The sequence below is a fragment of the Pandoraea sp. B-6 genome, assembly GCF_000282835.1.
Lineage (GTDB): Bacteria > Pseudomonadota > Gammaproteobacteria > Burkholderiales > Burkholderiaceae > Pandoraea > Pandoraea cepalis.
This window is the reverse complement of the sequence record NZ_KB290528.1, coordinates 1-56917: the sequence shown is the minus strand read 5'-3', so window position 1 is coordinate 56917 and position 56917 is coordinate 1. Positions and strand designations below refer to the sequence as shown.

Genomic DNA, 56917 nt, shown 5'->3' with positions numbered 1-56917 from the left:
CCTGCGCGCCGGGCACTTGCATGATCGAGGGCGCCTTGTAGCCGTCGTAGACGATATCGGCGTAGGCCAGATCGTGCACGACGAGAATGTCGTGCTTGCGCGCGAGGTCGACCACCCGCTCGAAGAATTCGAGTTCGACGCACTGGGCGGTAGGGTTCGACGGGAAGCCGAGGATCACCATCTTGGGTTTCGGATGGCTTTCTCGAATGCCGCGCTCAAGTTCGGTGAAGAAGTCGATGCCGGGCGTCATCGGCACGGAGCGGATGTTCGCGCCCGCGATGACCGCGCCGTAGATGTGAATCGGGTACGACGGATTCGGCACGAGCACCGTATCGCCTTGATCGAGCGTGGCGAGCATCAGGTGAGCGAGGCCTTCCTTCGAGCCGATCGTGACGATGGCTTCGCGCTCGGGATCGAGGTCGACGTCGTAACGATCCTTGTACCAGCGTGTGATCGCGCGGCGCAGACGCGGAATGCCGCGCGACGTCGAATAACCGTGGGTGTCGGGGCGTTGCGCGACTTCGACGAGCTTGTTGACGATGTGCGGCGGGGTCGCCCCGTCGGGGTTGCCCATCGAGAGATCGATGATGTCCTCGCCACGGCGGCGCGCGGCCATCTTCAGCTCGGCGGTGATATTGAAAACGTAAGGGGGAAGACGATTGATGCGCGTAAAGCTGCGCGAGCCCTGAGAGCTGGACATGAGAATCCTGGAACGTAAGCGCCCGGAACCGTCCGAGCGACGCCGGTGTGCTGGCCACACCGTGATGGTGACTGTAGCGCGACGCGGGGCGCTTGGGCAAGTGAATTTTGCGGGGCCAGGCGGCGAACCCGTCGGTTATGATGGTCGGCCGCGTGTTCGAGGAAAGGGAGTGTCGATGGCGTACCTGTACCTGCTGGTGGCAATCGTGGCAGAGGTGATTGCCACGTCAGCGCTGAAGGCCTCGGAGGGATTCACGCGCGTCGGGCCGGTGGCGCTGGTGGTCGTGGGCTACGGCGTGGCGTTCTACATGCTGTCGCTCACGCTGCGCACGATTCCCGTGGGCGTGGCCTATGCGATGTGGTCGGGACTCGGCATCGTGCTCATCTCGATCGCCGCACGCGTGTTGTTCGGTCAGAAGCTCGATGCCCCTGCGCTGATCGGCATGGCGCTCATCATCGCGGGCGTGTTGGTGATGAATCTCTGGTCGAAGTCGTCGGCGCATTGACGGGCGCGGTGCTTGAATGCACGAGCGCTCCGGCGCGCATGCGCCTGACCTGGCCTCGCGTCAGGCTTCGTGTCGGGCCTCGTTTTCCGCTTCGGCCAGCACGGCCTTGAGGGCGGAGATGCAGGTGTCGATCTCCGAGCGTTCGATGACGAGCGGCGGTGCGAGGCGCAGCACGGTCGCGCGCGTTTCCTTGGCGAGCACGCGACGGCGCAGCATGCGCAGGGACAGGTCGTGTGCGTCGGCGCGTGCGGGATCGATTTCGATGCCGGCCCAGAGGCCGCGGCCCCGGACTTCGCGAATGAGCGGCGAGTGAATCGCGTGTAATCGCGAGAGCAGGTATTCCCCCATCTCGGCACTGTGTCCCGGCAGGTCTTCGTCGGCCATGACGTCGAGCGCTTCGAGCGCGACGGTGGCGGCGAGGGCGTTGCCGCCGAAGGTCGAGCCGTGGCTGCCGGGCTCGAACAGGTCGATGATGTCGCGTCGTGCCACGAAGGCCGACACAGGGAGCAGGCCGCCGCCGAGTGCTTTACCGAGCATGACGCCGTCGGGCACGATGTCTTCGTGCTGATAGGCGAACCAGCGGCCGGTGCGTCCGAGGCCCGACTGGATTTCGTCGAGCAGCATGAGCACGTTGTGTTCTGTGCAGAGCTGTCGCAGGGCGCGCAGGAAGCCGTCGGGCGGGACCACGATGCCGCCTTCGCCCTGGATCGTTTCGAACAGGACGGCGCAGGTGTTGGGGGTGATGGCGGCGCGCACGGCGTCGATATCGCCGAAGGGCACGCGCACGAATCCGGGCGCAAACGGGCCGAAGTCGGCGCGATAGGCGGGTTCGGACGAGAAGCCGACGATGGTGGTGGTGCGACCGTGGAAGTTGCCGTCGGCGACGATGATTTCGGCTTTGTCGGCGGGAATGCGTTTGGCGCTGTAGCCCCAGCGGCGGGCGGCCTTGATGGCGGTTTCGACGGCTTCCGCGCCGGTGTTCATCGGCAGGGCGCCGCCAAGCGTGGTGAGGTCGCACAACCGTTCAAGGAAGGCGCCGAGGCGGTCGGTGTAGAAGGCGCGGGAGACGACGGCGAGGCGTTGTGCCTGCGCGGTGAGCGCGGCGACCAGACGAGGATGCGCATGACCGTGGCTGACGGCGGAGTAGGCACTCATCATGTCGAGATAGCGGTTGCCCTCGACATCCCAGACCCAGACGCCCTTGGCGTGCGAGAGCACGACGGGCAACGGCGCGTAGTTGTGGGCGCCAAAGCGTTGTTCGCGTTCGATTTCGTTCATGCTCGCGCTCCTCCACGTTGCCAGTCTAAAGGCGAACGAGACGGCACGCAAAGGGGGACATCTCCTGAAGCGACGCCGATGAAATTGGCATGCGCGTGCGCTATAATCGTCGATTGCTTGGGCGTGATGCGTTATCTCGCCACAGCAAGACCCGCCGGCAGCGACGTCTTGTCGCTGCCATCACGCACTGCCCATAGCTCAGTTGGATAGAGCATCGGCCTTCTAAGCCGACGGTCGGGGGTTCGAATCCCTCTGGGCAGGCCAACTTCCCATGCGATTTCTTTCGATTGTGCGGATCGGTTTGCGAAGCATCTATTGTGTCTGATGTCGGGTGCCTTTTGCTTTAGGGAAGCATTCTCGTCTTGATCAGCTTCTGAACTCATAAGACTGCTACAACTCGTAGCGTAGGCATCTAGATGGTCAACATCGGGGTTTCGGAAACGATGGTCGCGATGTAATCCATCACCACGCGGACAGGTTTTGATCGACGTAAGTCGCGATGAACTACTAGCCAAATATCTCGCGCGAACGCACTTCCGTCGTGTTCCAGCCTAACCAGATCCCCTTCGGTATCGCCCATGAAGCACGGAAGTCCCGCGACACCGGCGCCACCGCGCGCGGCGGCGAGATGGCCGCTGATGTCGCTCAATGTGCATCCCACCGGGCGGCCGTTTGCAATCTTCAATAGCCATTGTTGCTGAGGCATGTCGGCCAACGATGCGTCGTAAGCAATAAACGTCCAATCGGCCGGCGGCACCGTACGCGCGTAATCCTTGTGCGCGTATAGCGCGAAGGGCATGCGGCCGATGCGCCGCGCCACATTGCTGGGCTCTTTGGGCCGCACCAACCGCAGTGCGATGTCCGCTTCGCCGCGACTAAGGGATATTTGCTGAGCCTGGGCCAGTAGAGAGAGTTGAATTCCGGGGTGCGTCTCACGCAAGCTGGCCAGACGTTTTGCCAGGAAGTGGGCGACCAGTACCGGTGGCGCACTCAAGGCGACCTTCCCGTCCAGTGGGGCATGTTGAGCGCGGGCAAGTCGGGCAATGTCAAAGGAAGCCGTCTCCATATGCTTGGCGAGTTCCAGAACCTTCTTTCCGTCGGGCGTCAATCGGCACGAGCGCGGCAGCCGTTCAATCAGAGACATTTGCAGTTCAGCCTCGAGAGCGTTCAATCGCCGACTCACCGTCGCGTGATCGACGTGCATCGCACGCGCTGCGCCAGAAAGCGTGCCTGCATGAGCGACGGCCAGGAAATGACGTAAATTCTCCCAATCAAACATCTGTGCATTTTCTCCAGGTTGAGTTGCAATTATAGGTAATTTACGCACAGACATCGACTGCCTAACATGGCATCAGTTTGTTACGTCAAGGATGTGCGTCATGCTCTCTTCCAGACCTTCGTCGCGTGGTACGTTGGCGGCTTCCGCCTTGGGATTGGTCGTTGTGCTGTTGGACGTTAGCGTTGTCAATGTCGCCCTGGAGGCCTTGCGACAGAAATTTTCGACTGATGTTGCGGGGTTGCAGTGGGTGGTCAACGCTTACACCTTGGCGTTTGCCGCGTTACTGTTGACTAGCGGAGCGATGGGCGACCGCTTTGGGGCGCGGCGCGCCTTTTCCTGGGGGTTGATCCTTTTTACATTGGCGTCGCTCATCTGTGGGCTCACGGATGAACTGAGCGGGTTGGTTGCCGCGCGGCTGCTTCAAGGTGTGGGTGCCGCGATGCTGGTGCCCAACTCGCTTTCCATACTACAAAGGGCGTTCCAACCGGGTGAGGAGCGTGGCCGCGCCGTGGGTTGGTGGGGGGCAGTGGGAGGCCTGTCACTGGCCGCCGGTCCGGTCTTGGGCGGCCTGCTGGTGACGCATTTGGGTTGGCGCTCGATTTTTCTAGTCAATCTACCCGTCGGGTTGATTGGCATTTACCTGACCTTGCGCTACGTAACGCCTGACGGGGAAGGTCACCGACGGCGTTTGGACTGGCCCGGACAGGCAACGGTGGTGTTTGCACTAGCGTCGATGACTGCCAGCCTTATCGAAGCCAGTAGCCTTGGATGGGGCGATACGCGGGTTCAATCGGGGTTGTTGCTGGCTATCGCCGCGCTGTTTGTCTTTGTCTGGATCGAGTGGCGCACCCAAGACCCGATGTTGCCAATGACGTTGTTTCGCGCGCCAACGTTCATGGCTTCAACGGCTTCGGGTCTGATTGTGAACTTCTCGTATTACGGCTTGGTGTTTGTGCTGAGCCTTTTCTTCCAGTCGCAGTGTCGGTTTTCTCCTCAGCAGACGGGACTCGCTTTCTTGCCGATGACCGTCATATTGGTCGCGGCAAACATTGTGGCAGGAAGGCTCATCACCCGCCTTGGGGCGCGTCGCATCATGGTGCTTGGTTTGGGGCTGGCCGCGTGTGGATATTTACTGATGCTGTTGGCAAGCTTCGACGGGCGCTACGGCATGCTGATCGTACCTATGTTAATCGCGGGTAGCGGCGTCGCGTTGACGATTCCCACCATGACCAATGTGACACTTTCATCGGTGGAGGCGTCGCGCGCAGGCATCGCATCCGGCGTTCTTAATTCCGCGCGCCAGATCGGCGGAATGTTAGGGGTCGCCGTGTTTGGCTATCTGGTTCGCGACACGGCTTCACACGCGTTCTTGCATGGCATGCACGCGGCAATGGCGATTGCGGGTTCTCTACTATTTCTGTGTAGCATGATGTGTTTGTATTGCATGCCAAAGCGAGAATATCGGGAATTCGTCGTTGGATCGACGAAGGTGAATTCTTCATCCGAACTGTGTGGACGTGGATGAGCCGGTTCGGAAGGTAAACGAAATGAGGCAGGCCCGGTTCTCGGTAGAATTCCACTGATCGTTTCAGGAGGAAAAATGTTCGTTGTTCTCTTGCATTACCTTCAGCCGCTGGCCGACATCGATGCGTTCCTTCAGGAGCATCGCGAGTATCTTGAGCGTCAATACGCTGCCGGTCACTTCGTGGCGTCGGGGCCTCAAGTCCCTCGGGTTGGCGGCGTTATCCTGGTGCGCAATCTAGGACGGGAAGCGTTGGATGTCGTGTTGGCGCAGGATCCGTTCTACCGAGAAGGCATCGCTCAGTATCAGATCATTGAGTTTGCTCCGAACAAGTTCGCGGCGGGGGCGCAATGGGTACTCTGTGGGGATCACTGACAGTCGTCGCAGACGTCGTTCCTGGCCAGTGCGATTCAGCGATTCCGTGAGCCGCCGCCGGGTTGGCGAATTCGCATTGTTCCGGGATGTCGCTCAATCTACTGGCGCAGGTCGACTCAGGCGAGATCGCCCTCGCCGCTGCCACGCACATCAATACCTCATATAGCCGTCATCGCTTCGCGCTCTTCAGCCGTGAGAATAGGGCCGTCCAAAGTAACTTGCGAGTGGTCGTCTCTGAACTTCGCGATGATCGGCTTCAGCTCGCTCTTGATGTGCTTTTCGCTGTAGCCGTTGAACAGGTGGCCGAGCAGGCCTCGACGCAAGTCGCTGCTCCCCATGTACCAGTCGGCAATCGGGAACGTCAGGTTCATGTTGTATTTCATCATGATGCCCATGTTGTGGTGGGCGGTGTGATGCCGGCGAATCGTATTGATGAAAGGCACGTTGCGCACGAACCAGTTCTCATGACAGTGACAGCAGTAATGGAACGTTTCGTAGATCACATACTGGCCGACCATCGTCAGAAAGACCATCCAGCCGGCATTCGGCCCCAGGATCAATGAGGTCAGATAGCCGAGGGCACCGCCGCCAACGCCCAGCGTCATCAGCACGCGCCACGGAAAGAAGACGATGCGAAATTCGCGCGTCGTGTCGATCGTCGACAACTGGTCGCTGAAGTATTGGTGGTGCTGGCGAGTGTGGCGGTTGTAAATCTCGCGCAAGCCCCAGACATTCACGCGACGATGCATCACGAAGCGATGCATGAACCACTCCACGAAGTTGCCTGCCAGGAAGACCGGAATCATCAACAGCCATTCCCAGGTCGGATGCTGCAACCGGCTGACGGCATAGACGACTGCACCGATGGCCACGATATACATCACGACGATGTGCAACAGGCCGTTGTACATCGGGCTGATGTCGGATTTGTACTGCTCTCGGAATTTCAATTGACGCTCGGTAATCATGGGTTGTCTCCTGCGTTTAAATCAATCGGATGGCGCTCGTGGAAGGGGTATCGGCGGGCAGGATTGCCCGCCGATCAGCGCGTCAATGCGAAACGTCTTCAAGCGATCGGCCTTTGGTCTCCACGCCCAGCAGCAACACGGCGAGCGCTGCAATGACGAAGGAGAGGGCGCCCAGGGTGAAGACGCCCGCCTGTCCCCACGAGGGAAGCAGTACGCCAATGGCAAAGGGGCCCGCCAGGGAGCCGACGCGTCCGATGGACGACGCGAAGCCGGAGCCTGTCGCGCGCGTGCGGGTCGGATAAAGCTCGGGCGTGTAGGCGTACAGCACCGACCACATGCCGAACAGGAAAAATTGCATCATCAGTCCGGCGGCAATCAATTGTTCGATAGGGGCCTTGGTGCCAGCGGCCTGACCGTAAAGGTATGCGGCTGCCGCACTTCCCAGCAGCATCAGTGCGCACGTTGGCTTGCGGCCCCATTTCTCGAGCAACCACGCCGAGAACATGAACCCGGGAATCCCCGCCAGTGAGATGTAGACCGTGTAGAGAACCGATTTGGTCAGCTCATAGCCGGCCTGTTGGAGCAGCGCGCCCAGCCACGTCGTCAGTCCGTAGTAGCCGAGTAAGGCGAAGAACCACGTGGTCCAGAGCATGACCGTCCGTTTGGCATAGATGCCGGTCCAAAGCTCGGCGAAGAGCGCCTTCCTGCCGGTTTGGGCGCGAGGCGCGCTCGGCGTCGATGTGGGCGCGGGCAACTTGCGTCCGTAGGCTTTCTCCACCTTGGCCTCGATGCTATTCATCACGTCCGAGGCTTCGGTCATCCGTCCAGTGTCTTCGAGCCACCGAGGCGACTCGGGCACCACGCGCCGGATGACGAACACAAACACGGCCGGGACCGACAAGGCGATGAAAATGCCACGCCAGCCGATGACCGGAAGCATGAAGTAAGAGAGCGCGCCGGCAACGATGAACCCGATGGGCCAAAAACCTTCCAGGATTGCTACATACTTGCCACGGCTTTTGGCCGGCACGATCTCCGAGACCATCGACAGGCCGATGGGGAACTCCATGCCCATGCCAAAGCCAAGCACCACCCGGTACAACATCAGCGAATCGACGTTGTGCGCGAAGCCGCACATCAGACTACCGACGCCCCAGAAAATCATGCTGATCTGGAAGACCGGCTTTCGGCCGAATTTGTCCGCGAGCAGGCCCGCTATTGCAGCGCCGGCAAACATCCCAAGGAAGCTGGCGCTGGCCAGTAGTCCTGTTTGCGAGGCCGAGAGGCCGAATTCCGTCTTGATCGACCCCAGAACAAAGGTCATCAGACCCAGGTCCATGGAATCGAAGAACCAGGCGGTGGCAATGATCGAGAACAGCGTTCTCTGGTAGCGGGTCATCGGCAGCCGCTCTAGACGCGCGGCAACCCCAACACCCAGCCGCGAAGCGGCGACGGACATATCCATATTTGTGTCTCCTCCAATGTATGTTGCTGATAATCAGCTAACATGTTAGACATCGAGGCGCAAAGAGGCCGGTAGGCCCGGCCGAATTCTAGTGGTGTCTTTGCGTCGCTACAGCGCCGGGCAGAAAGGCTCAGTCTGCGGCGAGTCTCGCTGTCGTCTCGTCTTGAAGACGGTTATGCCACGCGTTATTGATAATGTCCGCATAGCTGTCTTCAATATTCCCAACCGGGAACGCTTTCGCCAACCGAGTCACGCCAAGCGAATCGGTGAGCAATTCCTGTAGCGATGTCCGCGTGACGCCAAACGCGTTGAGATCGGTGGGAATCCCAAGCTTGCCGACCAGTTCGCGCAATTGGTGCGGTAATGCGCGCACCGCCTGGACTTCGTCGGCCGTCTGAATGCCGAACATTCGGGCGACCTCCAGAAGTTCGGCATGTCGGGACTCGCGCAGGGCGTCGATGACATAGGGCAAGACAACGGCATTCGTCGCCCCGTGGGATTGGTGCGTCAGAGCGGCGACGCCGTAAGCAATGCCATGCACCGCATTCAGCCCTGCGCTGCCGTAGGACATCGCCGCATAGACGCTCGCATAGCACATGCCGACCCGTGCCTCGACATCGTGTCCGTCCTGATAGGAACGAAGCAGATACTGGGCGCAAAGCCGGATGGATTCGCGCGCAAACATCATGGTCAAGCCGCTGCGACCGCTATAGCCCGGGTCGACGTTGCCGCCTCGCTCGAACCGGCTTGAGTCAAGGGTGACAAACGACTCGAGCGCATGCGTCAGGGCGTCGATGCCGGATTCCGCCGTGACTTTGGGCGGGCAGGTGAAGGTGAGTTCGGGGTCGATGGCGGCGATGACCGGGCGAAGCCGATTGTCCATCACGGCGGTCTTGATACCGGTGGACGTGTCGAACAGAATGGTGCCGGGGGTCAGCTCAGAGCCCGTGCCCGCCGTCGTGGGCACCGAGACGTGGTCGATGACCGGTGCATCGCTCGTGATGCCGGCACTGAAGTCGCGAATGGGCCGCCCTGCAGTCAGGGTGACGCACAGCGCCTTGGCCAGATCGATGTTGCTGCCGCCGCCCAGGGAAACGATGTGGTCGGGCAGATGACCGTCAAGATGGACGCGCAGTTCGGCCGTCGCACGGTCGCACAGGTCGGTCGTGGGGTCGGGTTGGCCGCCCGCAAAGACATCGACGTGAATACCGAGGCGTTCGCAGGCGCTCACGTAGTCGTTCACCCAAGGGGTTCGATCCGAAAAGAAGCGATCGGTGACGAGCAATCCTCGCCGATAGCCGATGCGCTGCAAAAGATGGGGAAGCTTTTGACGGTAGCCACGCTCGATGATCAGTCGGGAGGGGGCACAAAAGTGGATGCAATCGTCAAGCCTCATGAATTTGTCTCCGGGGTGCTCGGGCATCGGGATGCCGTGCTGTATTGCGTGAGAAAGTGGCGCATGGCGACGCAGACCGCTTGCGTGTTCTGCGTCAGGATCGAGTGGCGCGCGCCCGGAATCACTTGCAGCGTTGCGCAGCGAATTCCCTCTCGCACGCGATGTGCGTGCTCGATGGGACAGTCTTCGTCGTCGCTGCCGTGGATAAGCAGCGTGGGCACGTCGACGTGCACCAGATGCCGGAGGTGGGACATCCGCTTCAGCGCATTCCATGTCCACGACACAGTGAGCGGATCCGCCGCGTGCGTCAGACCCAAGCGCATTTGCCTGTGCCGAATTTCGTTGAGTAGGGCGGTCTGTTCGGATGCCTTGAACCAGGCAACCTCGTCCAACTGCGCGGTGCCGGACAACAGCACAATGGCCGCCGGCGGGTGATGACGTGCCGTGCCGTTCGCCAACTGCGCCATCAACTCGAGGATGACCGATACCCCCATGCTCCAGCCGGCCAGCGCATAAGGACGAGCGCCGACTTCCTGTTCAATCGACAGGCTGGCAATCCGCGCGAAGTTGTCGGCGCTGCATGCCTTTGGCCCGCTTGGCGATTCGGCGTCGCCGCGACCGGGCATGTTGGGCAAGACGAAATGGAATGCGTCTCCCAATGCGGTCGCGACAGGAATCCAGGAGTCGCTCGTGCCTTGAATGCCATGCAGGGCGACGACCGGAAAGCCCTCGGGCATTCCTACATGGCGAATATCCATCGCGTGCCCCTCCTGTTAGTAATATATTAGTTGATTAATAATAGCATGTTAGTTTGTGAAAACAAGTCGTCGACACCGAGGGGAAACTCGGGGGGGTAGGCGAGGGGCGAGCAAAAATGGCGAGGTGATGTGGCACTGCGCACCGCAGACGTACAGCGCGCGGTGCGCCGTCGAAGCCTTGAGAGCAGGTGATATACAATTAATATTTGCTCTGAAGCATCGACCCAATGGCGACAAAAAAAGCGACGCAACGCACGGGGAAACCAGTGCCCCATGTCCCGGATGACGCACGGGAAGCCATCCCGCGAGGTCGCATGGTCGATATGGCTTACGAGTGGATTGAAGAGGCGATCGTGACGCTGCGGCTCGCGCCGGGGTCGACCTTGTCGGAACTGCAACTGAGCGAGATGACGGGCTTCGGCCGAACGCCGATCCGGGAGGCCGTGCAGCGACTGGCTCGCGAGCATTTGATCGTGGTGTTGCCGCAACGAGGGTTACTCATCCCGCCGATGGACGTCGCCAAGCAACTGCGCTTGCTGGAGACGCGACGTGAGGTGGAGCGCTTGATTGCGCGAAGCGCAGCAAAGAAGGCGACGGCCGAACAGCGCGAGCATTTCACGCGTCTGGCGAAGGCATTCAAGAGTTCGGCCCGCAGCGGCAAGGATGTGGAGTTCGTGCGCGCTGACCGCGAGTTCAACGAATTGTGCCTCGTGGCCGCGCGCAACGAGTTCGCCGAGGGCGCGATGCGTTTGTTGCACGGACTGGCGCGTCGCTTCTGGTACTACCACTACAAGGAAGCGGCCGATTTGCCCACCATGGCACGCCTGCATGCGGAAGTCGCGGAAGCGATTGCCGCGGGCGAAGTGAAGCGCGCAGGCGACGCCCTCGATGCGCTGTTGGACAATATCGAGGCATTCACGCGAGCCACGGTGCTGGGCGAGCGAGCCTAGTGGCGGAATTTCCCCTGGCTTGTCCGACGAAGGCGGCGACAGGCGCGCCGCCCCAAACTCAAATCGCCGACGGGTGGCGCGCCAGCGGCGTAACCGAGATGTCCATGTACGGAAACAGGGGCAACTGGCTCAGCAGCGTGTGCAGCTCGTCGTTGCTCTCGACATCGAAGATGCTGTAGTTGGCATATTCCCCGACCACGCGCCAGATGCTGGGCCACTTTCCCGAGCGTTGCAACGATTGCGAATACTCTTTTTCCGCCGCCTTGATACGCGCAGCCTCTTCCGCCGGCACCGTATCGGGAATCCGAACGATCATATGAACCAGATACAGCATTTCACTCTCCTTGAAGCGCGGGCGAAGTGCCCTTGACAGTCACAGGTGGGGCCACGCCACGACGACTGTGATATGAATCGCGCGGAGATCGGTTGCGACCTCCGATGCGCCTCGCGTCAGGCAAGCGCCCTGGCGAGGAACTGGACCAGCGCGGCCTCGAACTGCGCCGGCGCCTCGATGTTCGACAGATGCGAGGCCGGCACCGACACCACTGTCGATCCGGCGATGGCGCGTTGCATCGCCTGCGCATCGGCCGCCGTCGTCACCGGGTCGAACTCGCCGGCGATCAACAGTGTCGGTACCTTGATCGCCGAGATCTCGTCTCTGAGGTCAGAGGTCGCCAGGGCGTCGCAGCACGACGCGTAGCCTTCCGGCGCAAGCGCCGCAATCCCGGCTTGCGCGAGCGCCACGCGCGCCGGCTCGCGCGCGATGAAGCCCTCGGTAAACCAGCGCGACGGCGAGGATGCGGCCAACGCCGCCATCGCAGCTTTTCCATCTGTACGGACCTGCGTGGCGCGGGTCGTCCACCCCTCGATCGTGCCGATCCTGGCGGCGCTGTTGCACACCGCAATCGCGTTGAAGCGCGTTGGCGCATGCAGACCCAGCCACAAGCCCGTATGCCCGCCCATCGATACGCCGCAGAAGCTCGCGCGAGGCACGTCCAGCGCGTCGAGCAGCGCGACGACGTCATCGCCCAACTGGTCGAACGTATAAGGCCCCTGCGTGACGATGCTGCCGCCGTGTCCTCTCGTGTCGTAGCGCACGACACGGAAGTCGCGCGCCAAACCCGGCACCTGCGCGTCCCACATCTCCAGCGTCGTGCCGAGCGAGTTGCTCAGCACCAGCACCGGCGCGGATACCGGGCCGGAAATCGCGACGCGAAAGCGGCCGTTTCTCGTTTCGATATACGTGTCGCCGGACGTTTCAATCACCGTGTCGAGGATGGCGGACATACGGTGTCTCTCTCAGGTCGGCGGGAATGGCGGCACGTGCGTGCTGCCATTCGGTGCGCCATAGGTTTGGATGGAAGGCGATGGGCATGCATCCGTGTCGTTCGGCGCAACACCCGGCGGGCCGCAGTGCGCAGGTCGCTCGCGGAACCCGGCCTATCGCGCGCCAGTGACGACGCGCTGCGCGTCGCGACGATAGTGGGCGAGCTTGTCCTCGTCGATCGTGACGCCCAGGCCCACGCCGGTGGGCAGGTGCAGCGCGAACTCGCGGTAGGTCGGCCGCTCGACGACGATATCGTCCTTGAGCAACAGCGGCCCGAACAGCTCGGTACCCCAGGCGAGTTGACGAAGCGTGCAGAAGCAGTGCGCCGCCGCGATCGAGCCGATCGTGCCTTCGAGCATGGTGCCGCCATAGAGCGCGACACCCGCGGCATCGCCAACGGCGGCGGCACGCAGCGTGCCGTAAAGACCGCCAGCCTTGGCGATCTTCAGAGCGAACACATCGGCACAACCGCCGCGCACGAGTTCAATGGCGTCCTCGGCACCGAGGATCGCTTCGTCGGCCATGATCGGCACGACAAAGCGAGCCGCCAGTCGCGCCAGGCCGGCGCGCTGGTCGCGTGGGATCGGTTGCTCGATCAGGTCGACGCCGGCGGCTTCGAGCGCGGCGATGCCCGTGGCCGCTTCCGCTTCGTTCCATGCCTGATTGACGTCCACCGTGACGCGCGCACGGTCGCCCAGGGCGCGCTTGATCGCGGCAACGTGGGCCACGTCATCGCTTACGGCCCGCCGTCCGATCTTGAGCTTGAAGGTGTTGTGGCGGCGCTCGGCCAGCAGGCGCTCAGCCTCGTCGATGTCGCGTGAGGTATCGCCACTGGCCAGCGTCCAAAGCGTCGGGAGCGTTTCGCGCACCGCGCCACCCAGGAGCGTGACGAGCGGCACGCCAAGACGCTTCGCCTGGGCATCGAGCAAGGCCGTTTCCAGCGCAGACTTGGCGAAGCGATTGCCGCGCGCGACCTTGTCCAGGCGCACCATGGCCGCGTGCACATTGGTGGCGTCGACCTCGCTCAATGCGGGCGCAAGATAGGTGTCGATCGCGAGCTTGATGCCCTCCGGGCTTTCCTCGCCGTAGGACAACCCACCGATCGTGGTGGCCTCGCCGATGCCTTCGATGCCGTCGCTGCAACGCAGCCTGACGATCACCAGTGTTTGCTTCTGCATCGTCGTCATCGCGAGCTGGTGCGCGCGAATGGTCGGCAGGTCGACCAGAATGGCCTCGATGGAGCTGACGGTTGGTTTCATACCCGGGAGATACAGTTGGACAGTGAATCGCAGTATGCAAGCCGCGTTATGTCGCTGTCCAAGACCGATGGCGTCTTGTTCAATACCTGCCGGGTATGGTGTCGATTAGGGTGAGCCGAGGTCCGAGGGCGGGAGGTGCTCCATGTTCCCCTCGACGTAGAGGTCGTAGATCAATTCGAGCATGGCGCGAATATCGGGCGACTCGTCGAGCAATCGCATGCTCAGGATAATCGGCGATACAAGATTGGGATCGTCGAGTTCCTTATAGGCGATGTCGTCGCGTTTGAGGCCATTGACGCTCTGCGGCACGATGGCGATGCCTTCGCCAGCCGCGACAAGCCCGAGCGCAATCTGCAACTCCCGTGTCTCGTAGATGCGCTCCGGCTTGAGCGCACGATCGTGGAAGGCTGCAAGCACCTGATCGGCATAGCTCGGGCGAGGGGCTTGGGGAAAAATGATCAGCGTTTCCGACACGAGGTCGTGCAGCGACAGAACTGGCTTGGTCTCGATCAACGGATGGCCGAGCGGCAGGGCGACGATCATGCGTTCCTCGCGCAGCACCACGCGACGAATGCTCGGGTCTTCGTGACGAATGCGGCCGAAGCCGACATCGATGCGGCCTTCCTTGAGCGCCTGGATCTGATCCATTGTCGACATCTCGTGCAGACTCAGTGCAACCGTGCTGTTCTCCCCGCGAAAACGCCGGATGATCTTCGGCAGCATGCCGTAGAGCGTCGAGCCGACAAAACCGACCGACAGACTGCGATCGATCTTGCCCACGCGCCGCGTCATCGATTCGAGTTCGGAGGTTTGCGCGAGCAACTGCACCGCGTGCGAATAAAAAAAGCGCCCCGTGTCGGTCAGTTTGAGCGGGCGCGAGTCGCGCTCGAACAGTTGAACGCCGAGCAACTCCTCGAGTTGCTGAATCTGGCGACTGAGCGGCGGCTGTGCGATATGCAGCCGTGCGGCGGCGCGCGTGAAGTTGCGTTCTTCAGCAACCGCCACGAAGTAGCGCATATGGCGCAACTCAATATTCATTTCATACCTTTCAGATATCGCGCCGATACTAAATCAGTGTTGGACGGTGCTATACCCCGTCATTATCCTGACTTCATGCTCTGCATCAGTGCTCGATTATACCTATCGCGTATGGACGACGAATGCTTGGTGCACGGGTTAACCCCAGCAAAATTCGAATAGAGGTAGGAGAAGACATGAGCGTGAAAGTATTCGACACGAGCGAAGTGCAAGCGCTGTTGAGCGCCGCTGCCAATCTCGGAAATCCGACCGGCGATACGCGCACCAAGCAAATCGTGCATCGCTTGCTGAGCGACCTTTTCAAGGCGATCGACGACCTCGATATTACGCCGGATGAAATCTGGGCCGGCGTCAACTATTTCAACAAACTGGGCCAGGATGGCGAGGCGGCACTGTTGGCCGCCGGCCTCGGCCTCGAGAAGTATCTCGACGTGCGCATGGACGCCGAGGACCGGGCCGCCGAGATTGAAGGCGGCACGCCGCGCACCATCGAAGGCCCGCTCTACGTCGCTGGTGCGCCGCTGCGCGACGCGGTGTCGAAGATCGACCTCGATGCAGATGCCGACGCTGGCCCGCTGGTGATTCGCGGCAAGGTGACCGGCCCTGACGGTCAACCGGTGGCGGGCGCTGTCGTCGAGTGCTGGCATGCAAACTCGAACGGCTTCTATTCGCACTTCGATCCGACGGGCGCGCAATCGCCGTTCAATTTGCGCGGCGCCGTGCGCACCGATGCGCAAGGCAAGTACGAATTCCGCACGCTGATGCCGGTGGGCTACGGTTGTCCGCCGCAAGGCGCCACGCAGCAACTGCTCGACGCGCTGGCCCGACACGGCAACCGTCCGGCGCACGTGCACTTCTTCGTGACCAGCGAACAGCATCGCAAGCTCACGACGCAAATCAACATCGAGGGCGATCCGCTGATCTGGGACGACTTCGCCTATGCCACGCGCGAGGACCTGATCCCGCACGTGGTCGAGAAGACCGGCGGCGCTACGCTCGGCCTGAAAGCGGACGACTACAAGGAAATCGAATTCGATATCCAGTTGAGCCCGCTCACGCATGGCAAGGACAACCAGATCGTCCATCGCCTGCGCGCTTCGGCGGCGGCATAACCGCCCGCCACGGCGGCGGCGCCAGTGCGCAGCCGCCCATCTCATCGTTCCACCTTTGATACCGACGCGATCGCTCCCCGGTGGGAGCACGCGCGGGGAGAGCCCCCATGTCCTCCATCACCCAAACCCGCTCGCCACTGGATGCGCTGCTCGATACGGCCGTTCAGGACGACAAGCAGGCCGGCGTCTTCCGCTGCCGTCGCGACATTTTTACCAATGCCGAGTTGTTCGAACTCGAGATGAAGCACATCTTCGAGAGCAATTGGGTCTATCTGGCCCATGAAAGCCAGATCCCGAACAACAACGATTACTACACGACGTGGATCGGTCGTCAGCCCGTGGTTGTCACGCGCGACAAGAACGGTGAGCTGCACGCGGTCATCAATGCCTGCGCACACAAGGGGGCCATGCTGTGCCGTCGCAAGCACGGCAACAAGGGCAGCTTCACATGCCCGTTCCACGGCTGGACGTTCTCCAACACCGGCAAGCTGCTCAAGGTGAAGGAAGAGAAGACCACGCAGTATCCGGTGCAATTCAATACGCACGGCTCGCATGACCTGCGCAAGGTCGCGCGCTTCGAGAGCTATCGCGGTTTCCTGTTCGGCAGCCTCAACCCCGATTCGATGCCGCTCGCGGACTATCTCGGCGAGACCCGCGTGATCATCGACCAGATCGTCGACCAGGCGCCGCAAGGGCTGGAAGTCGTGCGCGGCAATTCCTCGTACGTCTACGACGGCAACTGGAAGATGCAGATGGAGAACGGCTGCGACGGCTATCACGTCAGCACCGTTCACTGGAACTACGCGGCGACCATGGGCCGACGCAAAGACGATGGCACGAAGGCCGTCGACGCCAACAGCTGGAGCAAGTCGGTGGCAGGTGTCTACGGCTTCGAGCACGGGCACATTCTGTTGTGGACCAACACGATGAATCCGGAAGTTCGCCCGGTCTACGCGCATCGTGACGAAATCAAGGCTCGCGTCGGCGACGTCAAGGCCGATTTCATCGTCAACCAGACGCGCAACCTCTGCCTCTACCCGAACGTGTTCCTGATGGACCAGTTCAGCACGCAGATTCGCGTGGTACGCCCGCTCAGCGTGGAAAAGACGGAAGTTTCGATCTTCTGCTTTGCGCCGAAGGGAGAAAGTGCCGAAGTGCGCGCCCACCGCATCCGCCAGTACGAGGATTTTTTCAACGTCACGGGCATGGGCACGGCCGACGACCTGGAAGAATTCCGTGCCTGCCAGGCGGGGTATGCCGGTACCACGGCGCTGTGGAACGACCTGTCTCGCGGTGCGCCGCTGTGGATTGAAGGGCCGGACGACAACGCCCGCAAGATGGGCCTGACACCGCGCCTGTCCGGCGAGCGCAGCGAAGACGAAGGATTGTTCGTCTGCCAGCACGAATACTGGGTCGAAGTGATGCGCGATGCCCTGAAGAAAGAACAGACGGAGGCCACGGCATGAACTTCGATTACGCAACGATTTGCGCCACGCTGTATCGCGAAGCCCGTCTGCTCGACGACCGTCAGTGGGACGAGTGGCTGGCGTGCTATGCCAACGACGTCACGTACTGGATGCCGGCGTGGGACGACGACGATCGCCTGACCGACGACCCCCAGAGCCAGATCTCGCTGATGTACTACGCGGACCGTGGGGGATTGGAGGATCGCGTGTTCCGCATCAAGACCGAGCGTAGCAGCGCCTCGATGCCGGAGCCCCGCACCGCGCATACCGTCGCGAATGTGGAAGTGCTGGCGCAACGCGACGACGAAGTCGACGTGCGCTACAACTTCAGCACGCTCAGCCATCGTTACAAGGCGACCGATCAATTCTTCGGCACGATGTTCGTCACGTTGCGCCACGACGGCGATGCGCTGTTGATCGCCAAGAAGAAGATCGTTTTGAAGAACGACTATATCCGTCAGGTACTCGACGTTTATCACGTTTGACGTTGACTATCGCATCAGGACTGGCAGTCGAGGAGGCTATATGTCCAGCTACAACGTAGCGCTCAATTTTGAAGACGGGGTGACCCGCTTCGTCGAATGCAAGGCCGGCGAGAAGGTGCTCGACGCCGCCTTCCGCGCCAAGATCAATCTGCCGATGGATTGCTCCGACGGTGTGTGCGGCACTTGCAAGTGCCGTGCCGAGAGCGGCAGTTACGACATGGGCGACGACTACATTGAAGACGCCCTGAGCGCGGACGAGAAGGACAGTGGCCTCGTCCTCACATGCCAGATGGTGCCGCAGAGCGACTGCGTGATTGCCGTGCCGGCGTCGTCAACGGCGTGCAAGACGGAGCAGAGCCGATTCGCCGCGACCGTCACCAAAGTCGAGACGCACAACGACGCGGCGGTCGTGCTCGAACTCGATGTGGGCGCCGCCGCGCCCGTATTCCTGCCCGGCCAGTACGTCAACATCGATGTGCCTGGCAGCGGTGTGCGTCGCTCGTATTCGTTCTCGTCCGCGCCGGGCGAATCGCGCATCGGATTCCTCATCAAGAAGATTCCGGGCGGGGCCATGAGTTCGTGGCTCGATCATGCGCAACCCGGTAATGCGCTCGAGATGACCGGCCCGCTCGGTAGCTTCTATCTGCGCGCCGTCGAGCGCCCGTTGCTGTTCCTGGCGGGCGGCACGGGGCTGGCGCCGTTCCTGTCGATGCTCGAAGTCCTCGCGCGCACGTCGTCGCAACAGCGCGTGCATCTGATCTACGGCGTGACGCGTGATCTCGATCTGGTCCAGGTTGAGGCGATCGAGGCCTACACAGCCAAGCTGCCGAATTTCACCTTTGCCACGGTGGTGGCGGACGCCGAATCGAAACACCCGCGCAAGGGCTGGGTGACGCAACACATCCCGGAGGAGGCGCTCAACGATGGCAACGTCGACGTGTATTTGTGCGGGCCGCCGCCCATGGTCGATGCCGTGCGCAAATACTTCGATGACAACGGCGTGAGGCCCAAAAGCTTCCATTACGAGAAATTCACGCCCAACGTCGCAATGGTGGACGCATGACAACGCAACGATTTGCCGGCAAGGTCATGGTCGTGACCGGTGCGGCGCAAGGCATCGGTCGGGGTGTCGCGCTGCGCGCGTCGGCCGAAGGGGCGAGGGTGGTCTTCGTGGATCGTGCCGAATTCGTCGCCGAGGTCGCGGCCGAAGCGGTCGGCGAGTCGGCCGGCTTCGTGGCCGATCTCGAGACCTACGAAGGTGCCGCCGCAGCCATGGCGTTCGCCAACGAGCGCTTCGGGGGCATCGACATTTTGATCAACGGCGTGGGCGGGGCGATTCGTATGCGTCCGTTCGCCGAGTTCGAGCCGGCGCAGATCGACGCGGAGATTCGCCGCTCGCTGATGCCAACGCTCTATACCTGCCACGCGGTGCTGCCGTACCTGCTCAAGCGTGGTGGCGGCACGATCGTCAATGTCTCGTCGAATGCGACTCGGGGTATTCGACGCGTGCCTTACTCCGCAGCGAAGGGCGGGGTGAACGCCATCACGCAATCGCTGGCGATGGAATACGCCGAGCACAATATTCGCGTCGCGGCGACTGCGCCGGGAGGCACCACGGCGCCGCCCCGCCGGATTCCACGTAACGCCGCGGGCGACAGCGAACAAGAGATCGCCTGGATGAACGAGGCGGTCGCGCAGGTGACCGAATCGACGTTCTTCAAACGTTACGGCACCCTCGACGAGCAAGTCGCGCCCATTCTTTTCCTGGCCTCCGACGAAGCGGGATACATCACCGGTACGGTCTTGCCGGTCGCCGGCGGCGATACGGGCTGACGCCGGGCGCCGAGAGATCATTGAATAAATGGGCGTTGCGCAAGCGCGTCGGCATGGCCTGCCGGTGGGGCAACAACGCCTGCTGCCGAGGTGGCAGATCGGCGGTTGGCATATGATGAACGGTCTTTGACTCCCCTGGAACGACCTTTCCATGCAAGTTTTTGTCGACGCTGACGCCTGCCCCTTTGCCATCAAAGAGATATTGTTCCGGGCCGCGCGACGTGAGGAAGTGCGGGTGACGCTGATCGCGAATCAATTCCTGCGCACGCCGCCGTCACCGTTCATCAAGGCGATTCAGGTGCCGGCAGGCTTCGATGTGGCCGATGCCCGCATCGTCGAACTTGTCGTCCTGGGCGATCTGGTGATTACCGCGGACATCCCGCTTGCCGCCTTGGTGCTCGACAAAGGGGGGCTGGCGCTCGATCCACGCGGGAATTGGTTCACGCGTGAAAACATCGAGGAACGACTGAGCATGCGCGACATGATGGATCAACTGCGCAATGCGGGCATCGAGACCGGCGGTCCTGCTCCCTTCAGCGCGCGCGACAGTCAATCGTTCGCCGGGCAACTCGATCGCTTCCTCGCCCGTCATCGCGCGTCGCGCCGGTAAGCGGTCCGTGCCGGAACGCGCCAAAACAGACTTACTCCGCTTCCGAACTCGCCCGCAACAGTTCGCCAAACCGAGTGTTGCACCATTGCATCACGTCGTTGGGTTCTCGCCCAAAACGCCAGAGCATGCGCACGGGGAGTTGCGGTAGGCCGAGGTCGTCGCAGCGCAGTTCGTGAAGTTCATCGTACTTCGCAATGTCGATCGGCAGCACGGCCCAGCCGAGTTTGTCGAGCACCATGCTGGCGATCAGGTATGAACTGTCCGCCCGCCAGATTGACGGGCTCAGTTGCCACGGCGTGAAATCATCCATCTGCAGCAGAATCTGGCGGTACTTGGCCAAATCGCCGCGCGTGACCTGATCGCGGTAAGCGAGCGGATGATCGCCAGCGACAAATACGCCTTGCACGGCCGACCCAACATATTTGTGCCCCAGCGCCAACGAGATCGCGCCGCGATCCACGTGAAAGCCAATGTCCGCGCGCTGCTTCTCCACATACTCGGCCACTTCCGTCGAGGTCCCGTTGAGTATCGTCAGCTCCAAATAAGCGAACTGGTACGCAAGATCGCGGACCAGTTCGCTCACGACTTGATACGGCAACGCTTCGTCGATTGCCAGCGACAACTGCGGTTGCTCGCCGAACGCCAGCGCATTCGCCCGATGGTTCAAGCCCTCCGCCTGACGCAGCAACTCCTTCGCCTCGAGCAACATGACCTCCCCCTGCGCGGTGAGTCTCGCGTTGCGACGGCTACGGTCGAATAGTTCAAATCCCAAATCGGCCTCGAGCAGCGAAATCGCCGAACTCAACGCCGACTGGGCTTTGCCGAGTCTTCGGGCGGCAGCCGATATCGATCCTTCCTCCGCGGCAGCCACAAAGTAGCGCAATTGCTCTATTGTCCAGTTCATTCATCCATTTTATCGATAGGTTCCAACTTTTTCTAACAGAAATTTCGCGGCAGAATCGCGATTCTCCAATGTAGGACGCCAAATTGAATCGCCAACATAGGCGAGGCGGCAGACGACCGGATCTTCCGGTCCGGTGGTCTCGGGTACTGACCCCTTCGCGCAATGCGCACCTGCCACCCACGGCGAGCCTGGAGAGATGCGGGCCCCCGGTACCCCATCCGTGGCTGCGCCATGGGTCGACGTCGCGCACTGAGCGCGGTCTCGACACCCCCGACCGGTTGTCGTCAATCCAACGTACTTACATGTCATCGAATATTCATTACCGAACTCGCTTCGGACGGCTAGCCGGCCTGTCAGCCAGCCTGATCGCCAGTATTCTCGTGCTCGCCGCCTGCGCCGACCGAGATCCAAAGGACGAGGCCGATGCGACACCGGAAGCGGTCGTGCGCATCGTCGAGCGCCGTGCACAGACCCTCACTACGCAGCAGCCGGGACGATTGGCCGCCTACCGCAGCGCCGACGTGCGTGCGCGTGCGGGCGGAGTCGTCGTCGAACGCCGATATCAGGAGGGGCAGACCGTTGCCAAGGGCGACGTGCTGTTCCGCATCGACCCACAACCGTTGTCGGCTGCGCTGGACGCCGCGCGCGGTGCACTCGCCAAGGCAAACGCTGAACACGACGCGGCGCGCGACAAGGTCGAGCGATATCGCGGCCTTCTGGAAGTGCGCGCCATCAGCGCCCGGGAAGACGCCGAGTCTCGCTCGGCCGAAGCGCGTGCGCGCGCGGAGGTGCTGGCCGCTCGCGCGGAAGTCCGCAAGGCGGAACTCAATCTCGGCTATACGCGCGTCGTCTCACCCATTGCGGGGCGCGTGCGCGGTGCCGAAGTCACGGAAGGCGCGCTGGTCGGTCTCGACTCGGCCACGCTGCTCACACGCGTTGAGCAGATCGATCCGATCTACGTGAACTTCTCGCAGCCGGCCGCGGAGGTGTATGCGATGACGCGCGATTTGCGCGCCGGCAAGCTGCAGCACGGCAACGCGTCGGCCGCGCCGCCGGTGCACGTGACGCTGCCCGACGGCCGTGAATACGCGCTACCGGGCCAATTGCTCTTTACCGATCTGGCGGTCGATCCGGGCACGGACACGATCGCCATGCGCGCCGTGCTGCCAAACCCCGACGGCGTGTTGCTGCCCGGCGCGTTCGTGCAGGTACGCCTGCAGGGGGCGGTGAATCCGAACATCGTGCGCGTGCCCCGCGAGGCGCTCACGCGCACGGCCAATGGCGCCGTGGTGCGCGTGGTCGACGCACAGGGCACGGTGCGCGACACAAAGGTGCATGCGGATGAGATCGACGGCCGCGATTGGCTCGTCACGGAGGGCCTTGCGGGCGGCGAGACGATCATCGTGCAGAACGTCGCGCAGTTCTCCGACGGCATGCACGTCAAGGTCAAGGCCGAGGCCAAGCAGACGGACGACACGAAGGCCAAGCCGGTGACGTCCCGCGACGCGAAGCCGAAAGACAATGGCGGACCGGTCGAGCCTGCGCGCGCCGGACCAGCCTCCCACGCGGAGACGCAATAATCATGGCTCGCTTCTTTATCGATCGCCCGGTCTTTGCCTGGGTGATCGCCCTGTTGATTACGCTCGTCGGCGTGCTCGCGATCCGGGCGCTCCCCGTTGCGCAATACCCCGACATCGCCCCGCCGACGGTCAGTGTCTGGAGCAGCTATCCGGGCGCGTCGGCCAAGGTGGTCGAAGACGCCGTGACGGCGATCATCGAGCGCCAGATGAACGGCGCGCCGGGGCTGATGTATACGTCGGCGTCCAGCGGCAATGGTCGTTCGTCGGTCAATCTCACCTTCCGGCAGGGCACCCATCTCGATCTGGCCGCCGTCGAGGTGCAGAACCGCTTGAAGACGGTCGAATCGCGTCTGCCTGAAGTCGTGCGCCGCGATGGCGTCGTCGTCGAGCGCGCGGCCGACAATATTCATATGGTGGTCACGCTGGCGTCCGCGAATCCGGCGATTGGCGAATCCGATCTCGGCGAGATCGCCGCGGCGCAGGTCATCAACCAGCTCAAACGCGTGCCGGGCGTCGGACAGGTGCAGTTCTGGGGCACGGAGAAAGCGATTCGTATCTGGCCCGACACAGCGAAGCTCGTCGCCCTCGACCTGAGTGCTTCGGACATCGTCTCAAAGATCCGGGCCTACAACGTGCGCGTAACCGTCGGTGATATCGGCGCAGGCTCGACGCCCGCGTCGGCCCCGATCAACGCCAACGTGGTGTCGGAAGGCTCGCTTTCCTCGCCCGAAGCCTTTGCCGGGATTCCGTTGCGCGTGCGTGCCGACGGCTCGGCGATCCGACTCGGCGATGTCGCTCGCGTGGAATTGGGGGCGGCCGATTACGCCTATTCGTCGCGCGTGGACGGCATGCCGGCCACCGCGATGGGCATCAAGCTGGCCGCCGGCTCGAATGCCGTCGCGGTGATGAAGGCGGTGCGCAAGGTGATGGACGAACAATCGGCGCTGTTTCCGGCCGGTGTTTCGTACCAGATCCCTTACGAGACCGCGTCGTTCGTCAAGGTTTCGATCCAGAAGGTCGTGAAGACGTTGCTCGAAGCCGTGGTGCTGGTGTTCCTGGTGATGTACCTGTTCATGCAGAACCTGCGCGCCACGCTCATTCCCACACTGGTGGTGCCGGTCGCGCTGCTCGGCACCTTCGGCGTGCTGCTGGGACTCGGCTATTCGATCAACACGCTCACGATGTTCGGCATGGTGCTGGCCATCGGCATTCTCGTCGACGACGCGATCGTCGTCGTGGAGAACACCGAACGCATCATGGTGGAAGAGGGACTCTCGCCCTATGCCGCCACGGTCAAGGCGATGAAGCAGATCAGCGGGGCCATCGTGGGGATCACGGTGGTGCTGGTCGCGGTGTTCGTGCCAATGGCGTTTTTCCCCGGTGCGGTGGGCAACATCTACCGTCAGTTTGCAATCACGCTCGCGGTGTCGATTGCCTTCTCGGCGTTCCTTGCCCTCTCGCTCACGCCCGCGCTGTGCGCCACGCTGCTGCGTCCGATCGCGGCCGGCCATCACGACAAACGCGGTTTCTTCGGTTGGTTCAATCGGACTTTTGCGCTGGGTACCGAGCGCTACACACGGACCGTAAGCAAGACGTTGCGCCGTCCGTGGCGCGCGGTGCTGGTGTATGGCGCGGTGTTGATCGCCGTGCCGCTCGCGTTCATGCGTCTGCCCTCGTCGTTCATTCCCGACGAGGACACCGGCAGCTTCATGGTGATGGCGTCCGAGCCGCAGGGCGCCACGTTGCCCGAGGCGATGTCGGCGCTCGAGCGCATCGAGCAATACCTGATGCGGCACGAGCCGGTCAAACACGTCTTTGCGCTGGGCGGATGGAACGAGTTCGGTTCGGGCCCGGGCGGCGGCATGCTGTTTGTCACGCTCAAGGACTGGCACGAACGCACATCTGCACACGACGAGGTGAGCGCCATTGTCGAGCGCGTCAACGCCAAGTTTGGCGGTCGGCCCGATCGCATGGTGATGGCGATGAACAGCCCGGCGCTGCCGGAACTGGGTTCGTCGAACGGCTTCAATCTGCGCTTGCAGGACCGGGCCGGTGTGGGTAAGGACGCGCTCACCGCCGCGCGCGATGCGCTGCTCAAGAAGGCGGCGCAAGATCCTGTGCTCAGGAACGTGATCTTTGCCGGTCAGGGCGACGTGCCTCAAATCGACGTCGCCATCGACCGGCACAAGATGGAAGCGCTCGGCGTCAAGATGGACGACGTCAATACGACGCTCGCGACGATGTTCGGCTCCGACTATGTCGGCGACTTCATGCTGGGCGCGGAGAGTCGCCGCGTGATCGTGCAAGCGGACGGACGTCAGCGCGTGTCGCCGGAGGACGTCGGCAATCTGCGCGTGCGCAACGCGAATGGCGAAATGGTGCCGCTTTCGGCATTCGTCTCGCTCAAGTGGAAACTCGGCTCGCCGCAGCTCAGGCGATACAACGGTTACCCCTCGTTCACGATCCAGGGCGAATCGGCACCGGGCAAGAGCAGCGGCGAGGCGATGGTGCGCATGGAGCGACTGATGGCCGACCTGCCCCAGGGCATCGGTTACGAGTGGAGCGGCCAGTCGCTCGAGGAGCGCATCTCGGGCGCACAGGCGCCGGTGCTGCTCGCCTTGTCGGTGCTGGTCGTGTTCCTCGCGCTCGCGGCGTTGTACGAAAGTTGGGCAATTCCGGCGGCCGTCGTCATGGTGGTGCCGCTCGGTGTGATCGGGGCGCTCGGCGCGGTGAGCTTGCTGGGCATGCCCAACGACATCTACTTCAAGGTGGGGTTGATTGCGACCATCGGCCTGTCGGCGAAGAACGCCATCCTGATCGTGGAAGTCGCCAACGATATGACGAAACAGGGCATGGCCTGGCTCGATGCGGCGGTCGAAGCCGCGCGTTTGCGCCTGCGCCCGATCGTGATGACGTCGCTGGCGTTCGGCTTCGGCGTGGTGCCGCTGGCCATTGCCTCGGGCCCGGCGTCGGGCGCGCAGCGCGCCATCGGTGTGGCGGTGCTCGGCGGGATCGTGACGGCCACGGTGCTGGCGATCTTCCTGGTGCCATTGTTTTTCCTGTGGGCCGGCCGCTTCGTGCGCCGGCCAAAGACGAATGCGTCGGGCGATGCCGCACCGGCTATCGAGGGGAAGGTATGAAGACGTTTCGACCCCGCATGCGCGGGATAGCTGCGCCCGGCGTGTGTTTGCTGGCATTGGTCGGCGGATGCACGTTGGCGCCGACCTATGAGCGCCCGGCGGCACCGGTGCCGACCACGTACGAGGCGGCACCGTCGGGCACAGGTGCGCGTCTGGCGCTCGCCGAGCCGCTCGCGGCAGACGCGGATTGGGCCGACGTATTCACCGATCCCGCCTTGCAGACGCTGATTCGCCGCTCGCTCGCGCAGAATCGCGACTTGCGCCTGGCGTCGCTACGGGTGCAGGAAGCGCGTGCGCTGTATGGCATCGAGGCGGCCAATCTGCTGCCGAGCGTGCAGGCAGGCGGCGCATTCTCCCGTCAGCGGTACTCAGGGGCCGCGGGCCAGCCTGAGGGCAGGGGCACCGCCGCAGGTTACGTCGCCAACGACTTACGGGCGACGCTGGGCGTGAGCGCCTTTGAACTCGATTTCTTCGGGCGCGTGCGCAGCTTGAGCGACGCGGCGCTGCAATCGTATTTGGCGAGCGAGGAAGCGCAACGGGCGGCGCAGGTGAGTCTCGTGGCGGAAGTAGCCACGTCCTACATTGGACTCGTGGCCATCGACGAACAGATCGCCTACGCGCGGGAGGTGCTGGCGGCACGCGAGGAGGGCATTCGCGTGGTTCGCCTGCGCGCCGAGCGCGGGCTGATCGACGATTTCGACCTGAATGCCGAGACCACGCAGGTCGAAGTCGCGCGCGCAGCACTCGCCGAGCGCGAGCGGCAACGCAGCGAGATCGTGCACGCGTTGCAGGTCCTGACCGGCGACGTGAGTGCGAAGCCAGTCGCGGCGGCATCGCTCGACGACGCATTCGTCATGCCCGTGGCCGCCGGATTGCCGTCCTCGTTGCTGATACGTCGTCCGGATATTCGGCAGGCGGAGGCGCAACTGCGTGCGGCCAACGCGGATATCGGCGCCGCTCGTGCGGCGTTCTTCCCGTCGATCAAGTTGACGACGGATGTCGGCACTGCCAGTGCGGGGATTGCGGATCTGTTCGGCGCCGGCACCGGTGTATGGTCGTTCCTGCCGCAGATTACCGTGCCGATCTTTACGGGCGGGCGTCACCGGCAAGGGTTGAATCTGGCGAGCGTGCGCAAGGAGATGGCCGTTGTGTCGTACGAGCGTGCGATTCAAACGGCGTTTGCCGAAGTGGATGACGCCCTGACCGCGCAAGGGCTGCTATCGCGCCAGTTCCAGGCGCAAAAGCGCGTGTCGGACGGCGAGCGCGAGCGGCTTCGTCTGGCCCATCATCGCTATACCAACGGCGTGGCGAGCTACCTCGAACTGCTCGACGCGCAGCGCAGCGCATTTCACGCGGCGCAACAGTTGATCGATGTGAAGCAGCGAGTACTCGTGAACCATGTGGCGCTGTACCGAGCGTTGGGCGGCGGATGGCAACCGGAGAGCGGCACGTCCTGAGACGGTGGGCGGCGGGACCGCATGGCGAGCAACGCATTGACATGGCGCATCGATAGCGTCTCTTGGTAAAGTCTTGACATGCCCCTACGGTTCATAAGGAAAACTTTGAGATGCGCCGCCTGAATCTGGATCAGCTTCACACGTTTTCCGAAGTCCTCGACGCGGGGAGTTTCTCCGCGGCCGCCGCGCGGCTCGATCTGTCGCAGCCCGCCGTGAGCTTGCAGGTTCGTCAGTTGGAACAGCGATTGAACGTCCGGCTGGTTGAGCGCGTGGGCAAGCGGCTCAAGCCGACGTCCGCCGGGCTGACGCTGCTGGACCATGCCCGCCGCATCGATGCTGTCGTCGAAGACGCCATGCATGCGCTGTCCAGCCATGCGAGCGGCGAAGTCGGTGAAGTGGCGATCGGAACCGGAGCGACCGCCTGCATTCATTTGTTGCCGCCGATACTGCGAGCGATGCGCAAGCGCCACCCGATGCTCGACATCCGCGTGAGCACCGGGAACACCGACGACGTGGTCGCCGCGGTGACCGAGAATCGGCTCGATATCGGTCTTGTCACCTTGCCCACTGCCGGGCGCAGCCTGCATATCACGCCCGTATTGCGCGACGCGTTCGTCGCCATCGCGCCCGCCGGCGACTCGCACTGGGCGACGGAGGTCACGCCGCAGATGCTCGCCGCGGCACCGATGGTCGCGTTCGAGCCGGGGAGCAGCACCCGGTTGTTGATCGATGAATGGTTTCTCCAAGCGGGATTGCGTGTGCGGCCAGTCATGGCGCTGGGCAGCGTCGAAGCCATCAAGGAAATGGTGGCGGCCGGCTTGGGTTACAGCATCGTGCCCAGGCTTTCCGTCAACGCGGCGCACTACCGGCGGGGCTTGCGTGTCTCGACGCTCACACCGGGGTTGACGAGAACGCTTGCGGTCGTCATGCGCCGCGACAAACCGCTGACACCGGGATTGCGCAGGGTCGCATCGGCACTTGAGGCGTTGGGCGATGCCGCCTGATGGCAACGCGGAAATGATTGGTAATTCACAGTAAATCAGTTTGCGGCCCGGTCACGTAGAATTGCCAACCGTGACCGCATAAAGATAGGACTACCATGCGAGAATACGGGAAATTTTCCGGAAATCATGGAGAAGCGCGCAATTCGCAATGCATCATCCTCTTTATCGATATGAAGGGCTGCTCGGTGCCCGCTCGGTCGATGCACTTGACGCCGAGTTTCAGAAACTGACGCAATCCCTGGGATATGAAGCGTTGTTCTATGCGCCGCTGTCACCGCGTCGCGAACGGGAGGCGGCTACATTCCAGATGGGGGACCAGCGCATTACCTCGCAGGGAATGCCCAGCCGGCACATTTTCACGACGTTTCCGGCCGCCTGGATCGAGCGCTATCAAAGCGTGGGATATGCCGAAGTGGATCCCGTATTGATTGCCGCGAATTTGTCGCCGTTGCCGATTCTCTGGCGAACCTTCCTCGCACAGGCGCAGCCGCACCCCATCTTCGCGGACGCGCGCGCGCACGGCCTCGGGTCCGGGGTGTCGATTCCGATCTACGGTGCGACCGGCGAGCGCGCGATTTTCAGTGCGGCGACGGCCGCGTCGCCGGAAGCCTCGGCCGAGCACGAAGCGCGCATGCTCGGAGAGATTTATCTGACGGCAGTGTATTTTCACCAGGCGATTCAGCAGCTCGACATGCAATGGGTGGCGAGTCGCAGCACCGGCAAGCTCAGCCCGCGTGAGATCGAAAGTCTGCTGTGGGCGGCACGCGGCAAAACGGCGTGGGAGATCGGTTTGATTCTGCGCATCTCCGAGCATACGGTGACGTTTCACCTCAATAACGCCAAGCGCAAGCTCGGTGCGGTCAATCGGCACCAGGCCATTGCCGCGGCGATCAGCAGCGGGGCGATATCACCCTGAGGCATCGTCGATGCCGTCATCTCCCGTGAGCGTCCTCGACGTAACGCTCGCGCGGCCGCTTCGCCTGCCATCCCCGCCCCGGTTTTGTTTCGTTTTCGCGTAATTCCTTCATCGGATTGCGAGGATTTCACAGCGTTTGTGAAACAGTGTGTTGTCGCTTTAGGGCTGGTTCATTAATGAGGGAAAACTATAATTTACCTATGGCGAAAACTGATTGAGTGCGGTTTTCGTGTCCATGCGTAACCGATGAACGATAAAAGGAGTTTTCCATGAAAAAGAACCTGTTGAGCGCTGTCGCCCTCGTTGGCTTGACGATCGCTGCCGGCTCGGTATTCGCCGAAGGGCAGGCGCAAACGACCGGTGTCACCCGCGCCCATGTGCGCGCCGAACTTCAGGCAGCCCGTGAACTGGGTCTCTCGCCGGTGACGGAATTTAACTTCCCGTACACCTATGAGCAGTCGGTCCAATTGCAGAACCTGACGGCCCAGATCGAAGCGCGCAATCAAACGGCGACCCCGGCCGCCAACTGAAGGTGATGCGATAACCGTCGACAGGTTATCGATGGCAGTGCCTGGATTCGCCGACGGCCCGCCTGACTCGCCACCGAGTCCCGCCTGCGCCGTGCGAATCACCCCACCGACGCCGCAGCGCGTCCTACCACAGCCCCGCCCGAGGATTCGTTCCCGACGGGGCTTGTGTGTTTCTGGAAGCACGGCGTCGCGAAGACGCCACCTGCCTCATCTCAACGGGTGGATACTGAAGATGCCGTGGAGGTTGCCGGCGTGTTGTTGCTGCCGGCCGTCTCATGGGATGCCGTCGGCGACGCCTTCTCGTGACTTGCATTCGCGGCACTCGATTGCCAGCCACCGCCCAACGCCAGGAACAGATTGACCTGGTCCAGCGCGACTTGTGTCTCGGAGGCGGCCAGCGCGGCCTCGGCACTGGCGTGCGTGCGCTCCGCGTCAAGACTCGTCAGATACGGCGCGCGACCGGCCTGGTAGAGCTTGTGGTTCTGTTCGGCGGCGGTGCGTGATTTGTCGCGGGCATCGCGCAGGGCGTCGTCGCGCTGCAGCTCACGCGTGTATGCCGAGAGTGACGTCTGTGTTTCTTGCAGGGCCTTGAGCACGACGCCGTCGAAATGCGCGAGCGCGGCATCCGCCCCGGCTTCCATGCCCTTGATGTGTGAACGCACGCCGTTGGTCGGCAGCGACCACGTGATCATCGGTCCCACGCTCCACTGCTCGGTGCGGCCTTGCCCGAAGTGTTCCAGGACACCGCTCGCCCCGATCGACGCACCAATGCGGATCGACGGATAGAGGTCTGCCGTGGCGACACCGATCTTTGCCGTGGCGGAGGCGAGTTCGCGCTCGGCCTGACGCACGTCGGGGCGGCGCTTGAGCAGCGCCGTGCCGTCGCCGACCGGCAGCGGTTGCGCGAGTTGAGGAATGCGGCGGCATTGCGCCGCGCTTGCGTCGAGCGTGCCCGGCACCTTACCGAGCATGACGGCCAGTCGGTACGTCGCCGCGTCGTGCTGCGCCTGGAAGCGCGGCAGGGCGGCACGCAAGGTGTCGGCCTGCGCTTGCGCTCGCAGCAGATCGGTCGGCTGATCGCGCCCGGCGTCGACGAGCTTGCGCGTAATCGCGACGCTCTTTTCCTGCAACGCCAGTTGTTCGTTGGCAATGTCGAACTCGTGGTTGGCGGCGCAGCCTTGCACATAGGCGCGCACCGTTTCGGCGGCCACGCTCACACGCACGACGTCGAGGGCCGCCTGACTGGCTTCGGCGGCGGCCAGCGCGGCTTCATCGGCGCGCGCGAGTTTGCCGAAGAAGTCGATCTGATACGAGATGGACAGGGCGGCGGCGGCCAGATTGACCACCGGCAATTTTTCTTCCTTCAGGAAGCTCTCGCCGGAGATCTGCGCGCGGGCGGCTTCGGCTTGCACGCCGCCCTGCGGCAGATTCTCCGATTCGACTTCGTGGTACATCGCGAGCGCGCGCTGCACGTTGGCGGCGGCCACGCGAATGTTCGTGTTGGCGGCCAGCGCCGTTTTCACGAGTGCGTCGAGCTTGGGGTCGTCGTAGAGTTGCCACCAGTCGTCGGGCACGGCACCGATCGAGACACCGCGCTGCGCTGCGTTCGCGATGGGGCCATTGGCTTCGGGCGAGCGCATGAGCGCGTGGTCCGGAAGATGATAGTCAGGCCCGACGGTCGTGCAACCGGCAACGAGCGCGGCGGCCACTGCCACGGCGCTCATCAGGCATACGCGTGATTTCACCGCTGGGCTCCCGGTTGGGCGGACTTGGCCGACGTGGCCGACGTGACCGACGAAGGAGATGGCGTCGTCGGTTGCGATTGACCGGCGGTGTCCTGCTGACCTTCCACGACCGTCACGGTCGCGGTGCGCCCGGCGACCAGGCGCATGTCCTTGGGCACATCGTCGAGCGCAATGCGCACCGGAATGCGTTGGGCGAGACGCACCCAGTTGAAGGTCGGGTTGATGTTGGGCAGCATCGACGCACCGCTCGTGCGGTCGCGATCCTCGATGCCGGCGACGATGCTCTGGACATGACCGTGCAGCACCTGGCGCTCGCCCATCAAACGCACCTCGACCTTGTCGCCGATGTGGATGCCGCGCATCTTCGTTTCTTCGAAGTAGCCTTCCACGTGCAGCGAGTTGGCATCGACCATAGAGAGCACCGGGCGGCCGGTGCTGACGTAGTCGCCAACCCGTGGCAGGCGATCGTTCAGGTAGCCGTCGGCGGGCGCGAGCACCCGGGTGCGCGCGAGGTTGAGTTTCGCCAATCGCACGGCGGTTTCCGCCTGGGCGACCGCCGCCTCGCCCGATTCGACCTTGGCCTGGCCGGCTTCGACGACTTCCTTGGCGACGACTTCCGTCAACTGATGGTTGCGCGCATTTTCGCGGCGCGCCTGTGCGAGCGTGGCGCGCAGCGCCGCGACGTTGGCCTCGGCCTGCTGCACTGCCAGCGTGTAGCGGTCGGGGTCGATCACGAACAGCAGATCGCCACGGTGCACCGGCTGATTGTCCTTGACCTCGACATCGGTGATGAGGCCGGAGACGTCGGGGGCGACCTGCACGATGTCGGCGCGAATGCGGCCGTCGCGTGTCCAGGGGGCGACGGTGTAGTAGTCCCACAGATGCAGCAGAACGAACACCGCGATGCAAGATACCGCGAGCGTCAGCGCGACGGGGCCGATGGAGCGAAATTTCAGTTTCATGGTTGGCAAGCGTGAGCGATGGCGACAATGCCGCCCAGCGCGATGATGTACACCGCAAGGTTAAACAGGGAACGGTGCCAGACGAGCTTGTAAAAGCCCAGGCGCGCGAGTACGAAGCGCAGCGCGCCGGTCAGGACGAAAGCCACGACCATCAGCACGAGCAGCGTCGGTACGAACACGCCGTAGATATCGATCTCTCCGCTCATTGAGCACTCCCGGGGCGTGTGGTGGGGAACAGCGCGACGTGGATGTCCATGAGCGACGCGCGCGCGCTGCGCGACGCCTGGTCGGTATGCGCCACCATCGAACGCACGGCACCCAGCAGTTTGTCTTGCAGCGTGGCGTCGGGGATGCTGACCGATTCGTCGAGCCGCGCCTGATAAAAGCGCGCCACATCGGTGAGCACAGCCTCAACGGCGTCGCGCTGCGATGCACTGAGATGCGGCAACTCTCGCTGCAACGCCAGCGCCGAGAGTTCGACGCGCACTTCGGTAAAACCATCGCTCGACGTTTCGCTCTCGCTCGCAGCCAGGCGCGGCACGAGCTGGCCCAACCGATCGAGCAGACGCGTGCGCAGACGGTTATGTTCGGCAACGGAGCGCCCGAGCGCGTTGCGCGCGATGTCACGCCAGCTCGAATGAATCAATCGGCGCATGGCAACGCGCGTACCGAACGGGCGCGTCTGAAGTGTCCAGAGCAAGGCGAACAGCACGCCGGCCAGTCCGGCGAGATTGCCGTTGAAGAACGCCTGGAAGTCGGCGCTGTATCCGCCCTGAATGCCCACGAAGCTCGCCGTATTCACCGCGACGAGCATGGCCACCATCGTGAAGCGCGGTTGTGGAATCAGCGTACCCAGCAACAGATACGGAATGGCGAACAGCGCGACGAGCAGCCCGAAGTCGTGCGCATTCGTCAGGATGAAGAAGACGTACACGGCGGCGAACACCACGCACACGGCGGTCGCCCAGAAAAACGAGCGGATGAACGGCGCGGGCTCGTCCATCGCGGCGAAGAAGCAGCAGGCCACGGCACCGAGCGAGACGCCGGCGGCGCCATCGTTCCAGCCGGTGTAGATCCACGCCATGCCCATGAGGAACGTGCACAGTGCTGCTGACACCGTCGAGAACAGCAGGAGTCCGTGGTCGTAGTGACGCGCGCCGCCCAGCTCCCAATGCTGGAAGGCGGGCGTCCAGTCACCCTCGCCCTCGTGATGCTCGCGCTGACCGAAGCGGCGCTGCAGCGACGCGCAATCCTGCCAGAGCTGTACAAGCGAGCGCAGACGGTCTTCGGTGGCTGCGACCAAGGCGCCATACCAGTCCGAGGCCTCACCGGCCGATGGCGCCGGACTCAATAAATGCGCCGGGGCGGGCATCGGCGCACCGCGACGCAGCCAGGCGACCACGTCGGCCATCTTCGCCTCGAGCGTCCCGGGCGCGCCGCTCGGATGCTCGCGCAATGCCTGCACGAGCGATGCGACCGTCGAGAGCACGGGCATCATCATCGTCATGCGACCGCGCAATTCCTGCGCATCGCGCACGCGTTCGGACGTGTCGGCGTCGTACGAGAGCTGGCTGATCAACTGGTCGAGGGCCAGAATGTCGGCGGCCATGCGGTGCCGGCTCATGTGGCGCGTTGCCTTGCCGTCGGGGTCTGCCGAGAGCATGTCGGTCGTCCAGCGCGCGGCGTCGGTCAGCCAGCGCGCCGAGCGGTCGTGCAGGACCTTGGCCACGCTCGTGGGCAGGACCACGGCGCCGACCACGCTCGCACAGACGATGCCGAGGATGATCTCTTCGGAGCGCGCGACGGCGATATCGAAGATGACGCCAGGCGTGTTGACGGCCGGCAGGGCGATCAGCGGCAGCGTGTACGAGGCGAGCAGGAACACATAGCTGCGCGGCGAGCGATGCAGCAGCGAAATATAGAGCAGCGTGCCGGTCCACAGCCCGACGGCCGCCATCAGCAGCTCGGGCGTGTTGACGAGCGCCGGCACGAAGACGACGGACGCCGCGGCGCCGAGCAGCGTGCCGAACACGCGATACAGTGCCTTGGAGCGCGTGGCGCCCGTGAGCGGGTGCGACACGATATAGACGGTGGCCATCGCCCAGTACGGACGCGGCAGGCCGAGCGCGAGCGCGATGTAAAGCGCCAGCATCGAGGCGAGGAACGCCTTGATCGAGAAAATCCAGTCGCGGGAGGAAGGCCAGGTGAGCACGGTTTACTTCTTGGGGGGAGCCAGTGCGAGGATGGACCCATCGGGGCCCGCTGCGCGAGAGAGCACTTCGAACACGCGCAACACCGCTTCGAAATCCTCGCGCGGAATGTCGGCGAACACCTTCGCGCGCAACTGGCTGAGTTCGATTTCGAGCTTTTCGGCGAGCGCTTCGCCCGCCGCGGTCAGTCGCAGCGCATTGGCGCGGCGGTCGCTTGCGTCGACTTCGCGCAGCACGAGACCGGCCCCGCACAACTGATCGAGCAGCCGTACCAGCGACGCGCCTTCGAGCCCGACATATTCGGCAAGCTCGACCTGACGCACGCCCTGACCCAGCCGGCGGATGAACAGCAACGGGCCGGCGCTCGCCGCCGAAATACCGTATTCGGCGATCGCGCCTTGCGATAGCTGGCGCCATTGTTTGCCGGCCAGCAGCAGATGGCTCGTAAAGACAAAGCGGAGCGATTCCAGGGAGGTCATGAGAAAGATTATATGTTAACTAATAATTAGCATGCTAGTTAATAGGGTATTGCGTGTGATAGCGATGTCGCGGGAAACCCAAGCCTGTATTGGGTTTTCGGGAGATCGTCGCGCGCCTTGACGGCGCTTCGGCGGACGATTTCGGCGCCGTTCGCCTGTTTTATTTTTGGTGAAGCGATTTCAGGCGCCCTGGCGAGCGTGCCCGTCGTCTGCGCGTTCTCCCTCGCTTTCTCCATCGGGCGGGCCGCCTGCCGCCTCGTCGATCCGCTTCATGTTGTCGAGCAATTTGAGCAGATAGTGCAGCGTGTGCGTCATGTCTCCCGTCGAGAATTCATCGAGCGCCTGCGCGTAATAGTCATGAATACGCGGGACCGCCTCGCGGTGCCAGACCGCATGCCCATGCTCGGTCATGGTGATGCGGCGCGATCTCCGGTCACGGCCGTCCGGTGCGCTCGCGATATGGCCGTCGCGCTCCATACGGCCGATCAGGCCCGACAGATTCTGGCGACTCACCATCAGATAACGCGCGAGATCGCCCACACTCATGCCGTCGGGCACCTCCGGGCGCGAGAGCGCACCGAGGACGGCCCATTGCTGCGTCGTCAGGCCCAGACTTTCCACCGCTCGTGTACCTGTTTTATGCAACATGTTGGCGCATTGATAGAGGCGGAAGAACAGCCGGTTCGCCAGCTCCATGCGCGTTATTTTCGTATTATTGCTAGGGTTTTCCATATCAATTTCTCCGCTTTCGCGTGCTTGCGCATCGTCGAGGTCGCGTCTAGTATACGTCAACATATTGACGTAATTTTATCGATGGGCCGGGATCTCCAAGGTCAACAAGGATACCGCGCCCACCTGTGACTCTGGAGGCGAGACATGCGGCGATTCGAGGGCAAGACGGTCATCGTGACGGGCGGTGGGGGCGGGATAGGCGGGGCGACGTGTCGCCGTTTCGCCAGTGAGGGCGCGGCGGTGGCGGTATTCGACCGCGATCTTGCGGCGGCCGAGCGCCGGGCGGGCGACATTGTGGCAGCGGGCGGACGTGCCCAGGCATTCGCATGCGACATCACGGTGCGTGATCAGGTCGATGCCGCCGTCGCTGCGGCATCGGCGGCGTTGGGGCCGGTGGATGTCCTGGTCAACAACGCCGGTTGGGACATTTTCAAGCCCTTCACCAAGACGACCCCGGCGCAATGGGAGTCGCTCATCGCGATCAACCTTGTGGGCGCGCTGCATATGCACCACGCGGTGTTGCCCGAGATGGTGGCACGGCGCAGCGGACGCATCGTAAACATCGCGTCGGACGCGGCGCGCGTCGGGTCGTCGGGCGAAGCGGTGTACGCCGCGTGCAAAGGTGGGCTCGTCGCGTTCTCGAAGACGCTTGCCCGCGAGCACGCGCGCCACGGCATCACCGTCAACGTGGTGTGCCCGGGGCCGACCGATACGGCGCTCTTTGCCGATTACAAGGAAGGCGCGGGCAATCCGGAAAAGCTGGTGGAAGCGTTCACCAAGTCCATTCCGCTCGGCCGCATCGGCCAGCCGGACGACCTGCCGGGGGCGATTGCCTTCTTCGCGAGCGACGACGCCTCGTTCGTCACCGGTCAGGTGCTGAGCGTATCGGGCGGCCTGACCATGTGCGGTTGATCCCGACTATTTCCCGATCTCTCTTATCGATATCACCATTGGCGCGCGTCGCGGCTTTCAGCGATACCCCACGACAGCGAGCGACGCGCAGCGGCAAGGAGCGACACCATGCAATACGAAGACATCCTGTATGAAGTGCGCAACGGCGCGGCGTGGATCACGATCAACCGTCCGGACAAGATGAACGCCTTTCGCGGGCGTACCTGCGACGAACTGATTCATGCCATCAACAAGGCCGGCTACGACCGCGAGATTGCCAGCATTGTGCTCGCCGGCACAGGCGAGAAAGCATTCTGCACCGGGGGCGATCAGTCGGCGCACGAGGGGCAGTACGACGGACGCGGCACCATCGGGCTGCCGATGGAGGAACTGCACAACGCCATTCGCGACGTGCCCAAACCCGTCATTGCCCGCGTGCAAGGCTATGCCATCGGCGGCGGCAACGTGATCTGCACCTTGTGCGACTTCACGATTGCGTCCGAGAAGGCCGTGTTCGGGCAGGTCGGCCCGAAGGTCGGCTCGGTTGATCCGGGCTTCGGTACCGCATTTCTCGCGCGCGTCGTCGGCGAGAAGAAGGCGCGTGAGATCTGGTATCTGTGCCGTCGCTATCCGGCGACGGAAGCGCTGGCGATGGGTCTCGTGAACACGGTCGTGCCGCACGATCAACTCGACGCGGAAGTTCAGAAATGGTGCGACGAGATTCTGGAGCGCAGCCCGACGGCGATTGCCATTGCGAAGCGCTCGTTCAACATGGACACGGCGCAACAGGCGGGCATCGCGGGCATGGGGATGTACGCGCTCAAGCTCTACTACGAGACGGAGGAGTCGCGCGAGGGCGTGCGTGCATTCCAGGAGAAGCGCAAGCCCGAGTTCCGTAAATACGCCAAATGAGCGAGGCGAACGCGATGCAGAATCCGTATCTCGACGACGATCTCGTTGCGCTGGCCGAGCACACGCGGCGATTCGCCCAGGCGCGCGTCGCCCCCGGCTTTCTCGAGCGTGACAAAACACGCGTGCTCGATCGCACGCTCATGCGCGAGATGGGGGAACTTGGCCTGATCGCGCCGGAGCTGCCGGAAGCCTTCGGTGGGCAGGGCATGGGGCGTCTCGCGGCGGGCGTGATACACGAAGCAATTGCGCGCGCGGACCTGAGCCTGTCGTATGTCAATCTGCTGGCCTCGCTCAATGGCCAGATTCTCGCGGCGCATGGGCAGCCTGAAGTCGTTTTGCCTTGGCTGCGCAAGCTCACGCGCGGCGAGACGTTGCTCGCGATCGCACTCACCGAGCCGCGCGGCGGGTCGGACGCCGCCAACTTGCGCATGCGGGCCGAATTCGACGGGACACATTACGTGCTCAACGGAGAAAAGACCTCCATCTCCGCCGCCGATCAGGCCGACGCCGCCGTTGTGTTCGCGCGCACAGGCGACGTGGCGTCGGGTGCACGTGGCATCTCGGCGTTCCTCGTGCCGCTCGACTTGCCGGGTATCACTCGGCAACGCTTCGATTGCCATGGGCAGCGTGCCATCGGCCGCGGCTCGCTGTTCTTCGAGAACGTGAAGATCCCGGTCGACCACGTACTGGGCGCGCCGGGCGAGGGCTTCGTGCAAGTGATGCAGGGCTTCGACTTCTCGCGCGCGCTCATCGGCTTGCAGGTGCTGGCCGTCGCCCGCGCCTCGCTCGACGAGACTTGGGAATACGTGGCCCAGCGCGAAGCGTTCGGCAAACCGCTGTCGGCGTTTCAGGGCGTCTCGCATCCGCTGGCGGATTTCGACACGCAGGTCGAAGCGGCGCGTCTGCTCTGTCTTCAAACGCTGTGGCTCAAGGACCGCGGCCTGCCGCACAGCGCCGAGGCGGCCATGTGCAAATGGTGGGGGCCGAAGCTCGCTTACGACGTCATCCATCAATGCCTGCTGATGTTCGGCCATGGCGGTTACGACCGGGGCGTGATGGAGCAGCGTTTGCGCGACGTGCTCGGTTTCCAGATCGGTGACGGCACCGCGCAGATCATGAAGACGATCATCGCGCGCACGCGCGCCGGCCGGCAGGCAGTGCCGGTTTGACCGGCCGGCGGCTGGATGACATCCGCGACAGCATAGGAGACGATGCGATGGAGTTCGATGCGGTATTGCTTCCCCCTCGACGTGAGCACAGTGTGGCGCGCGGCTGGTGGCCCGAGCGCACAATCAACGACGCGCTCGACGCGGCGCTCGCGGCATGGCCCGACAAGGTGGCACTCACGGCGGTCTCGACGGCCACCGGGCAGACCACGCAACTGACCTACGCCGCGCTCGCTGATGCGGCGGAGCGTCTCGCGCTGGGTCTGTTGCGACGTGGCGTCGGACGCGGCGACGTGGTCGCGTGCCAACTGCCCAACGGCTGGCCGTTCGCGGTGACCTACTTGGCCTGCGCCCGTATCGGCGCGGTGCTCAATCCCCTCATGCACATCTTCCGCGAGCGCGAGCTGTCCTTCATGCTGCGCCATGGCGAGGCGAAAGTGTTCATCGTGCCGCAGCAGTTTCGCGGCTTTGATCACGCCGCGATGGCGCGCGCGTTGCAGCACGAGCTTGACACGCTCCGGCATGTGATCGTCGTCGGGGAGGCTGCCGCAGAGGAGAGTTTCGACGCCGTGCTCATGGCAGGCGAACCTGCGGCGACCGACGCGGAGCGCGCGCAGATGCAGGCGTCGCGCGCGCGTCCGGACGACGTCATGCAATTGATGTACACGTCCGGCACCACGGGCGAGCCGAAGGGTGTGATGCACAGTGCGAACACCACGTTCTCGAACATCGACGCTTACGCGCAGCGCATGCGCCTCGGTTGCGACGACGTGATTCTGATGGGCTCGCCGCTCGCGCACCAGACCGGCTTCATGTACGGCCTGATGATGCCCATCATGCTCGGCGCGAGTGCGGTCATGCTCGACGTGTGGGACCCGTCGAACGCCGTGCGTCTGATCCAGGCGCACGGGGTGACATTCACGATGGCGTCCACCCCGTTTCTCACCGATCTGACCAAGACCGTGGCGGCTGGCGGCGAGACTGTGCCGAGCTTGCGCGCGTTCCTGTGCGCGGGGGCACCCATTCCCGGCCCGGTGGTCGAGCAGGCGCGCAAGGTACTCGGCGCGAAAATCGTGTCGGCGTGGGGCATGACCGAGAACGGCGCCGTGACGCTTACACGCCTTGAAGACGACGACACGCGCGCCTCCACGACGGACGGTTGTCCGCTGCCGGGTGTCGAGCTACGCGTGGTCGACGTAGACGATCATGACCTGCCCACAGGCGAAACCGGCCGTTTGCTCGTGCGCTCGTGTTCGAATTTCGGCGGCTATCTCAAGCGCGCGCAATGGAACGGCACCGACGCCGCCGGGTGGTTCGACACGGGCGATATGGCGTGGCTTGACGCCACTGGCTACGTGCGCATCGCCGGTCGCAGCAAGGACGTGATCATTCGGGGAGGCGAGAATATCCCCGTCGTCGAAATCGAGGCGCTGCTGTACCGCCATCCGGCGGTCGCGACAGTGGCCATCGTGGCGTATCCGGACGAGCGGCTCGGCGAACGCGCGTGTGCGGTGGTGGTGCCGCGCCCCGGGCAGTCGATCGATCTGCCCGCGCTCACCGCTTTTCTGGCGTCGCACAAGGTCGCCCGGCAGTATTGGCCGGAACGGCTCGAAGTGCGCGAGGCGCTGCCGACCACCCCCACGGGTAAGATACAGAAATTCAAATTGCGCGAGATGCTGCAGACGGGCGAGTGAAAGCCCGCACGCGGCGCGGCGTACTTCAAGGATGGAAGGTCGATGACATCGAAGGGACTGGATAGCGAATCGTTCGAGCTGTTGCTCGCCGCGGTGCAACGTTTCATTCGCGAGCGGCTGGTGCCCGCCGAGAACGACGTGGAAGAGCACGACGACGTGCCGGCCACGCTCGTCAATGAGATGAAGGAGATGGGCCTGTTCGGCCTGTCGATTCCCGAGGCATTCGGCGGCATCGGCTTGTCGATGACGCAGGAAGTGCGCGTGGCCTATGAGTTCGGGCAGACGTCGCTGGCATTTCGCTCGGTGTTCGGCACCAACGTGGGCATCGGCTCACAGGGCATCCTGATGGACGGTACCGAAGCGCAAAAGCGCGACCTGCTGCCGCGCGTGGCGAGTGGGGACCTGATCATGTCGTTCGCGCTCACGGAGCCGGACGCGGGATCGGACCCGGCCGCGCTCAAGACACGGGCCGTACTCGACGGCGACACCTATGTGCTCGATGGCGTGAAGCGCTTCATTACCAACGCACCGCGCGCCGGGGCGTTCACGCTGATGGCGCGCACGGGCGGCGAGGGCGCGGGCGGGATCTCGGCGTTCATCGTGCCGGCCGACACGCCGGGCCTGTCGCTGGGCAAGCCCGACAAGAAGATGGGGCAGCGCGGAACGAAGACGTGCGACGTCGTGCTGCAAGGCGCGCGCGTGCCGGCGGCGAACATCATCGGCGGCGAGGCGGGCAAGGGCTTCAAGACGGCGATGAAGGTCCTCGACCGTGGGCGCTTGCACGTGGCGGCGCTGGCGTGCGGCATGGCGCAGCGAATTCTCGATGAGTCCGTGGCCTATGCACGCGAACGCAAGCAATTCGGGCAGCGCATCGGCGACTTCCAGCTCGTGCAGGCGATGCTCGCGGACAGTCAGGCGGAACTGTACGCCGGATGGTCGATGGTGCAGGACTGTGCCCTGCGTTACGACGCGAAGCCCGAAGGCAAGCGCGACGCCGACGTCAGCACGCGGGCCTCGTGCGCCAAGCTGTTCTGCACCGAGATGGTCGGGCGCGTGGCCGATCGTGGTGTGCAGGTGCACGGCGGCGCGGGCTACATCAACGAATACAAGGTCGAGCGCTTCTATCGCGACGTGCGACTGCTCCGTCTCTATGAAGGCACCACGCAAATTCAACAACTGATCATCGGGCGGGCCCTGATGCAGGACGATTGAGGTCGCGCGCACCGCTGGCGGTGCGCCGAGTCATACACGCGGCGCATCATGCTGGTGCGCGTGATGTCAGGGCCGCACCGCCTTGCACTGCTGCGGTGCAACAGATTCCACTCGATTTTCGGGCATTTCCCATAGACAAACCACCTGTTCTGCGTTGACCAGCAACGCTTTGTCGAACTTTCTGCGTCACTTGGCACGCTTGTTGCATTAGTGTGTGTGCCAGCGGCAAAGACGTCGCCGGCCATGAATTCCGGTACGGCGTCAGGCGAGAGCGCCTGCGACGTACCCACAGGACAACGGCGTCCCTCCGTGCTTCGGCACGGTCGGACGCCGTTTTGTTTTTCGGGCGCTGCAAGCGCTGCAACAGGAGAAGACAGCATGCGCAAACCTCGTCTGGTCGTCATCGGCAACGGCATGGCCGGCATCCGCACGCTCGAAGAGCTGCTGGAAATCGCACCGCATCAGTACGACATCACCGTATTCGGTGCCGAGCCGCATCCGAACTACAACCGGATCCTGCTCTCGCCGGTGCTCGCCGGCGAGCAGTCGTTCGCCGACATCGTGCTCAATCCGCTCGACTGGTATGCCGAGAAGGGCATCACGTTGCATCTGGGCAAGGAAGTCACGCAGATCGATCGACCGCGCCGTGTCGTGCGTTGCGCCGACGGCACCGAGGCGCCGTACGACCGTCTGTTGATCGCCACCGGGTCCAGCCCGTTCATTCTGCCGGTGCCCGGCAAGGATCTCGATGGCGTGATCAGCTATCGCGACATTCGCGATACCGAGATCATGATCGAGACGGCGAGCATGAAGCGTCATGCGGTTGTGATCGGCGGCGGTCTGCTCGGCCTGGAGGCGGCCAACGGTCTCAAGCTGCGCGGCATGGACGTGACCGTCGTGCATCTGGCCGAGACGCTGCTCGAGCGCCAACTCGACAGTACGGCGGGCAAGCTGCTGCAACAATCGCTCGAAGCGCGCGGTCTCGCGTTCCGACTGTCGCATCAAACGGCAGCGATTCTTGACGACGGCAACGGCAACGTGCGGGCCGTGAAGTTCAGCAACGGCGAAGAAATTGACGCGGACCTCGTTGTCATGGCCGCAGGAATTCGGCCGAATACGACGCTGGCCGAAGCGGCCGGTCTGTATTGCGCCCGTGGCATTGTCGTGTCCGACACGCTGCAAACCTACGATCCGCGCATCTACGCGGTGGGCGAATGCGTGAGCCATCGCGGCGTAGCCTACGGTCTCGTGGCCCCGCTGTTCGAGCAGGCCAAGGTCTGCGCCAACCACCTCGCGCTCATGGGCATCGGCAGCTATCGCGGCTCGGTGCTGTCGACGAAGCTCAAGGTCACGGGCATCGACCTGTTTTCGGCGGGCGACTTTCTCGGCGGCGAAGGCACCGAGGAGATCGTGTTGTCCGATCCCGCGAGCGGCGTCTACAAGAAGCTGGTGATTCGCGACGACAAGCTCGTCGGCGCGTGTCTGTACGGTGACACGGCTGACGGCGCCTGGTACTTCAAGCTGTTGCGCGACGGGCGTGCGCTGGGCGAGTTGCGCAGCAGCATCATGTTCGGCGAGTCGAGTGTGGGCGACGTCGGCACGCAAGGGCAGAACCGCGCGTCGGCCATGTCCGATACCGATGAAGTGTGCGGCTGCAACGGCGTGTGCAAGGGCACGATCGTCAAGGCGATCACCGAGAAGGGCTTGTTCACGCTCGATGAGGTCAAGAAGCATACGAAGGCTGCCAGCTCGTGCGGTTCGTGCGCCGGGCTGTGCGAACAGATCCTGATGAGCACGCTGGGCTCGACCTACGACGCGACACCGAAGGAGAAGGCGGTGTGCGGTTGCACGGATCTGTCGCACGCCGACGTGCGTCGCGCGGTGCGTGAGCATCACCTCACGTCCCATCGTGCCGCCTTCGACTTCCTCGAATGGCGCACGCCCAACGGGTGCGCCACGTGCCGTCCCGCGCTGAACTACTACATGCTCAGCACGTGGCCGAAGGAAGCCGTTGACGATCCGCAAAGCCGCTTCGTCAACGAGCGCGTGCACGCCAACATCCAGAAGGACAACACGTTCTCCGTCATCCCGCAGATGAAGGGCGGCGTGACGAACCCGAGCGAGCTGCGCCGCATCGCCGACGTGGCGGACAAGTACCAGATTCCGATGGTCAAGGTCACGGGCGGTCAGCGTATCGATTTGCTCGGCGTGAAGAAGGAAGATCTCGTAAGCGTCTGGCGCGACCTCGGTATGCCGTCAGGGCATGCCTACGGCAAGTCGATCCGCACCGTGAAGACGTGCGTGGGCAGCGAATTCTGCCGCTTCGGCACGCAGAACAGCACGCAGATGGGCATTGATCTGGAGACCATGCTCGCGAACATGTGGTCGCCCCACAAGGTCAAGCTGGCCGTGTCCGGCTGCCCGCGCAATTGCGCCGAGGCCGGGATCAAGGACGTGGGTGTGATCGCGGTCGACTCGGGGTGGGAGCTGTATGTCGGCGGCAACGGCGGCATCAAGACCGAAGTCGCGCAGTTCCTCGTCAAGGTGAAGACCGCCGACGAGGTCAAGGAGTACACGGGCGCGTTTCTCCAGCTCTATCGCGAGGAAGCCTATTACCTCGACCGCACGGTGCATTACCTCGACCGGGTGGGCCTCGACTACGTGAAGCAACGCGTGGTGAACGATGCCGCCAATCGTCGCGCGCTGTACGAACGGTTGCTCTTCTCGCTCGATGGCCTGCCCGACCCGTGGCAAGCGCGTATCAACGGGGCGCAAGCCAATGAATACCGTCCGCTGACCTCGACCGTGCCGGTGAGCGTCGAGCCCGCGACTGCCTGAGGAGAACACCATGACGCAATCCAAACCGATCTGGCTGCATGTCTGCGACGTGGACGCGATTCCGCGCCTGGGCACGCGCGTGCTGACCCATCCGAGCGGCGACATCGCCCTTTTTCGCGCCGAGAGCGACAAGGTTTTTGCGTTGCGCGACAAGTGCCCACACAAGGGCGGTGCGCTCTCGCTGGGCATCGTGCACGGCGAGAAGGTCACGTGCCCGCTGCACGCCTGGAACATTGACCTGACGACCGGCGAAGCCTGCGCACCCGATGTGGGCTGTGCAGAGCGCTTCGCCGTGCGGATCGACGCGGGCGAGGTATATGTGTCGCTCGACGAGGCGATCGGTACCGAGGTGAGCGCGGCGACGGCTGCCGCTTGACCCGCTACCCCCGCCCCCCTGACCCCTCGCGATTGCCGGAGCCCCCCATGACAACCCTCACGCAAACCACCTGCTGCTACTGCGGCGTCGGTTGCGGCATGCTCGTCGAGAGCGACGGCGAGCGCATCGTCGATGTGCAGGGCGACCCGGCGCATCCGGCGAACTTCGGGCGTCTGTGCAGCAAGGGCATGACGTTGCCGCTCACCGCGCAGTCGCTTGCCGGACGCGTGCTGACGCCTGAGTTGCGCACCACGCGCGACGCCGAGCGCGCGCCCGCCAGTTGGGACGACGCGCTGGAGACGGTGGCGTCGCGCTTCGCCGACGTTATCCGTCGGCATGGCCCGGACGCCGTCGCCTTTTACGTGTCAGGACAGTTGTTGACCGAGGACTACTACGTCTTCAACAAGCTCGCCAAGGGGCTGGTGCGCACCAACAACATCGACACGAACTCGCGACTGTGCATGTCGAGCGCCGTGAGCGCCTACAAGATGGCGCTCGGCGCAGACGGGCCGCCCACCTGCTACGACGATCTCGAAGCGGCCCGCACCGTGCTGTTCGCCGGCAGCAACATGGCCTACGCGCACCCGGTGCTGTTCCGTCGACTCGAAGCGGCCAAGGCGGCCGATCCGTCGATTCGCTGGATCGTCGTCGATCCGCGCCGCACCGATACGGCGGCGATGGCCGATCTGCATCTGGCCATCGTGCCGGGCACCGACGTTGCGCTCTTTCACGGCATGCTGCACCACCTGATCTGGGAAGGACGCATCGACCGGCGCTACATCGACGCCCATACCGAAGGCTTCGATGCCCTCAAGCAGATGCTGCGCGGCTATACCCCGCAACTGGTGGCCGACATCTGCGGCATCGAAGAATCGGCGTTGCGTCAGGCGGCCGACTGGTTTGGCGAGAGCCCGGCGGCGCTGTCGCTTTATTGCATGGGGCTGAATCAATCGAGCCACGGCACCGAAAAAAATCTCGCGCTCATCCATCTGCATTTGGCCACCGCGCAGATCGGACGCCCGGGCGCCGGGCCGTTTTCGCTCACCGGTCAGCCCAATGCGATGGGGGGGCGTGAAGTGGGCGGACTGGCCACCATGCTCGCCGCGCATCGCGAGATCGGCAACGCGGCGCATCGCGCCGAGGTCGAGCGCCTTTGGGGCGTGCAGGGGCTGTCGGACCGGCCGGGCCTGCCGGCTGTGGAGATGTTCGACGCCGTGCGCGACGGCCGTATCAAGGCGATCTGGATCGCGTGCACGAACCCCGTGCATTCGATGCCGGACAGCGAGCGCGTGCGTGAAGCGCTCGCCGCTGCGGAGTTCGTGGTGGTGCAGGAGGCGTTTCACCAGACCGACACCGTTCCTTATGCCGACGTGCTGTTGCCCGCAACGAGCTGGGGCGAGAAGGCGGGCACGGTCACGAACTCGGAGCGGCGTATCTCGCGCGTGCGGGCCGCCGTCTCGGCGCCGGGAGAGACCCGGGCCGACTGGTGGATTGCCAGCGAGGTCGCCCGGCGTCTTGCACCCAAGCTCGACGCGTCGCCCGAACCGTTCGCGTTCTCGTCCATCGAGGCCATCTTCGACGAGCATCGCGCGCTCACCGTGGGACGCGACCTCGACATCGGCGGTATCGATTACGCGCTGCTCGAGCAGCGCGGACCGCAACATTGGCCGTTTCCGGCCGGCGCGGCGCAAGGCGTTGCGCGCCGCTACGAGGACGGCGTGTTCGCTACGAGCGACGGACGTGCACGTTTTCATGCGTTCGAATATCAACCCGTGGCCGAGCCGATCAATGCCCGCCATCCGCTGCGACTGATTACCGGCCGCCTGCGCGATCAATGGCACGGCATGAGCCGCACGGGGCGTGTGGGGCAGTTGTTCGAGCACGCCCCCGAGCCGGCGCTCACCATGCATCCGGCCGACGCGGCGCGTCGAAGCCTGCGTGCGGGCGATGTCGTGCGGCTATCGAGCCGTCGCGGCGAGCGGGTGTTGACGCTGGCGGTGAGCGACGACGTCGCCTCGGGCACGGTGTTCGTGCCGATGCACTGGAGCGGGCAGTTTCTCGGCGGCGGGGGCGTGAACGACACGACCCTCGGCGCCGTCGACAAGTATTCGAAGCAGCCCGAACTGAAGCACGCCGCCGTGCGCGTCGATCCGCTCGCACTGCCGTGGCGGGTGGCGGCGGTGCGGCGCGGCGACGCCCTGCAATTGCACGCGGCGGTGCAGCCATTGTTGGCCGAGCGTCGCTTCGCGACGGTGCGTCTGGAGGGCGACGACCGGATCGTGGTCATGGCCGCCGACAGCGAGCCGGACGCCGATTGGCTGGAGCGCCTGCACACGGCGCTGGCTCTGCCGCGCGACGAATCGCTGCTGGAGTATCGCGATGCGCGCCGGTCGATGACCAAACGCGTGGCATGGTGCGACACCTTGATCGATGGCGTGCTGGTGGCGGGCAGTGAAGCCGATGTCGCCGCGTCGACGTCGCTACTCGCGCGTGTTCGCGAAACGTCTCCCTGGACGCGCGCGCGCCATGCGGTCTTCGTGGCCGACAGCGGGCCGGCGGTTCCACGCGATCGCACGGTGTGCCAGTGCAAGTCCGTGACGGCGTCGAGCATCAACGCGGCGATCGGTGCGGGAGCGGACGTCGCACAGCTCAAGGCGAGGCTCGGCTGCGGGACGGTCTGCGGCTCGTGTGTGCCGGAGTTGCAGCGCATGTGCGCGGCGCCGCTCAACGCTGCGACGCAGCCGCGCGCGACGAATGTCGCTTGAGCCCGGGACATGGACAGCGCATCGTGAAGGTACCGACTGGATTTGAATTGGGCGACATGCAGACCATCGAGGAATTGAGGGAGAACGATCATGAACAACGGCAAAGTCACCCTGCTGAGCGCCGGTCCCGGCGCGCTGGATCTGCTGACGTTGCGCGCGGCACGCGTGCTCGGCGAAGCCGACGTGCTGCTCGTCGACGATCTGGCCAATCCGGAGATCGCCACGCTCGCGCCGCAGGCCCGCGTGATTGCCGTGGGCAAACGCGGCGGCTGCCGCTCGACGCCACAGGCGTTCATCGAGCGGCTGATGTGCCGCTTTGCGCGACGTGGCTCGCACGTGGTGCGCGTGAAGGGGGGCGACGCGCTGATGTTCGGGCGTGCGGGCGAGGAAATCTCGGCGCTGCGTCGCGCGGGGGTGCCGGTGGAGATCGTCAACGGGGTGTCGTCGGCGTTCGCGGCGGCGGCCGGTTTGGGGATGTCGCTCACCCATCGAGACCACTGTGCGGGCGTGACGTTCGTCACCGCGCACCGGCAGGACGGCAGTGCCCCCAACTGGGCGGCGCTCGCGGCGACCGGCACCACGTTGGCGATCTACATGGGCCTGCATCGGGTCGAGGAACTGAGCGAAATGCTACTGGCGCATCTCGATGCGGCAACCCCGGCGGGGGCGGTCCAGTGGGCGGGCTCGCCGCAAGAGCGGCGAATGGTCACGTCGCTGGGCCGGCTGGCGGCCGACATTCGCACCGCGGGGTTTGCCAGTCCGACTATCCTGCTCGTGGGCGGCGCGGTCGGTGAAGCGGCGCTCGCGGCGGTCGAACCGAGCACGGCAACGGGTGTCGATGAGGGGGATGCCGCCGCGGACACGGTGCGCGACGTCATCGCCAGAGCGGCCTGATGCGTTGTATCTTCACTACCTATACTGAACAGCGCGTGTTCGATTAGCACAAGAGACGTCGCCGACGGGGCGCAGCCGATGCAGCCCCGCAACGGCGACGCGGATGGAATTTCACTGACCGGCCGAGCGCATTGGCCCCCACGAACTTGCCGAAAACACCGGATGCCGGGGACGTCGATCCTCAGGCCGACACGCCCCGCAAAGCAGCAGCGCCTGCCGCCCCTGTCACGACAGCGGGGGCGCACGGCATGCTGCGCGTGCTGCTCGTCACCGATACCGACAAGCCGATTGGCGAGTTGCGGACTGCGCTCGCGCGTCTGGGGTGCGAGATGCTGGTGGAAGTCGCCAAGCCGCAGGCGCTGCCGCGTGTGGTGGAGAGCGAGCGCCCGGACGTCGTCATCATCGATACCGAATCGCCGTCGCGCGACACGCTGGAACAACTCGCGGTGATGAACGCGGCGGCGCCGCGTCCGGTGCTGATGTTTTCGGCCGACGGCAATCAATCGCTGATTCGTGCGGCCGTCGATGCCGGGGTGACGGCATACTCCGTCGAGGGACTGGCGGCAGACCGGCTCGCGCCGATTCTCGAAGTGGCGCTTGCGCGCTTCGCCCATGAGGAAAAGCTGCGCGCACGACTGGCCAAGGCCGAGACCGAACTGGCCGACCGAAAGCTGATCGACCGCGCCAAGCGGCTGCTGATGGACCGACGCAAGATTTCCGAGCAGGAGGCCTACGCCATCCTGCGCAAACGGGCGATGGATCAGGGCGAGAAGCTCGTCGAAGTGGCGCGCCAGCTCGTCTCGATTGCCGAATTACTGGGATAGACACTGCTCATGTCGACGTCATCATGGTTGGCTTCTGACGCGCAATGGCCGGACGGCGTGCCAGAGAAACGTCATCTGCGCGTGGGGTTCATCGCGCTGTCCGATGCGGCGCCGCTGATCGTCGCGAAGCGTCTGGAGCTGGGGCACGAACATGGACTGACCCTGGAGCTGAGCCGCGAGTCGTCGTGGGCGGCCGTGCGCGACAAGCTGCTCACGGGCGAGCTGGATGCCGCGCACTCGCTATATGGCCTCGTGTACGGGGTGCAGTTGGGCATTGGCGGCCCGCGTGAAGACATGGCCGTGCTCATGGTGCTCAATCGCAACGGGCAGGCGGTGACGGTCACGCCGTCGCTGGCCGAGGCGATGGCGCGCACGGGCGACTTGCGCGCGGCGCTGGCGTCGCTCGGGCGCAAGCCGGTCTTCGCGCAGACGTTTCCGACAGGCACGCACGCGATGTTCCTCAATTACTGGTTTGCCGCGCAGGGCATCGATCCGCTCACCGAGATCTCCAGCATCGTGATTCCCCCGGCGCATATGGTTGCCGCGATGGAAGAGGGCGGGCTCGACGGGTTTTGCTGCGGCGAGCCGTGGCATGCCGTGGCCCAGGCGCGCGGGCTGGGGCGCACGGTCGTGGTGTCGAGCGACATTTGGCCCAATCACCCGGAGAAGGTGTTGGCCTGCCGCCGGGACTTTGTGTCGCGCTATCCGAAAACGGCACAGGCGCTGGTGCGCACGCTGCTCAGCGCGTGCCGCTGGCTGGATATGCCCGGGCATCGGGCGGAAGCGGCGGGATGGTTGGCGGAGCCGGCGTGGGTCGGGGCGCCACGCGACCTGATCGCGGCGCGTCTGCTGGGTGACTTCGGCCGCCTTCAAGGACGGCATGCGTTGCTGCCCGTGAGCTTCTTCGACGAGGGCGTGGTGAATTACCCGCACCCTTCGGATGGCATGTGGTTCATCGCGCAATATCGGCGTTGGGGCATGGTGGGCGATGCGGCGGTGGCCGGTGCCGCGCAAACGGCGGCAGCGGTGAGCCAGACGGCGCTGTTCGAGGCGGCGGCACGTGCCGAGGCCGTGCCGGTGGAGGCCACGCCAGCGCACGAGGTGCTTTGCGACGGCAAGGCCTGGGATGCGGCCGTCGCCGGCGATTTACGCGCGTACGTCGATGGATTCGATATTCGGGCCCGGTGATGTCGACCGGCGTGGCGACCGGATCAGACCTTTTTGACGAATTCCGATTTCAGGCTCATGGCGCCAAAGCCGTCGATCTTGCAATCGATATCGTGGTCGCTGTCCACCAGCCGAATGTTCTTCACCTTGGTGCCCATCTTGATCACGCCGCCCGACCCCTTTGGCTTCAAGTCCTTGATAACGGTCACCGTATCGCCATTCTGCAGAAGGGTTCCGGTGGCGTCGCGATAGACGCGTTCGGTGGGTTCCGTTGATGCGGCAGCCTGGGCCGACCATTCATGCGCGCACTCGGGGCAAATGTAGACACCCCCGTCTTCGTACGTGAATTCGGAGTTGCATTTCGGGCAAGCGGGCAAAGTACTCATGTCGATGGGTCCTGAAAGGCCGACGAAGGCGATCAAAGCGCGAAATTATATCGCGGTCGGCGGATTCGCCCGGGCAGTGGTGTTCCCGCGGCAGGGCGCCGCGATCGCGGTCGGGCTTCGATGACATCCCTAATTGATTCAAGTAACCGGATTACGGACACTCGAACGATCGATAATGCAAATTCGATGTTAGTCCCGCCAACGCCCTCTGTTCGTATTCTATGGTCGACGAGACCCGCTTCCCAATCCGCAAGGAATGCCCCCCGGGCGCCTGTACCTGTGATCGGGATAGCCTCATGCAAGACCCGCACGGTGATCGCCGCCTCCTACTGTTGACGCAGGCGGAGGAGAAACGGCTGATCGCGCGCATCGAAGCCGTGACCAGTTACGCCGATCTGCAACGCGTAGCTGACCTGATGCAGGCCCAGCTCGGGATTTCGCTGCAGATCGCGCCGAGTGTGAACGAAGTCCGGACGGTCCGCGGCATCAGCATTCGGTTGGTGGCCAAACCGGGCCTTTGCCGGAAGCTCCACGCGTCGATTCCCGCCGCCGTTCGCCGATGCCTCGATAGTCGTCCCGGTATCGCCTACGCGATCCTGGATGCGCACGATTTGCTGGGTGGCGGTCAATGACGCCGTGACGGCGGGGCTCAGTCACGCTGGACGGTCTTCCTCGCTTGTCGAGCACGCGCAGGCACAATCAGCGACTTGCGCAAGTTGCGTATCGCAACTATATTGGTTGCGATACGCAACTGATAGGGGGTGAGATATGGATATCGTCGATCTACCTGGCAAGGCTCGCGAAGCGGAGATTCTGGAACTCCGCGACTTCTCGCGTCGACTGGTTCGCGAACTCGGCTTCATGCGAACGACGCTGGCCGACAGCGATCTCGCGCCGTCGGCGGTTCACGCCATCATCGAGATCGGGGCGACGCCCGGAATCAGTGCCAAGGACCTGGGCAACCTGCTGCGGCTGGATAAATCGAACACGAGCCGGCAAGTGGCGAAGCTCGAGGCCAGCGGGCTCGTGAGGCGCACGACGGCAAGCAACGACGCGCGTGCCTCCGAACTCTCTCTGACCGAAGCGGGGCAGCGGCTTCGCAGCAAGATCGACCGCTTTGCTACCGATCAGGTGTCCAGCGCGCTGCGGCGCATCGTGCCCGCGGATCAGGCGGCCCTGGTCCGGGCGCTTGCCCTGTACGCGGACGCGCTCGCACAGGACAACTCGGCCAAAGGCGTGATCGAGGGGGAAGTCTCCGCACAAGTGGTCGAAGGCTATCAGCCGGGGTGTATCGGCGACATTGCCAGCCTGCACGCGCGCTTTTACGCAGAGCACTGGGGGTTTGGCGTGTTTTTCGAGAAGAAGGTGGCAACGGAACTGGCGGCGTTCGCCAGCGGGTTGCCCGCCGACGGCAAAGCGCTGTGGCGCCATGTGGAGAATGGGCGCACGCTGGCCTCGCTCGCGATCGACGGCGACCTTGCTACCGGTGTCGCGCATTTGCGCTGGTTCATCGTCGACGATTCGATGCGTGGGTCCGGGGTTGGGCGGCGTCTGATGGCGCAGGCCATGGCCTTCGTCGACGCGCGCTATCGCGAAACGGACCTATGGACGTTCAAGGGGCTCGATGCCGCGCGGCATTTGTACGAGTCGTTCGGCTTTGCGCTGACCGACGAATCGGAAGGCGAGCAATGGGGGAGCCGGGTTGTCGAGCAACGGTTCTGTCGTCGTGCGGGTAGTGCGCCGTCATAGCGCTCGCGCCCTCAGGCTGCCGGGGGTGGTCCAATGCCGGCGTGCGCCATTTACGATGCATCGGCGGTCCAGGAGCTGCCGCTATCGCGCCGCCACGATCACATGCGCCTGAATTTTGCCAGCGACCGGACCGTTGCCGTGGCGCTGGGCTATCGCCTGCGTTGCCCGCTCGGTGGCGAGTTGAAGCAAGCTGGCGTCGCGCGCTTCGATTTCGTTGCGCAGCGGCGTTCCGAGGCAATAGGCCGTGGCGACGTCGCGCGCCGAGGCCCCGTAACTCACCTTCTCGCGAGTTTCGATCGTCATGTGGACGAACCCGGCGTGGCTTAGGTCCTCCCGGATGCGTGCGACATCGTAATACCCGTGCGGCGTGCGCGCGAGGAATCTTGGCGGGTCGTGCGGAAACAACGCGCCGATGGCTTGAGTGATCTCGTCGGCGAAGGCATTCTCTTCGATGCGATCCCATACGGTGAAGACGAAGCGGCCGCCCGGCGTCAGCATGCGACGCGCCTCGGCATAGCCGGCGGCTCTATCTGGAAAAAACATCGCGCCAAATTGGCAGCAAACGACGTCGAACGATGCATCGTCAAACGGTAGGGCGAGCGCGTCGGCCTGCGTCCATTCGATCCGGGCGTCGGTCGGTTGCCTGCCGGCTGCATAGTCGAGCATTGGCTGATTGAGATCGGTGACCACGTAGCGCACGTCAGCGCCGAGCTTCGGCGCGAGCGCTCGCGTGAGCGCACCGCTGCCGGCGGCGGTCTCCAGGATGGATTTGGGCGAGGTGGCAACGACAATCGCTGCCGTATCCACGGCGTAGGTCTCGAAGATCAACGGCACCATCAGCGTGTCGTAGCACTTCGGAATCGACCCTGCAAATACCTTGTCGGGCTCGAGCATGATGCCCCCTTGAATGCGCTGACGATGGCCCCGGGTTACCCAACCGCCTGTTCATTCTAGGCGGACCAAGGCCAGCCCGTTGCCGCATTCGTCGGCGAGAAGGATCACCTGGAATGACAAAAGCCCGTCGACCTTGCGGCCGACGGGCTTTCGAATTTGGTTGCGGGGACAGGATTTGAACCTGTGACCTTCGGGTTATGAGCCCGACGAGCTGCCAGACTGCTCCACCCCGCGTCTGAGAACTGAATAATACGAGAGTTCCGCGCATCGTGTCAAGCATTTATGACATTAAATTTATGGACCTCGGAAAAACATGCGCGACGTGTGCATTTTCGCCGCATCCCGCGCGCACGCCGTATCACTCGGAAGTGAACGTCGTGGCGGCGCTCACCAGCGGATCGTGGCGCCCGCCTGCACGGAGTGGGCGAGCGACGCCGGGTTCAGGCCGCGCTTGTAGCCGAGGTCCAGATCGAGGTCCTTCGTCGGGCTGTAGATCGCGCCGACCAGCGCGTAAGCGGGCTTTGTCCGGGTCGTGGCGTCCGGATTGGTCGCGAGACCGATGTCGGCAACCAGGCGCACAGTGTCCGTCGCGCTGAAAAGCACGGCCGTGGACGCGTTCCACAGGCTCTGTCGGTTGCCGGTGCCGTTGTTGTTCCACGTATAGCCGGCGTTGGCGAGGAATGTCCAGCGATCGAGGTTGTATTGCATCAACAGATTCGCGCCGGTGGTCGCGCGCCCGTTGCCGAGGCCGCGATCCTGGCTGGCCGTCGGCAGCGAGACGAACGGCTTGAGGCCGAGGCTCCACTGATCGGTTTCGAGAAAGCGCCATTTGGCTTGCAACTGGAGGTCGGTGACGCCGCTGGTCCAGCCAGCGCCATCGGGTCGCGTGCGCTGGTAGGGCGCCTGGATGGCGACGTCGAGGTTGGGCATCACACCGTACGTCAGCGTGTTGTTCCATTGTTGCTGGCGGGCGCTCGGCATGGTTATCCACTCGCTGTTCAGCTCGAGTTGCCAGTTGCCGGTGTCCTGTGTGCCGGTGTCGTCCGTTACAAGCGGGTTGGTGGCGTGACCGGTAAGCGGCGCGAGCGCTGCGGCAAGCATCAGAAACTTCTTCATTGAAAACTCCTGCGGGGCGATTGATGTGTCCCGGTGCGAAAGACTGAAAATCCGTCGCGCGGATCGTACGGGGGGCATGTGACACGGTCAACCGAAACCCGCCGAATGTGCGGTATTCGAGATTCGTGTCTTGGGAGCGTTGCTCGTTGACGGGGCTTCGTGGTGGGAGGTAGGGAGGTAGGTAGGGGATAGAGGCGTGGAGACGTGGAGAGGCGCGGAGGTGGAGATGTGAGGGTGAAGAGGCGCACGAAAGGGACGCCGAGGCTGCCTACATCGTGTATCGAGTGGTAGACTTCGGGCCCATTTTTAGCGGGGCCGGGCGCACCGCCGCCGACTCACCATGCAAGCCAGAAGTCATCTCATTTTCGGTATCGGCGCAACTTGGCTGATGCATCGCACCGGGTGGGCCGCCAGCGTCCACGCCTGGCCCTTGACGCTCGTTGGCGCATTGCTGCCCGACATCGATCACCCGAAGAGCATGCTGGGACGCCGAGTCGCACCGGTGTCGCTCTTGGTCTCCGGTCTCTTCGGCCATCGTGGCATGACGCATTCGCTGCTGCTGCCGATCCTGGCGGTCGTGGGCTGCCTGTATGGCTGGGGCCATGTGCCGGCGTGGATGCTTGCGTTGGCGGCCGGATATTTGTCACATCTGCTGGCCGATTGGCTCACGCCGTCCGGCGTGCCGCTGTGCTGGCCGTTGCGAACGCGCTTCCGTTCGCCGCTTTACGTGACGACCGGGTCGGCGGCAGAGTGGTGCGTGGCCGCGGCACTCGCGTTCGCCATGTGGCGATGGTGGTGAGTGCGCGCGGACGCGCCGGCGGAATCAGCGGAATCAGTGGTAGCGGCGTCGGCTGACACGGCTAACTCGGCTGACAGGCCCGCGAGTCGGCCCGCGCGGATGTCGGTCAGCGCCAGGACAACGGCGGCTCGTCCATGAGGGCAACCTGTTCGCGAAGCTCCAGGATGCGGTCCTGCCAGTAGCGCTGCGTGTTGAACCAAGGAAAGGCGGCGGGGAACGCCGGATCGTCCCAGCGCCGGGCCAGCCAGGCGCTATAGTGCAGCAGGCGCAGCGTTCGCAAGGCTTCTGTGAGATGCAGCTCGCGCGGGTTGAAGTCGGCAAAGTCCTCGTAGCCGGAGAGGACTTCATCGAGCTGGACCGTCATCTCTTCGCGCGTGCCCGAAAGCAGCATCCACAGATCCTGCATCGCCGGCGCCATGCACGTATCGTCGAAATCGACGAAGTGCGGGCCGGCATCGGTCCACAAGACGTTGCCGCCGTGGCAGTCGCCGTGTACGCGCAGCAGTTTCACGTCTCCAGCCCGCTCGTAAGCGCGCGCGACACCGGCGAGCCCCAGGTCGACAATACTGCGCCAGGCGTCGCGCAGGTCGTTCGGAATGAAGTCGCTCGCCCACAGGTAGTCGACCGGGGTGTGTCCGTACGTGTCGATGTCCAGGGTGATGCGGTGCCGGAACGGCTGGATGGCGCCGACTGCGTGGATACGGCCGAGAAAGCGACCGAGCCAATTGAGCGTGTCGGGATCCTGCAGTTCGGGGGCTCGGCCGCCGCGTCGAGGGAAGAGGGCGAAGCGGAAACCGTTGAAATGGTGCAGGGTCGTGCCTTGCGTCTCGAGCGGGGCAACGACCGGAATCTCCTGATGGGCGAGCGCTTGTGTGAAGGCGTGCTCCTCCAGGATGGCGTCGTCGGTCCAGCGCTGGGGGCGATAGAACTTCGCGATGAGCGGAGGGCCGTCTTCCATCCCTACCTGATAGACGCGGTTCTCATAACTGTTGAGGGCGAGCAGGCGCCCGTCGCTGAAATAGCCAAGCTGCTCGACGGCGGCAATGACGGTGTCGGGCAGGAGGGTGGAGAAAGGATGCGCGGGCGCGGAGGCGTCCTGTGAAAGATCAGTGTTCATGGGCGCTATTGTGCCAAAGGCGGTGCGACGGGCGCCGGTACTCTTCTCTATAGCGTCTGGATACAGATAGGACGCGGTGGGACAGGGACGCGAAAACGCAGAAAATTGCATCGCCTTCAAAAAAGTTTCACA

Annotated in this window: 52 protein-coding genes, 2 tRNA genes and 1 pseudogene (1 of these 55 cut by a window edge); 32 read left to right on the top strand and 23 right to left on the bottom strand. The window is 63.7% G+C overall.

The window, feature by feature from the left end:
- Positions 1-700: the 5' portion of an alanine transaminase gene (alaC, locus tag A985_RS0113540; protein WP_017233941.1), read on the bottom strand. It extends 518 nt beyond the left edge of the window; only the first 700 of its 1218 coding nucleotides appear in the window; it begins with the start codon at positions 698-700; its stop codon lies off the left edge, out of view.
- A 175-nt stretch (positions 701-875) separates the two neighbouring features.
- Here alaC and A985_RS0113535 point away from each other — a divergent pair, with 175 nt between their 5' ends.
- Positions 876-1205, top strand: coding sequence for a multidrug efflux SMR transporter (locus A985_RS0113535; RefSeq protein ID WP_017233940.1), 330 nt, complete (start codon positions 876-878; stop codon positions 1203-1205).
- 60 nt (positions 1206-1265) lie between these two features.
- Here A985_RS0113535 and rocD read toward each other — a convergent pair whose 3' ends face one another.
- The gene (gene rocD, locus A985_RS0113530) at positions 1266-2483 is read right to left on the bottom strand and encodes an ornithine--oxo-acid transaminase (protein ID WP_017233939.1); all 1218 of its coding nucleotides are present in this window, start codon (positions 2481-2483) and stop codon (positions 1266-1268) included.
- 187 nt (positions 2484-2670) lie between these two features.
- Between rocD and A985_RS0113525 the strand changes: the two genes are divergently transcribed.
- A tRNA-Arg gene (locus tag A985_RS0113525) sits at positions 2671-2747 on the top strand.
- Between the two features lie 148 nt (positions 2748-2895).
- Here A985_RS0113525 and A985_RS0113520 read toward each other — a convergent pair.
- Positions 2896-3762: a LysR family transcriptional regulator gene (locus A985_RS0113520; protein ID WP_026131951.1), complete on the bottom strand. Its 867-nt coding sequence runs from the start codon at positions 3760-3762 to the stop codon at positions 2896-2898.
- A 100-nt stretch (positions 3763-3862) separates the two neighbouring features.
- Between A985_RS0113520 and A985_RS0113515 the strand changes: the two genes are divergently transcribed.
- The 3 genes and pseudogenes from A985_RS0113515 to A985_RS29250 all read left to right on the top strand — a co-directional run.
- Positions 3863-5287, top strand: coding sequence for an MFS transporter (locus A985_RS0113515; protein ID WP_039830329.1), 1425 nt, complete (start codon positions 3863-3865; stop codon positions 5285-5287).
- A 75-nt stretch (positions 5288-5362) separates the two neighbouring features.
- A complete protein-coding gene (locus A985_RS0113510; protein ID WP_017233935.1) occupies positions 5363-5659 on the top strand; it encodes a YciI family protein in 297 nt (98 codons plus the stop codon).
- Positions 5660-5662: 3 nt separating this feature from the next.
- Positions 5663-5796: pseudogene (locus A985_RS29250) on the top strand (LysR family transcriptional regulator); the annotation flags it as partial.
- Positions 5797-5817: 21 nt separating this feature from the next.
- Here the strand turns inward: A985_RS29250 and A985_RS0113505 are convergent.
- The 4 genes from A985_RS0113505 to A985_RS25465 all read right to left on the bottom strand — a co-directional run bounded on the left by A985_RS0113505 (position 5818) and on the right by A985_RS25465 (position 10246).
- Complete coding sequence (locus A985_RS0113505) at positions 5818-6627, bottom strand: fatty acid hydroxylase (RefSeq protein WP_017233934.1); 810 nt, start codon at positions 6625-6627, stop codon at positions 5818-5820.
- An 82-nt stretch (positions 6628-6709) separates the two neighbouring features.
- Positions 6710-8092, bottom strand: coding sequence for an MFS transporter (locus A985_RS0113500; RefSeq protein ID WP_017233933.1), 1383 nt, complete (start codon positions 8090-8092; stop codon positions 6710-6712).
- Between the two features lie 130 nt (positions 8093-8222).
- On the bottom strand, positions 8223-9488 hold the full coding sequence (locus A985_RS0113495) for an iron-containing alcohol dehydrogenase (protein WP_017233932.1): 1266 nt from the start codon (positions 9486-9488) through the stop codon (positions 8223-8225).
- Positions 9485-10246, bottom strand: a complete 762-nt coding sequence (locus A985_RS25465) for an alpha/beta fold hydrolase (protein WP_083902299.1) — start codon at positions 10244-10246, stop codon at positions 9485-9487. Before A985_RS25465 ends, A985_RS0113495 begins: the two co-directional genes overlap by 4 nt.
- Positions 10247-10560: 314 nt before the next feature.
- On the opposite strand from A985_RS25465, the gene A985_RS0113485 reads away from it, so the two are divergent.
- On the top strand, positions 10561-11196 hold the full coding sequence (locus A985_RS0113485) for a GntR family transcriptional regulator (RefSeq protein ID WP_017233930.1): 636 nt from the start codon (positions 10561-10563) through the stop codon (positions 11194-11196).
- 58 nt (positions 11197-11254) lie between these two features.
- On the opposite strand, the gene catC is transcribed toward A985_RS0113485, so the two are convergent.
- The 4 genes from catC to A985_RS0113465 all read right to left on the bottom strand — a co-directional run bounded on the left by catC (position 11255) and on the right by A985_RS0113465 (position 14814).
- The gene (catC, locus tag A985_RS0113480; RefSeq protein ID WP_017233929.1) at positions 11255-11530 is read right to left on the bottom strand and encodes a muconolactone Delta-isomerase; all 276 of its coding nucleotides are present in this window, start codon (positions 11528-11530) and stop codon (positions 11255-11257) included.
- A gap of 116 nt (positions 11531-11646) precedes the next feature.
- Entirely contained in the window at positions 11647-12483 is an 837-nt protein-coding gene (gene pcaD / locus A985_RS0113475) for a 3-oxoadipate enol-lactonase (RefSeq protein ID WP_017233928.1), read from the bottom strand.
- Positions 12484-12636: 153 nt separating this feature from the next.
- Entirely contained in the window at positions 12637-13782 is a 1146-nt protein-coding gene (locus tag A985_RS0113470) for a muconate/chloromuconate family cycloisomerase (RefSeq protein ID WP_017233927.1), read from the bottom strand.
- 105 nt (positions 13783-13887) lie between these two features.
- Positions 13888-14814, bottom strand: coding sequence for a LysR family transcriptional regulator (locus A985_RS0113465; protein WP_026131948.1), 927 nt, complete (start codon positions 14812-14814; stop codon positions 13888-13890).
- A 182-nt stretch (positions 14815-14996) separates the two neighbouring features.
- On the opposite strand from A985_RS0113465, the gene catA reads away from it, so the two are divergent.
- From catA to A985_RS0113435, 6 genes are all read left to right on the top strand, one after another.
- Positions 14997-15932 carry a catechol 1,2-dioxygenase gene (gene catA / locus A985_RS0113460; RefSeq protein ID WP_017233925.1) on the top strand — a complete coding sequence of 312 codons (936 nt, stop codon included), beginning with the start codon at positions 14997-14999 and terminating at the stop codon, positions 15930-15932.
- 107 nt (positions 15933-16039) lie between these two features.
- A complete protein-coding gene (locus A985_RS0113455) occupies positions 16040-17398 on the top strand; it encodes a Rieske 2Fe-2S domain-containing protein (RefSeq protein WP_017233924.1) in 1359 nt (452 codons plus the stop codon).
- Complete coding sequence (gene benB, locus A985_RS0113450) at positions 17395-17883, top strand: benzoate 1,2-dioxygenase small subunit (RefSeq protein WP_017233923.1); 489 nt, start codon at positions 17395-17397, stop codon at positions 17881-17883. Before A985_RS0113455 ends, benB begins: the two co-directional genes overlap by 4 nt.
- 40 nt (positions 17884-17923) lie before the next feature.
- Entirely contained in the window at positions 17924-18946 is a 1023-nt protein-coding gene (gene benC / locus A985_RS0113445; protein ID WP_017233922.1) for a benzoate 1,2-dioxygenase electron transfer component BenC, read from the top strand.
- The gene (benD, locus tag A985_RS0113440; protein WP_017233921.1) at positions 18943-19716 is read left to right on the top strand and encodes a benzoate diol dehydrogenase BenD; all 774 of its coding nucleotides are present in this window, start codon (positions 18943-18945) and stop codon (positions 19714-19716) included. The genes benC and benD overlap by 4 nt, the downstream gene beginning before the upstream one ends.
- A gap of 151 nt (positions 19717-19867) precedes the next feature.
- Positions 19868-20326, top strand: a complete 459-nt coding sequence (locus tag A985_RS0113435) for a YaiI/YqxD family protein (RefSeq protein WP_017233919.1) — start codon at positions 19868-19870, stop codon at positions 20324-20326.
- Between the two features lie 31 nt (positions 20327-20357).
- Here the strand turns inward: A985_RS0113435 and A985_RS0113430 are convergent, their stop codons facing one another.
- Positions 20358-21230 carry a LysR family transcriptional regulator gene (locus tag A985_RS0113430; protein WP_026131947.1) on the bottom strand — a complete coding sequence of 291 codons (873 nt, stop codon included), beginning with the start codon at positions 21228-21230 and terminating at the stop codon, positions 20358-20360.
- 302 nt (positions 21231-21532) lie between these two features.
- On the opposite strand from A985_RS0113430, the gene A985_RS25460 reads away from it, so the two are divergent.
- The 6 genes from A985_RS25460 to A985_RS0113400 all read left to right on the top strand — a co-directional run bounded on the left by A985_RS25460 (position 21533) and on the right by A985_RS0113400 (position 29857).
- Positions 21533-22810 carry an efflux RND transporter periplasmic adaptor subunit gene (locus A985_RS25460; RefSeq protein WP_157211459.1) on the top strand — a complete coding sequence of 426 codons (1278 nt, stop codon included), beginning with the start codon at positions 21533-21535 and terminating at the stop codon, positions 22808-22810.
- A 2-nt stretch (positions 22811-22812) separates the two neighbouring features.
- The gene (locus A985_RS0113420; protein ID WP_017233916.1) at positions 22813-25950 is read left to right on the top strand and encodes a multidrug efflux RND transporter permease subunit; all 3138 of its coding nucleotides are present in this window, start codon (positions 22813-22815) and stop codon (positions 25948-25950) included.
- Positions 25947-27407 (top strand): efflux transporter outer membrane subunit, encoded by a 1461-nt coding sequence (locus A985_RS0113415; protein ID WP_017233915.1) that lies wholly within the window; start codon positions 25947-25949, stop codon positions 27405-27407. The genes A985_RS0113420 and A985_RS0113415 overlap by 4 nt, the downstream gene beginning before the upstream one ends.
- A 110-nt stretch (positions 27408-27517) precedes the next feature.
- Positions 27518-28411: a LysR family transcriptional regulator gene (locus A985_RS0113410; protein ID WP_017233914.1), complete on the top strand. Its 894-nt coding sequence runs from the start codon at positions 27518-27520 to the stop codon at positions 28409-28411.
- A 148-nt stretch (positions 28412-28559) separates the two neighbouring features.
- Entirely contained in the window at positions 28560-29327 is a 768-nt protein-coding gene (locus A985_RS0113405) for a LuxR family transcriptional regulator (protein WP_017233913.1), read from the top strand.
- A gap of 269 nt (positions 29328-29596) precedes the next feature.
- Entirely contained in the window at positions 29597-29857 is a 261-nt protein-coding gene (locus A985_RS0113400; protein ID WP_017233912.1) for a DUF4148 domain-containing protein, read from the top strand.
- Between the two features lie 212 nt (positions 29858-30069).
- Here A985_RS0113400 and A985_RS25455 read toward each other — a convergent pair whose 3' ends face one another.
- From A985_RS25455 to A985_RS0113365, 6 genes are all read right to left on the bottom strand, one after another.
- Entirely contained in the window at positions 30070-31581 is a 1512-nt protein-coding gene (locus A985_RS25455) for an efflux transporter outer membrane subunit (protein WP_017233911.1), read from the bottom strand.
- 17 nt (positions 31582-31598) lie between these two features.
- A complete protein-coding gene (locus tag A985_RS0113390; protein ID WP_017233910.1) occupies positions 31599-32564 on the bottom strand; it encodes an efflux RND transporter periplasmic adaptor subunit in 966 nt (321 codons plus the stop codon).
- A complete protein-coding gene (locus A985_RS0113385; RefSeq protein WP_017233909.1) occupies positions 32561-32770 on the bottom strand; it encodes a DUF1656 domain-containing protein in 210 nt (69 codons plus the stop codon). The genes A985_RS0113390 and A985_RS0113385 overlap by 4 nt, the downstream gene beginning before the upstream one ends.
- Positions 32767-34776 (bottom strand): FUSC family protein, encoded by a 2010-nt coding sequence (locus tag A985_RS0113380; RefSeq protein ID WP_017233908.1) that lies wholly within the window; start codon positions 34774-34776, stop codon positions 32767-32769. Before A985_RS0113380 ends, A985_RS0113385 begins: the two co-directional genes overlap by 4 nt.
- A gap of 3 nt (positions 34777-34779) precedes the next feature.
- The gene (locus tag A985_RS25450; protein ID WP_017233907.1) at positions 34780-35253 is read right to left on the bottom strand and encodes a MarR family winged helix-turn-helix transcriptional regulator; all 474 of its coding nucleotides are present in this window, start codon (positions 35251-35253) and stop codon (positions 34780-34782) included.
- A 180-nt stretch (positions 35254-35433) separates the two neighbouring features.
- Positions 35434-35985 carry a MarR family winged helix-turn-helix transcriptional regulator gene (locus A985_RS0113365; protein ID WP_026131945.1) on the bottom strand — a complete coding sequence of 184 codons (552 nt, stop codon included), beginning with the start codon at positions 35983-35985 and terminating at the stop codon, positions 35434-35436.
- A 144-nt stretch (positions 35986-36129) separates the two neighbouring features.
- Between A985_RS0113365 and badH the strand changes: the two genes are divergently transcribed.
- From badH to A985_RS0113310, 11 genes are all read left to right on the top strand, one after another.
- Entirely contained in the window at positions 36130-36897 is a 768-nt protein-coding gene (gene badH, locus A985_RS0113360) for a 2-hydroxycyclohexanecarboxyl-CoA dehydrogenase (protein ID WP_017233905.1), read from the top strand.
- Positions 36898-37005: 108 nt separating this feature from the next.
- The gene (gene badI, locus A985_RS0113355; RefSeq protein ID WP_017233904.1) at positions 37006-37788 is read left to right on the top strand and encodes a 2-ketocyclohexanecarboxyl-CoA hydrolase; all 783 of its coding nucleotides are present in this window, start codon (positions 37006-37008) and stop codon (positions 37786-37788) included.
- Positions 37785-38957: a cyclohexanecarboxyl-CoA dehydrogenase gene (aliB, locus tag A985_RS0113350; RefSeq protein WP_017233903.1), complete on the top strand. Its 1173-nt coding sequence runs from the start codon at positions 37785-37787 to the stop codon at positions 38955-38957. Before badI ends, aliB begins: the two co-directional genes overlap by 4 nt.
- A 47-nt stretch (positions 38958-39004) precedes the next feature.
- Positions 39005-40648, top strand: coding sequence for a cyclohexanecarboxylate-CoA ligase (gene aliA / locus A985_RS0113345; protein WP_017233902.1), 1644 nt, complete (start codon positions 39005-39007; stop codon positions 40646-40648).
- Positions 40649-40690: 42 nt separating this feature from the next.
- Positions 40691-41860 carry an acyl-CoA dehydrogenase family protein gene (locus A985_RS0113340; RefSeq protein ID WP_017233901.1) on the top strand — a complete coding sequence of 390 codons (1170 nt, stop codon included), beginning with the start codon at positions 40691-40693 and terminating at the stop codon, positions 41858-41860.
- 378 nt (positions 41861-42238) lie between these two features.
- Complete coding sequence (nirB, locus tag A985_RS0113335; protein ID WP_017233900.1) at positions 42239-44698, top strand: nitrite reductase large subunit NirB; 2460 nt, start codon at positions 42239-42241, stop codon at positions 44696-44698.
- A gap of 10 nt (positions 44699-44708) precedes the next feature.
- Entirely contained in the window at positions 44709-45074 is a 366-nt protein-coding gene (nirD, locus tag A985_RS25445) for a nitrite reductase small subunit NirD (protein ID WP_017233899.1), read from the top strand.
- A gap of 47 nt (positions 45075-45121) precedes the next feature.
- The gene (locus A985_RS0113325; RefSeq protein ID WP_017233898.1) at positions 45122-47839 is read left to right on the top strand and encodes a nitrate reductase; all 2718 of its coding nucleotides are present in this window, start codon (positions 45122-45124) and stop codon (positions 47837-47839) included.
- A gap of 90 nt (positions 47840-47929) precedes the next feature.
- Positions 47930-48733 carry a uroporphyrinogen-III C-methyltransferase gene (cobA, locus tag A985_RS0113320; RefSeq protein WP_017233897.1) on the top strand — a complete coding sequence of 268 codons (804 nt, stop codon included), beginning with the start codon at positions 47930-47932 and terminating at the stop codon, positions 48731-48733.
- A gap of 248 nt (positions 48734-48981) precedes the next feature.
- Positions 48982-49557, top strand: coding sequence for an ANTAR domain-containing response regulator (locus A985_RS0113315; protein ID WP_017233896.1), 576 nt, complete (start codon positions 48982-48984; stop codon positions 49555-49557).
- A 9-nt stretch (positions 49558-49566) separates the two neighbouring features.
- The gene (locus A985_RS0113310; RefSeq protein WP_017233895.1) at positions 49567-50745 is read left to right on the top strand and encodes a CmpA/NrtA family ABC transporter substrate-binding protein; all 1179 of its coding nucleotides are present in this window, start codon (positions 49567-49569) and stop codon (positions 50743-50745) included.
- A gap of 23 nt (positions 50746-50768) precedes the next feature.
- Here the strand turns inward: A985_RS0113310 and A985_RS0113305 are convergent, their stop codons facing one another.
- Entirely contained in the window at positions 50769-51110 is a 342-nt protein-coding gene (locus A985_RS0113305) for a zinc ribbon domain-containing protein YjdM (protein WP_017233894.1), read from the bottom strand.
- Positions 51111-51406: 296 nt separating this feature from the next.
- Between A985_RS0113305 and A985_RS0113300 the strand changes: the two genes are divergently transcribed.
- Entirely contained in the window at positions 51407-51742 is a 336-nt protein-coding gene (locus A985_RS0113300) for a hypothetical protein (RefSeq protein ID WP_017233892.1), read from the top strand.
- 136 nt (positions 51743-51878) lie between these two features.
- Positions 51879-52859, top strand: a complete 981-nt coding sequence (locus A985_RS0113295) for a bifunctional helix-turn-helix transcriptional regulator/GNAT family N-acetyltransferase (RefSeq protein WP_017233891.1) — start codon at positions 51879-51881, stop codon at positions 52857-52859.
- A gap of 81 nt (positions 52860-52940) precedes the next feature.
- On the opposite strand, the gene A985_RS0113290 is transcribed toward A985_RS0113295, so the two are convergent.
- From A985_RS0113290 to A985_RS0113280, 3 genes are all read right to left on the bottom strand, one after another.
- Positions 52941-53753: a class I SAM-dependent methyltransferase gene (locus A985_RS0113290; RefSeq protein ID WP_017233890.1), complete on the bottom strand. Its 813-nt coding sequence runs from the start codon at positions 53751-53753 to the stop codon at positions 52941-52943.
- A 157-nt stretch (positions 53754-53910) separates the two neighbouring features.
- Positions 53911-53987 (bottom strand) — tRNA-Met (locus A985_RS0113285).
- A 153-nt stretch (positions 53988-54140) separates the two neighbouring features.
- On the bottom strand, positions 54141-54869 hold the full coding sequence (locus tag A985_RS0113280) for a transporter (RefSeq protein WP_017233889.1): 729 nt from the start codon (positions 54867-54869) through the stop codon (positions 54141-54143).
- A gap of 340 nt (positions 54870-55209) precedes the next feature.
- Between A985_RS0113280 and A985_RS25440 the strand changes: the two genes are divergently transcribed.
- On the top strand, positions 55210-55668 hold the full coding sequence (locus A985_RS25440; protein WP_017233888.1) for a metal-dependent hydrolase: 459 nt from the start codon (positions 55210-55212) through the stop codon (positions 55666-55668).
- A 106-nt stretch (positions 55669-55774) separates the two neighbouring features.
- Here A985_RS25440 and A985_RS0113270 read toward each other — a convergent pair whose 3' ends face one another.
- Positions 55775-56785 (bottom strand): serine/threonine protein kinase, encoded by a 1011-nt coding sequence (locus A985_RS0113270; RefSeq protein ID WP_017233887.1) that lies wholly within the window; start codon positions 56783-56785, stop codon positions 55775-55777.
- Between the last annotated feature and the right edge of the window lie 132 nt (positions 56786-56917).

Coding starts and splice junctions, on each gene's coding strand:
- A985_RS0113295 (WP_017233891.1), top strand. CDS start 51,879: ATGGATATCGTCGATCTACCTGGCAAGGCTCGCGAAGCGGAGATTCTG.
- A985_RS25440 (WP_017233888.1), top strand. CDS start 55,210: ATGCAAGCCAGAAGTCATCTCATTTTCGGTATCGGCGCAACTTGGCTG.
- pcaD (WP_017233928.1), bottom strand. CDS start 12,483: ATGTCCGCCATCCTCGACACGGTGATTGAAACGTCCGGCGACACGTAT.
- A985_RS0113415 (WP_017233915.1), top strand. CDS start 25,947: ATGAAGACGTTTCGACCCCGCATGCGCGGGATAGCTGCGCCCGGCGTG.
- A985_RS0113300 (WP_017233892.1), top strand. CDS start 51,407: ATGCAAGACCCGCACGGTGATCGCCGCCTCCTACTGTTGACGCAGGCG.
- badH (WP_017233905.1), top strand. CDS start 36,130: ATGCGGCGATTCGAGGGCAAGACGGTCATCGTGACGGGCGGTGGGGGC.
- A985_RS0113500 (WP_017233933.1), bottom strand. CDS start 8,092: ATGGATATGTCCGTCGCCGCTTCGCGGCTGGGTGTTGGGGTTGCCGCG.
- A985_RS0113365 (WP_026131945.1), bottom strand. CDS start 35,985: ATGGAAAACCCTAGCAATAATACGAAAATAACGCGCATGGAGCTGGCG.
- A985_RS0113290 (WP_017233890.1), bottom strand. CDS start 53,753: ATGCTCGAGCCCGACAAGGTATTTGCAGGGTCGATTCCGAAGTGCTAC.
- benD (WP_017233921.1), top strand. CDS start 18,943: ATGACAACGCAACGATTTGCCGGCAAGGTCATGGTCGTGACCGGTGCG.
- A985_RS0113435 (WP_017233919.1), top strand. CDS start 19,868: ATGCAAGTTTTTGTCGACGCTGACGCCTGCCCCTTTGCCATCAAAGAG.
- A985_RS0113515 (WP_039830329.1), top strand. CDS start 3,863: ATGCTCTCTTCCAGACCTTCGTCGCGTGGTACGTTGGCGGCTTCCGCC.
- cobA (WP_017233897.1), top strand. CDS start 47,930: ATGAACAACGGCAAAGTCACCCTGCTGAGCGCCGGTCCCGGCGCGCTG.
- A985_RS0113495 (WP_017233932.1), bottom strand. CDS start 9,488: ATGAGGCTTGACGATTGCATCCACTTTTGTGCCCCCTCCCGACTGATC.
- A985_RS0113315 (WP_017233896.1), top strand. CDS start 48,982: ATGCTGCGCGTGCTGCTCGTCACCGATACCGACAAGCCGATTGGCGAG.
- A985_RS0113325 (WP_017233898.1), top strand. CDS start 45,122: ATGACAACCCTCACGCAAACCACCTGCTGCTACTGCGGCGTCGGTTGC.
- A985_RS0113310 (WP_017233895.1), top strand. CDS start 49,567: ATGTCGACGTCATCATGGTTGGCTTCTGACGCGCAATGGCCGGACGGC.
- A985_RS0113535 (WP_017233940.1), top strand. CDS start 876: ATGGCGTACCTGTACCTGCTGGTGGCAATCGTGGCAGAGGTGATTGCC.
- A985_RS0113420 (WP_017233916.1), top strand. CDS start 22,813: ATGGCTCGCTTCTTTATCGATCGCCCGGTCTTTGCCTGGGTGATCGCC.
- A985_RS0113390 (WP_017233910.1), bottom strand. CDS start 32,564: ATGAAACTGAAATTTCGCTCCATCGGCCCCGTCGCGCTGACGCTCGCG.
- A985_RS0113340 (WP_017233901.1), top strand. CDS start 40,691: ATGACATCGAAGGGACTGGATAGCGAATCGTTCGAGCTGTTGCTCGCC.
- A985_RS0113510 (WP_017233935.1), top strand. CDS start 5,363: ATGTTCGTTGTTCTCTTGCATTACCTTCAGCCGCTGGCCGACATCGAT.
- aliA (WP_017233902.1), top strand. CDS start 39,005: ATGGAGTTCGATGCGGTATTGCTTCCCCCTCGACGTGAGCACAGTGTG.
- catC (WP_017233929.1), bottom strand. CDS start 11,530: ATGCTGTATCTGGTTCATATGATCGTTCGGATTCCCGATACGGTGCCG.
- A985_RS25465 (WP_083902299.1), bottom strand. CDS start 10,246: ATGGATATTCGCCATGTAGGAATGCCCGAGGGCTTTCCGGTCGTCGCC.
- A985_RS0113430 (WP_026131947.1), bottom strand. CDS start 21,230: ATGAACTGGACAATAGAGCAATTGCGCTACTTTGTGGCTGCCGCGGAG.
- A985_RS25460 (WP_157211459.1), top strand. CDS start 21,533: ATGTCATCGAATATTCATTACCGAACTCGCTTCGGACGGCTAGCCGGC.
- A985_RS0113485 (WP_017233930.1), top strand. CDS start 10,561: ATGGTCGATATGGCTTACGAGTGGATTGAAGAGGCGATCGTGACGCTG.
- nirD (WP_017233899.1), top strand. CDS start 44,709: ATGACGCAATCCAAACCGATCTGGCTGCATGTCTGCGACGTGGACGCG.
- rocD (WP_017233939.1), bottom strand. CDS start 2,483: ATGAACGAAATCGAACGCGAACAACGCTTTGGCGCCCACAACTACGCG.
- badI (WP_017233904.1), top strand. CDS start 37,006: ATGCAATACGAAGACATCCTGTATGAAGTGCGCAACGGCGCGGCGTGG.
- nirB (WP_017233900.1), top strand. CDS start 42,239: ATGCGCAAACCTCGTCTGGTCGTCATCGGCAACGGCATGGCCGGCATC.
- aliB (WP_017233903.1), top strand. CDS start 37,785: ATGAGCGAGGCGAACGCGATGCAGAATCCGTATCTCGACGACGATCTC.
- A985_RS0113280 (WP_017233889.1), bottom strand. CDS start 54,869: ATGAAGAAGTTTCTGATGCTTGCCGCAGCGCTCGCGCCGCTTACCGGT.
- A985_RS0113400 (WP_017233912.1), top strand. CDS start 29,597: ATGAAAAAGAACCTGTTGAGCGCTGTCGCCCTCGTTGGCTTGACGATC.
- A985_RS0113405 (WP_017233913.1), top strand. CDS start 28,560: ATGCATCATCCTCTTTATCGATATGAAGGGCTGCTCGGTGCCCGCTCG.
- A985_RS0113520 (WP_026131951.1), bottom strand. CDS start 3,762: ATGTTTGATTGGGAGAATTTACGTCATTTCCTGGCCGTCGCTCATGCA.
- A985_RS25450 (WP_017233907.1), bottom strand. CDS start 35,253: ATGACCTCCCTGGAATCGCTCCGCTTTGTCTTTACGAGCCATCTGCTG.
- A985_RS0113385 (WP_017233909.1), bottom strand. CDS start 32,770: ATGAGCGGAGAGATCGATATCTACGGCGTGTTCGTACCGACGCTGCTC.
- A985_RS0113455 (WP_017233924.1), top strand. CDS start 16,040: ATGTCCTCCATCACCCAAACCCGCTCGCCACTGGATGCGCTGCTCGAT.
- A985_RS0113470 (WP_017233927.1), bottom strand. CDS start 13,782: ATGAAACCAACCGTCAGCTCCATCGAGGCCATTCTGGTCGACCTGCCG.
- A985_RS0113305 (WP_017233894.1), bottom strand. CDS start 51,110: ATGAGTACTTTGCCCGCTTGCCCGAAATGCAACTCCGAATTCACGTAC.
- A985_RS0113270 (WP_017233887.1), bottom strand. CDS start 56,785: ATGAACACTGATCTTTCACAGGACGCCTCCGCGCCCGCGCATCCTTTC.
- catA (WP_017233925.1), top strand. CDS start 14,997: ATGAGCGTGAAAGTATTCGACACGAGCGAAGTGCAAGCGCTGTTGAGC.
- A985_RS0113505 (WP_017233934.1), bottom strand. CDS start 6,627: ATGATTACCGAGCGTCAATTGAAATTCCGAGAGCAGTACAAATCCGAC.
- benB (WP_017233923.1), top strand. CDS start 17,395: ATGAACTTCGATTACGCAACGATTTGCGCCACGCTGTATCGCGAAGCC.
- A985_RS0113410 (WP_017233914.1), top strand. CDS start 27,518: ATGCGCCGCCTGAATCTGGATCAGCTTCACACGTTTTCCGAAGTCCTC.
- benC (WP_017233922.1), top strand. CDS start 17,924: ATGTCCAGCTACAACGTAGCGCTCAATTTTGAAGACGGGGTGACCCGC.
- A985_RS25455 (WP_017233911.1), bottom strand. CDS start 31,581: ATGAGCGCCGTGGCAGTGGCCGCCGCGCTCGTTGCCGGTTGCACGACC.